Annotated in this window: 59 protein-coding genes; 30 read left to right on the plus strand and 29 right to left on the minus strand. The window is 57.4% G+C overall.

Annotated elements, in window-relative coordinates:
- Positions 1-387: contractile injection system protein, VgrG/Pvc8 family (locus Q675_RS0119105; RefSeq protein WP_031211150.1), on the minus strand; the 387-nt coding region annotated here is incomplete at its 3' end.
- Between the two features lie 198 nt (positions 388-585).
- Here Q675_RS0119105 and Q675_RS24560 point away from each other — a divergent pair.
- From Q675_RS24560 to Q675_RS24585, 6 genes are all read left to right on the plus strand, one after another.
- A complete protein-coding gene (locus Q675_RS24560; RefSeq protein WP_022992924.1) occupies positions 586-1014 on the plus strand; it encodes an SRPBCC family protein in 429 nt (142 codons plus the stop codon).
- Positions 1015-1186: 172 nt separating this feature from the next.
- Positions 1187-1987 (plus strand): MBL fold metallo-hydrolase, encoded by an 801-nt coding sequence (locus Q675_RS24565; RefSeq protein ID WP_011785623.1) that lies wholly within the window; start codon positions 1187-1189, stop codon positions 1985-1987.
- A 121-nt stretch (positions 1988-2108) separates the two neighbouring features.
- On the plus strand, positions 2109-2834 hold the full coding sequence (locus Q675_RS24570) for a YebC/PmpR family DNA-binding transcriptional regulator (protein ID WP_022992925.1): 726 nt from the start codon (positions 2109-2111) through the stop codon (positions 2832-2834).
- Between the two features lie 53 nt (positions 2835-2887).
- Entirely contained in the window at positions 2888-3619 is a 732-nt protein-coding gene (locus Q675_RS24575; protein ID WP_022992926.1) for a glutamine amidotransferase, read from the plus strand.
- 96 nt (positions 3620-3715) lie between these two features.
- Entirely contained in the window at positions 3716-4117 is a 402-nt protein-coding gene (locus Q675_RS24580; protein WP_023010839.1) for a PA2779 family protein, read from the plus strand.
- Between the two features lie 6 nt (positions 4118-4123).
- A complete protein-coding gene (locus Q675_RS24585) occupies positions 4124-5122 on the plus strand; it encodes a PA2778 family cysteine peptidase (RefSeq protein WP_023010840.1) in 999 nt (332 codons plus the stop codon).
- Positions 5123-5129: 7 nt separating this feature from the next.
- Here Q675_RS24585 and Q675_RS24590 read toward each other — a convergent pair whose 3' ends face one another.
- Positions 5130-5669: a class I SAM-dependent methyltransferase gene (locus Q675_RS24590; protein WP_022992929.1), complete on the minus strand. Its 540-nt coding sequence runs from the start codon at positions 5667-5669 to the stop codon at positions 5130-5132.
- Positions 5670-5997: 328 nt separating this feature from the next.
- On the opposite strand from Q675_RS24590, the gene Q675_RS24595 reads away from it, so the two are divergent.
- From Q675_RS24595 to Q675_RS24605, 3 genes are all read left to right on the plus strand, one after another.
- Positions 5998-7020: a helix-turn-helix transcriptional regulator gene (locus tag Q675_RS24595; RefSeq protein WP_023010841.1), complete on the plus strand. Its 1023-nt coding sequence runs from the start codon at positions 5998-6000 to the stop codon at positions 7018-7020.
- A gap of 243 nt (positions 7021-7263) precedes the next feature.
- Positions 7264-9078 (plus strand): choice-of-anchor D domain-containing protein, encoded by a 1815-nt coding sequence (locus Q675_RS24600; protein ID WP_023010842.1) that lies wholly within the window; start codon positions 7264-7266, stop codon positions 9076-9078.
- Positions 9079-9176: 98 nt separating this feature from the next.
- A complete protein-coding gene (locus Q675_RS24605) occupies positions 9177-10037 on the plus strand; it encodes a DUF6160 family protein (protein ID WP_011785631.1) in 861 nt (286 codons plus the stop codon).
- A gap of 25 nt (positions 10038-10062) precedes the next feature.
- Here Q675_RS24605 and Q675_RS24610 read toward each other — a convergent pair whose 3' ends face one another.
- Complete coding sequence (locus Q675_RS24610) at positions 10063-11058, minus strand: CobW family GTP-binding protein (RefSeq protein ID WP_023010843.1); 996 nt, start codon at positions 11056-11058, stop codon at positions 10063-10065.
- A gap of 73 nt (positions 11059-11131) precedes the next feature.
- Between Q675_RS24610 and thpR the strand changes: the two genes are divergently transcribed.
- Positions 11132-11668, plus strand: a complete 537-nt coding sequence (thpR, locus tag Q675_RS24615; RefSeq protein ID WP_022992934.1) for an RNA 2',3'-cyclic phosphodiesterase — start codon at positions 11132-11134, stop codon at positions 11666-11668.
- Positions 11669-11672: 4 nt separating this feature from the next.
- On the opposite strand, the gene Q675_RS24620 is transcribed toward thpR, so the two are convergent.
- Complete coding sequence (locus Q675_RS24620) at positions 11673-11897, minus strand: DUF2007 domain-containing protein (protein ID WP_011785634.1); 225 nt, start codon at positions 11895-11897, stop codon at positions 11673-11675.
- A gap of 81 nt (positions 11898-11978) precedes the next feature.
- On the opposite strand from Q675_RS24620, the gene Q675_RS24625 reads away from it, so the two are divergent.
- Positions 11979-13028, plus strand: a complete 1050-nt coding sequence (locus Q675_RS24625; protein WP_022992935.1) for an alpha/beta hydrolase — start codon at positions 11979-11981, stop codon at positions 13026-13028.
- A gap of 16 nt (positions 13029-13044) precedes the next feature.
- Here Q675_RS24625 and Q675_RS24630 read toward each other — a convergent pair whose 3' ends face one another.
- The 3 genes from Q675_RS24630 to Q675_RS24640 form a co-directional block, all read right to left on the minus strand.
- Positions 13045-13521, minus strand: coding sequence for a DUF4442 domain-containing protein (locus tag Q675_RS24630; protein WP_022992936.1), 477 nt, complete (start codon positions 13519-13521; stop codon positions 13045-13047).
- 120 nt (positions 13522-13641) lie between these two features.
- A complete protein-coding gene (locus Q675_RS24635; protein ID WP_022992937.1) occupies positions 13642-14223 on the minus strand; it encodes a CPBP family intramembrane glutamic endopeptidase in 582 nt (193 codons plus the stop codon).
- Positions 14224-14226: 3 nt separating this feature from the next.
- Positions 14227-15081, minus strand: coding sequence for a crotonase/enoyl-CoA hydratase family protein (locus Q675_RS24640; RefSeq protein WP_023010844.1), 855 nt, complete (start codon positions 15079-15081; stop codon positions 14227-14229).
- A 71-nt stretch (positions 15082-15152) separates the two neighbouring features.
- On the opposite strand from Q675_RS24640, the gene Q675_RS24645 reads away from it, so the two are divergent.
- Entirely contained in the window at positions 15153-16124 is a 972-nt protein-coding gene (locus tag Q675_RS24645) for a ribonuclease Z (protein WP_022992938.1), read from the plus strand.
- On the opposite strand, the gene Q675_RS24650 is transcribed toward Q675_RS24645, so the two are convergent.
- On the minus strand, positions 16125-16448 hold the full coding sequence (locus Q675_RS24650; RefSeq protein ID WP_022992939.1) for an antibiotic biosynthesis monooxygenase family protein: 324 nt from the start codon (positions 16446-16448) through the stop codon (positions 16125-16127). It abuts the gene before it with no gap.
- Positions 16449-16533: 85 nt separating this feature from the next.
- Here Q675_RS24650 and Q675_RS24655 point away from each other — a divergent pair, with 85 nt between their 5' ends.
- The gene (locus Q675_RS24655; protein WP_023010845.1) at positions 16534-16953 is read left to right on the plus strand and encodes a universal stress protein; all 420 of its coding nucleotides are present in this window, start codon (positions 16534-16536) and stop codon (positions 16951-16953) included.
- 42 nt (positions 16954-16995) lie between these two features.
- A complete protein-coding gene (locus Q675_RS24660) occupies positions 16996-17829 on the plus strand; it encodes a zinc-dependent peptidase (protein WP_023010846.1) in 834 nt (277 codons plus the stop codon).
- A gap of 3 nt (positions 17830-17832) precedes the next feature.
- On the opposite strand, the gene Q675_RS24665 is transcribed toward Q675_RS24660, so the two are convergent.
- Positions 17833-18066: a hypothetical protein gene (locus Q675_RS24665; RefSeq protein ID WP_023007969.1), complete on the minus strand. Its 234-nt coding sequence runs from the start codon at positions 18064-18066 to the stop codon at positions 17833-17835.
- A 24-nt stretch (positions 18067-18090) separates the two neighbouring features.
- Here Q675_RS24665 and Q675_RS24670 point away from each other — a divergent pair, with 24 nt between their 5' ends.
- On the plus strand, positions 18091-20283 hold the full coding sequence (locus Q675_RS24670; protein WP_023010847.1) for an OsmC domain/YcaO domain-containing protein: 2193 nt from the start codon (positions 18091-18093) through the stop codon (positions 20281-20283).
- On the opposite strand, the gene Q675_RS24675 is transcribed toward Q675_RS24670, so the two are convergent.
- A complete protein-coding gene (locus tag Q675_RS24675) occupies positions 20280-21173 on the minus strand; it encodes a diacylglycerol/lipid kinase family protein (RefSeq protein ID WP_014420826.1) in 894 nt (297 codons plus the stop codon). The genes Q675_RS24670 and Q675_RS24675 overlap by 4 nt on opposite strands.
- Before the next feature lie 82 nt (positions 21174-21255).
- Between Q675_RS24675 and Q675_RS24680 the strand changes: the two genes are divergently transcribed.
- A complete protein-coding gene (locus Q675_RS24680) occupies positions 21256-21534 on the plus strand; it encodes a SelT/SelW/SelH family protein (protein WP_014420825.1) in 279 nt (92 codons plus the stop codon).
- 141 nt (positions 21535-21675) lie between these two features.
- Complete coding sequence (locus Q675_RS24685) at positions 21676-22419, plus strand: class I SAM-dependent DNA methyltransferase (RefSeq protein ID WP_011785650.1); 744 nt, start codon at positions 21676-21678, stop codon at positions 22417-22419.
- 32 nt (positions 22420-22451) lie between these two features.
- On the opposite strand, the gene Q675_RS24690 is transcribed toward Q675_RS24685, so the two are convergent.
- Together Q675_RS24690 and Q675_RS24695 are read right to left on the minus strand one after the other, a co-directional pair.
- Positions 22452-22955, minus strand: coding sequence for a copper chaperone PCu(A)C (locus Q675_RS24690; RefSeq protein ID WP_022992942.1), 504 nt, complete (start codon positions 22953-22955; stop codon positions 22452-22454).
- Positions 22956-23021: 66 nt separating this feature from the next.
- On the minus strand, positions 23022-25328 hold the full coding sequence (locus Q675_RS24695; protein ID WP_022992943.1) for a putative bifunctional diguanylate cyclase/phosphodiesterase: 2307 nt from the start codon (positions 25326-25328) through the stop codon (positions 23022-23024).
- Positions 25329-25564: 236 nt separating this feature from the next.
- Between Q675_RS24695 and Q675_RS24700 the strand changes: the two genes are divergently transcribed.
- Positions 25565-26284 carry a tellurite resistance TerB family protein gene (locus tag Q675_RS24700; RefSeq protein WP_023010848.1) on the plus strand — a complete coding sequence of 240 codons (720 nt, stop codon included), beginning with the start codon at positions 25565-25567 and terminating at the stop codon, positions 26282-26284.
- Positions 26285-26329: 45 nt separating this feature from the next.
- Here Q675_RS24700 and Q675_RS24705 read toward each other — a convergent pair whose 3' ends face one another.
- Entirely contained in the window at positions 26330-26668 is a 339-nt protein-coding gene (locus Q675_RS24705; RefSeq protein ID WP_023010849.1) for a zinc ribbon domain-containing protein YjdM, read from the minus strand.
- A gap of 40 nt (positions 26669-26708) precedes the next feature.
- Complete coding sequence (locus tag Q675_RS24710) at positions 26709-27275, minus strand: histidine phosphatase family protein (RefSeq protein ID WP_031211153.1); 567 nt, start codon at positions 27273-27275, stop codon at positions 26709-26711.
- Between the two features lie 298 nt (positions 27276-27573).
- Between Q675_RS24710 and Q675_RS24715 the strand changes: the two genes are divergently transcribed.
- The 6 genes from Q675_RS24715 (at position 27574) to Q675_RS24740 (ending at position 34437) form a co-directional block, all read left to right on the plus strand.
- Positions 27574-28026, plus strand: a complete 453-nt coding sequence (locus tag Q675_RS24715) for a YaiI/YqxD family protein (protein ID WP_023010852.1) — start codon at positions 27574-27576, stop codon at positions 28024-28026.
- Positions 28027-28105: 79 nt separating this feature from the next.
- A complete protein-coding gene (locus tag Q675_RS24720; protein ID WP_023010853.1) occupies positions 28106-29893 on the plus strand; it encodes an ABC transporter ATP-binding protein in 1788 nt (595 codons plus the stop codon).
- Between the two features lie 83 nt (positions 29894-29976).
- A complete protein-coding gene (locus Q675_RS24725) occupies positions 29977-30750 on the plus strand; it encodes an ABC transporter ATP-binding protein (protein WP_023010854.1) in 774 nt (257 codons plus the stop codon).
- Positions 30740-31669 (plus strand): iron-siderophore ABC transporter substrate-binding protein, encoded by a 930-nt coding sequence (locus tag Q675_RS24730; RefSeq protein WP_023010855.1) that lies wholly within the window; start codon positions 30740-30742, stop codon positions 31667-31669. The genes Q675_RS24725 and Q675_RS24730 overlap by 11 nt, the downstream gene beginning before the upstream one ends.
- Positions 31656-33689 carry a Fe(3+)-hydroxamate ABC transporter permease FhuB gene (fhuB, locus tag Q675_RS24735; RefSeq protein WP_023010856.1) on the plus strand — a complete coding sequence of 678 codons (2034 nt, stop codon included), beginning with the start codon at positions 31656-31658 and terminating at the stop codon, positions 33687-33689. Before Q675_RS24730 ends, fhuB begins: the two co-directional genes overlap by 14 nt.
- Positions 33676-34437, plus strand: coding sequence for a (2Fe-2S)-binding protein (locus Q675_RS24740; RefSeq protein ID WP_023010857.1), 762 nt, complete (start codon positions 33676-33678; stop codon positions 34435-34437). Before fhuB ends, Q675_RS24740 begins: the two co-directional genes overlap by 14 nt.
- Positions 34438-34615: 178 nt before the next feature.
- Here Q675_RS24740 and Q675_RS24745 read toward each other — a convergent pair whose 3' ends face one another.
- Complete coding sequence (locus Q675_RS24745) at positions 34616-36793, minus strand: TonB-dependent siderophore receptor (RefSeq protein ID WP_023010859.1); 2178 nt, start codon at positions 36791-36793, stop codon at positions 34616-34618.
- A gap of 213 nt (positions 36794-37006) precedes the next feature.
- Here Q675_RS24745 and Q675_RS24750 point away from each other — a divergent pair, with 213 nt between their 5' ends.
- A complete protein-coding gene (locus Q675_RS24750) occupies positions 37007-38134 on the plus strand; it encodes a PQQ-dependent sugar dehydrogenase (protein ID WP_023010860.1) in 1128 nt (375 codons plus the stop codon).
- A gap of 3 nt (positions 38135-38137) precedes the next feature.
- On the opposite strand, the gene Q675_RS24755 is transcribed toward Q675_RS24750, so the two are convergent.
- Entirely contained in the window at positions 38138-38551 is a 414-nt protein-coding gene (locus tag Q675_RS24755; protein ID WP_023010861.1) for a GFA family protein, read from the minus strand.
- A gap of 86 nt (positions 38552-38637) precedes the next feature.
- Positions 38638-39405, minus strand: coding sequence for a glutathione S-transferase N-terminal domain-containing protein (locus Q675_RS24760; RefSeq protein ID WP_031211155.1), 768 nt, complete (start codon positions 39403-39405; stop codon positions 38638-38640).
- Between the two features lie 249 nt (positions 39406-39654).
- Between Q675_RS24760 and dacB the strand changes: the two genes are divergently transcribed.
- Positions 39655-41220 carry a D-alanyl-D-alanine carboxypeptidase/D-alanyl-D-alanine-endopeptidase gene (gene dacB / locus Q675_RS24765; RefSeq protein ID WP_031211157.1) on the plus strand — a complete coding sequence of 522 codons (1566 nt, stop codon included), beginning with the start codon at positions 39655-39657 and terminating at the stop codon, positions 41218-41220.
- A 49-nt stretch (positions 41221-41269) separates the two neighbouring features.
- Here the strand turns inward: dacB and Q675_RS24770 are convergent, their stop codons facing one another.
- Together Q675_RS24770 and Q675_RS24775 are read right to left on the minus strand one after the other, a co-directional pair.
- Positions 41270-42664: a DUF4397 domain-containing protein gene (locus Q675_RS24770; protein WP_023010864.1), complete on the minus strand. Its 1395-nt coding sequence runs from the start codon at positions 42662-42664 to the stop codon at positions 41270-41272.
- A 179-nt stretch (positions 42665-42843) separates the two neighbouring features.
- On the minus strand, positions 42844-43104 hold the full coding sequence (locus Q675_RS24775) for a DUF2798 domain-containing protein (protein WP_023010865.1): 261 nt from the start codon (positions 43102-43104) through the stop codon (positions 42844-42846).
- A 154-nt stretch (positions 43105-43258) separates the two neighbouring features.
- On the opposite strand from Q675_RS24775, the gene Q675_RS24780 reads away from it, so the two are divergent.
- Positions 43259-44125: a DUF6279 family lipoprotein gene (locus Q675_RS24780; protein WP_023010866.1), complete on the plus strand. Its 867-nt coding sequence runs from the start codon at positions 43259-43261 to the stop codon at positions 44123-44125.
- A 72-nt stretch (positions 44126-44197) separates the two neighbouring features.
- On the opposite strand, the gene Q675_RS24785 is transcribed toward Q675_RS24780, so the two are convergent.
- The 5 genes from Q675_RS24785 to Q675_RS24805 form a co-directional block, all read right to left on the minus strand.
- Positions 44198-44968 carry an SDR family oxidoreductase gene (locus Q675_RS24785; protein WP_014420801.1) on the minus strand — a complete coding sequence of 257 codons (771 nt, stop codon included), beginning with the start codon at positions 44966-44968 and terminating at the stop codon, positions 44198-44200.
- Between the two features lie 14 nt (positions 44969-44982).
- Entirely contained in the window at positions 44983-45672 is a 690-nt protein-coding gene (locus Q675_RS24790; RefSeq protein WP_023010867.1) for a histidine phosphatase family protein, read from the minus strand.
- Positions 45672-46736, minus strand: coding sequence for a phosphotransferase family protein (locus tag Q675_RS24795; RefSeq protein ID WP_023010868.1), 1065 nt, complete (start codon positions 46734-46736; stop codon positions 45672-45674). Before Q675_RS24795 ends, Q675_RS24790 begins: the two co-directional genes overlap by 1 nt.
- A gap of 21 nt (positions 46737-46757) precedes the next feature.
- Positions 46758-47579 carry an SDR family oxidoreductase gene (locus Q675_RS24800; RefSeq protein ID WP_011785673.1) on the minus strand — a complete coding sequence of 274 codons (822 nt, stop codon included), beginning with the start codon at positions 47577-47579 and terminating at the stop codon, positions 46758-46760.
- A 374-nt stretch (positions 47580-47953) separates the two neighbouring features.
- Positions 47954-49165: an acyl-CoA dehydrogenase family protein gene (locus Q675_RS24805; protein WP_014420798.1), complete on the minus strand. Its 1212-nt coding sequence runs from the start codon at positions 49163-49165 to the stop codon at positions 47954-47956.
- Between the two features lie 144 nt (positions 49166-49309).
- Here Q675_RS24805 and Q675_RS24810 point away from each other — a divergent pair, with 144 nt between their 5' ends.
- Positions 49310-50212 carry a LysR family transcriptional regulator gene (locus Q675_RS24810; RefSeq protein ID WP_022990922.1) on the plus strand — a complete coding sequence of 301 codons (903 nt, stop codon included), beginning with the start codon at positions 49310-49312 and terminating at the stop codon, positions 50210-50212.
- On the opposite strand, the gene Q675_RS24815 is transcribed toward Q675_RS24810, so the two are convergent.
- On the minus strand, positions 50206-50562 hold the full coding sequence (locus Q675_RS24815) for a hypothetical protein (protein WP_022990921.1): 357 nt from the start codon (positions 50560-50562) through the stop codon (positions 50206-50208). The genes Q675_RS24810 and Q675_RS24815 overlap by 7 nt on opposite strands.
- 23 nt (positions 50563-50585) lie before the next feature.
- Positions 50586-51350, minus strand: coding sequence for an EAL domain-containing protein (locus Q675_RS24820; RefSeq protein WP_022990920.1), 765 nt, complete (start codon positions 51348-51350; stop codon positions 50586-50588).
- Positions 51351-51554: 204 nt separating this feature from the next.
- Between Q675_RS24820 and Q675_RS24825 the strand changes: the two genes are divergently transcribed.
- Both Q675_RS24825 and Q675_RS24830 read left to right on the plus strand, forming a co-directional pair.
- Entirely contained in the window at positions 51555-52709 is a 1155-nt protein-coding gene (locus Q675_RS24825; protein ID WP_014420795.1) for an isocitrate/isopropylmalate dehydrogenase family protein, read from the plus strand.
- Between the two features lie 43 nt (positions 52710-52752).
- The gene (locus tag Q675_RS24830; protein ID WP_023010869.1) at positions 52753-54012 is read left to right on the plus strand and encodes an aspartate aminotransferase family protein; all 1260 of its coding nucleotides are present in this window, start codon (positions 52753-52755) and stop codon (positions 54010-54012) included.
- 93 nt (positions 54013-54105) lie between these two features.
- On the opposite strand, the gene Q675_RS24835 is transcribed toward Q675_RS24830, so the two are convergent.
- The 3 genes from Q675_RS24835 to Q675_RS24845 all read right to left on the minus strand — a co-directional run bounded on the left by Q675_RS24835 (position 54106) and on the right by Q675_RS24845 (position 56188).
- Positions 54106-54672, minus strand: a complete 567-nt coding sequence (locus tag Q675_RS24835; RefSeq protein ID WP_011785680.1) for a DUF1439 domain-containing protein — start codon at positions 54670-54672, stop codon at positions 54106-54108.
- 89 nt (positions 54673-54761) lie between these two features.
- The gene (locus Q675_RS24840) at positions 54762-54953 is read right to left on the minus strand and encodes a CPXCG motif-containing cysteine-rich protein (protein ID WP_022990918.1); all 192 of its coding nucleotides are present in this window, start codon (positions 54951-54953) and stop codon (positions 54762-54764) included.
- A gap of 8 nt (positions 54954-54961) precedes the next feature.
- Positions 54962-56188 carry a pyridoxal phosphate-dependent aminotransferase gene (locus tag Q675_RS24845; protein ID WP_011785682.1) on the minus strand — a complete coding sequence of 409 codons (1227 nt, stop codon included), beginning with the start codon at positions 56186-56188 and terminating at the stop codon, positions 54962-54964.
- Between the last annotated feature and the right edge of the window lie 196 nt (positions 56189-56384).

Raw genomic sequence — 56384 nt, forward strand, 5'->3', positions numbered from 1 at the left:
GCCCCGCTCTTCGAGCAGGGTACGCACGATGGCGTCGGTGGCCTGGGTCTGGAAGATGCGGCTGTTGTGCATCAGGCCCAGGCGCCATAACGGCGGCTGTATGACCACTTCGTAGCGGGTACGGCGGTGGCCGGTGTCGCCCCGCATAAATTCGTTCACCACGCCGGTAAACCGGCGCAGGGGCTGGCCGTCCTGCCACACCACCAAGTCTACCGGTTGTTCCAGTACATCGGCGGCGGCCACATCCGGGTCGGTGCTGGCCAGTTGCAACCGGCCATGGAACAGATCAGACAGCCGTTCGGTCAGCGCGAAGCCGACAACGACAAAGTGATCCGAGGGGAATTCGCCTACACGGGCGGTGAACTGCAATCCGCTTGCCTGGGGCATGACTTCGATCCCTGAAGATTATGTTGAACTGACTCATCCTGAGCAGCCCCGATTATAACCACCAGCCTCCGGAATACCAACCAACAAACCGATGGCCTGTTTTAACCAGTTCTCAGTGATGAAAACCCGCGCCTGCGACTTTTGTTGAACCCGGTGAACGGTTAACCTTGAACACCGTCTAACAACAAGAGCAGCACCATGGCACAGTACACCATTGAAATTGATGAAACTTTCGATGTCCCCAGGCGCAAGGCTTTTGCCGTTTTTGCCGACCACCACCGCTTCGGCAAACTGGTCGGGGCACCGGTCAAGCGCATCAAGGACAGCGACCAGGCAGACCCCAACGGCATTGGCTCGGTTCGCAAGATCGGCATTGGCCCGCTGTCTCTTGAGGAAACCGTACTCGGTTTTGAACCCGACTCTCTGATTGAATACACCATCAGCAGCATCAGCCCTTTGCGTAATCACCTGGGACGTATTCTGTTCTCCGATGCAGGCGAAGGAAGAACCCGTATTCAGTACTCCATCCGTTTTGAGGATATTGTTCCGTTTACCGGCAAAGCGGTTCAGGTCGCGCTGGAAAAGGGATTACGCCGTGGTATCAAACGCCTGCCGTCAATGGCGTAAGCCTGTGGGAGCGCAGGCAACAATCGGTAACTTGATGAATATCAGATAATTGACCTGAGGCAACAATTTATATTTGTCAATTCTGTACTCTCCCGCGCAGTTTGCAATATCCGGCCATCGGGCTATAAGTGTGCCTGAAGCCGAAGACCCTACTGCTTTGCGGGAGACAGAAATGGCGGCAGCACCGATTGTTCTCTTCGACAACGGACACCACAAGTGCCTGATGTTCGATTCCCTGGTCACTGGCGAAGGCGTTCAGTCCAACCAGTTCCTGATTGTTGATGGCAAACACGAAGCCCTGATCGACCCCGGCGGAGATCTGACCTACACCCCACTCTCCGTCGCCGCGTCCAAGTACATGAACATCCGCGATATGGACTATGTCTTCGCGTCCCACCAGGACCCGGACATCATCGGCGCCATCGACCGCTGGATTGTTCACACCCGGGCAAAAATCGTTACCTCAAAGCTGTGGGCGCGCTTCTTGCCGCACCTGGTGTCCAGCTACGTCACCAACCAGCTCAGCGGCAGCGTCTACGACCGCATCGTCAGTATTCCTGACGGCGGCGCCAATGTGAGGTTCGGGGAGACTTATCTGCAGTGCCTGCCGGCGCATTTCATGCACTCGGTCGGTAACCTTCAATTCTACGATCCGGTCTCAAAAATCCTGTTCTCAGGTGACCTCGGCGCGTCCATGGGCGGAGAAGACGACCACCAGCCGGTGAAAGATTTCGACAAACACATCCCGAACATGATCGGCTTCCACCGCCGTTACATTGCTTCCAAGAAAGTCTGTCGTCTTTGGGCCAACATGGTTCGAGACATGGACGTGTCGATGATCGTGCCCCAGCATGGCAAGCGCTTTGAAGGCCCGGTGATGATTGATCGCTTCCTTAACTGGGTCAGCGATATGGATTGTGGCATTGATCTGGTATCCCAGGACAACTATCGCCAGCCGGTGGAATACGTGTAACAACCCGGTTCCGCAGGGACGCGGAACCACCTCCTGCCAAAAAGCTGCGAAATCAGGCCTGTTGCAATCCGCTCAGGTTCAGTAAAATCCGCCTTTTCACTGAACCCTAGAGGCAGCGAATATGGGCAGAGCCTACCAAAACCGCAAAGAATCCATGGCCAAAACGGCCGCCGCGAAAACCAAGGTTTACAGCAAGTACGGCCGCGAGATCTACATGGCCGCCAAGGCTGGTGGCATCGACCCGCAAGCCAACCTTTCCCTGCGCGGGCTGATCGAGCGGGCCAAGAAAGACCAGGTGCCCACCCACGTTATTGAAAAAGCCATCGACAAAGCCAAGGGTGGTGCAGGCGAAGACTATGCGCCGGCCCGCTACGAAGGCTACGGCCCGGGCAACTGCATGGTCATCGTGGACTGCCTGACCGACAACCCGAACCGCACCTTTGGCGATGTTCGCCTGGCCTTCACCAAAACCAAGTGCAAGATCGGCACCCCGGGCGCCGTGGCCCACATGTTTGATCACTGCGCCATCTTTGCATTTGCCGGCCAGGATGAAGAAGCCGTACTGGAAGCCCTGATGGAAGCCGACGTGGACGTTACCGACATCGAAAGCGAAGACGGCAAAATCACGGTATTCACCCCGAACACCGAATACGCCAAAGCCAAACAGGCTCTGGAAGCCGCGTTTGAAGGCATTGAGTTCGATGTGGACGAGATCCAGTTCCTGCCAAAAACCACCACCGTGGTAGAAGGCGACGACATCCCGATGCTCGAGAAATTCCTCGACATGCTGAACGATCTGGACGACGTACAGAACGTATTCCACAACGCAGAACTGCCGCAGGAATAACCTCTGCCGGCAAAGAGTAGTCACAGCGGCGCGACAGGGCGGAGGCAGCAGGCGTGGAAAAGCCAAAGGTTATTATCCTGAAAACAGGCTCAACCTACCCGCAGATACGGGATCAGTTTGGTGATTTCGACGCCTGGTTCCTCCGCAACCTCAACGGTGATCTTGACGTTACCGTGCTGGATGCCGTGCAAACGCCACCTGCGTCTGCTCCCAGCGACTGGGCGGGCATCGTCATTACCGGCTCGCCGGCAATGGTCAGCGACAAAGCGCCCTGGAGCGAAGAAACCGCCCGCTGGATAAAACAGGCGGTCGAGGCCAAGGTTCCACTTCTCGGAGTCTGCTATGGCCACCAGTTGCTGGCCCACGCTATGGGTGGCAAGGCAGACTACCATCCGAAAGGCCGCGAGACCGGCACGCACACCGTGCGATTGCTCGACAGCGCCAGTTCAGACCCCCTGTTCAGTCAGTTGCCGGCAGAATTCCCCGCCCACCTGACCCACAAGCAATCAGCACTTGAGCTCCCTCCGGGCGCTGTACTGCTGGCCAATTCGGCCTTCGAGCCGCACCAGGCGTTCCGGGTTGGCGAACATGCCTGGGGCGTGCAGTTTCATCCGGAATTCACCGAAGCCATCATGAAAGCCTACCTCGAAGTCCAATTTCCGGACATCGTCGCCGAAGGCCTGGACGCCCAGAGCCTGCTGCAGGGTGTGCGTCCTGCCCCTGATGCCAATCACTTGCTGAAGCTTTTCGCTGAGTACCTGAACGCCCGCGCCATGACCAAATAGTCATGGAACCTGGGCGGCTGTGTGAACGTTTTGTATGTTGAATGAGTACAGATCGCTATCTACTGTACTGGAATACAACAGAGAAAGGAGCCTCACATGAACGGTATCAGAAAGCACTTAAGAAAGTTCTCACTGACGATGGCCATACTCCTCGCGTTTGCGACCACCTTCTCCATGTCCGCCAACGCAGGCATGGTGGGTACCGGTGAGTTGATCCAGCAGCAACAGGTGGATCTGGACCGGCAACAGTTGCTGGAAATGCTTGAAGATCAGGACGTGAAGGCAAAACTTCAGCAACTGGGCGTGACAGAAGCCCAGGTTGCGGAGCGCATCCAGAATCTGACGCCGGCCGAACTGGCCGAGTTCGAGCAACAACTGGCCGAAGCACCAACCGGCGAGGGGGTTGTCGGCATCATTGTTCTGTTCCTGGTGGTATTCATCATAACCGATATGCTCTGCGCGACGGATCTGTTCCCCTTCGTGAAATGCATTCGCTGATTTGTAATGCTGAAAGCGAGCAGGTTTCCTGAACACACCACGGCCGTCATTCTGGCGGCCGTCATTCTGCTTGCGGGGTGCGCATCCACCCCGGACTGGCCAGATACCACGCCCCGTAGCGCTGAATCATCAAGCTCTGCCACACTGCTTGAGAGTGTTCCCTTCTATCCGCAAGAAAAATACCAGTGCGGTCCGGCATCGCTGGCCATGATGCTGAACGCACAGGGGCTGGAGACCAATCCGGATATACTGAAAGAACTGGTCTACCTGCCGGGCAAGGAAGGCTCCCTGCAAGTGGAAATGGTTGCGGGTGCGCGGTCCCACGATATGCTGGTATACCGTTTACCACCAGAGCCCGAGGCAGTTCTCGCCGAGGTTGAAGCTGGCAATCCCGTTCTGATCATGCAGAACCTGCGCCTGGGCTGGTGGCCTCAGTGGCATTTCGCCGTGGTAGTCGGTTACGACACCGAGAAGCAAGTCTTGATTCTGAACACGGACACCCGGCGCCATTATGAAATGCCGTATAAAGTGTTTTACAACACGTGGGCCAAGGCAGACCACTGGGCTACCGTCATTCTGCCACCGGATCGGATACCCTCCACCGGTGAAATGCTTCCATACCTCCGGGCGGCCCACGATCTTGAAACAACAGGCCATACTCTCGCAGCTCAGCGGGCCTACGAAACGGCAATAACAAAGTGGCAAGAGCAGCCAACACCACTCATGGCAAAAGCCAATCTCCAGTACCAGCTAGGGCGTCATCAGAAGGCCGCTGACGGTTTCCTGAAAGTCATCAACAAATTCCCGGAGTTCGCTGAAGGCTGGAACAACCTCGCTATCGCACTGAACGATGCAGGGTGCCCGGCTCAGGCTCGAAAGGCCTCGGCTTGTGCGGCCACGCTTGCACCGGACCGGTTTGAGTCAGCCGGCGATGACATCCTGTCCAAAGGGGGAAATCCGGAGGGATGCCCGGCGATCCCCGCCTGTCCATCAGAAACGGATTAACAACCGGTCAAACCGGTTTCCTCAGTAATACAACATCTTTCGCCGGTATCTCAAGATCCCAGCCGTAGTTCTGCGCCAGCCAGTCAAAGGTGTACTCCCGGTAGAACACCACATGCGTCGGGTCACGCCGGTAGTGCCAGTTGTCAAACCGATCGTCGTCGGTCTGAAAACAGGTCATGATGCCAAGCAAGCCGCCAGGCCGTAACAGGCGATCCAGCATTTGGAACACCTCGGCCGGCTGGTAAAGGTGTTCGACGACTTCCGTGCAGGTGACAAAGTCATACCGCTGCGTCAACAGCCGGTCGTCGGGATAGAAGAACGGATCGTAAAGAGCCACCGCCAACCCGGCCTCTTCCAGCATCTTCGCTAATGCCGGACCGGGCCCGCAGCCAAAATCCAGGCCGCAGGCGCCAGGTTCCATACGTGCCAGCAAGGGCTCCGCGAGTTTGGTGAGAAACCGCCGGTAACCCGGGTCAGACTCGCTATTCTCGTGCAACTCGTAAACGGCCCGCTCCCGGTCCTCCGCCAAACGACACTCCGGGGCCATGACCGTTGCCTGACACAAACCGCAACGAAGATAGCGCTGATCTCCAATCGTCCGAAAAGGCGCCAACTGCCCGGTTTGGCAAACCGGGCAGTGCGATTGAAGACATTCCTTAGGCTCCGGCTTTTCAATCATGCACTTTCAACCTGACAAAAGTTTCATTGTCATATCCGGCCATGTGGCAGGTTTGTGACCGGCTACGTAAAAGCCCCCCTTTCCCGCTGCCTATACTGCCGCAGAGTAGAGAGGAGCCGGATAGTACCTCTTGAATGATACCAACAGAACAATTCAAGGCTAAGTGCCAGGAAGCCCCCGGCTCAGAGACCGGAACATGGAAACGTCATCTGAACTTGCACTGGAAGTGCCGATCGTCTCGGCTCGCTATGCCCGCCGTTTTGTCCGTTTTATGGAACATCGCGGTGTAAAGCGGCATACCATTCTTGCCAATACCGGCATCACCGACGAAATGCTGAATAACCCGGACGCCAGCTTGTCCATGCATCAGGTCATGGATTTGCTGCGACAGGCGGATTGGCTGATGACCGACGAACGCGCGGCGTTCGAATTTGGCCAACAACTAGACCTGCCCAGTCACGGCCTTCTCGGGTTCGCCATGTTGGGTCAGGAAAATCCGCGACGCCTGGTGAGCATGATCGTCCAATACCTGCGCGTAGGCCTGCCATTGATGGACATGGAACTGGAATCGACCGGCTCCACATTCCGCATCCGGCTGATCGATACCTGGGGCGTGGAGGACTTGAGACCCTGCCTGACCAAAATCTATATGGGCAGCATTCACCGTATCTCCTGCCAGGTTTGCAGCAACTTCAACTTCCAGTTTGATTTTCCGTCGTCTGCCTCGCTGGATGACTGGCAACTCCTGGCCCCCGGGTGCGAGTTCGAGTTCGAGGCACCGGTTGCTCAGGTAACCATGCCGTTGAAAGGCTCACCAGCCCCCAAAAGTGAGGCTAACCTGGAGTTTCTGGTAGCCCGTACCCGATGCCATCGAAAACCCGGCAATCTGGAAGCCGACGAGACCGCGATGCAGGTTCGCGAACTGATCATGAGCCAGCCCGGCCGCCCCTGCACCACCGAAAACATTGCGCGGCGCCTGGATATCAGCCCGCGCACCCTGCGCCAGCATCTTGCCAGCGCCGGCACATCATTCAGGGAATTACGGAACGAAATTCGCGAAAGCTTCGCCACCCTTTATCTGAAAGACACCAACGTACCGTTGGAGTCCATCTCCGAAAAACTGGGGTTCAGTGACCAGGCCGGTTTTACCAAAGCCTATCGATCCTGGACGGGCACAACCCCCGGCGACGTTCGGCGGCAAGCCCGCTCAAAAAAGTGAACACAGCTCACTTTTCGTTTTGACACCGTTCACGGTTTAGACAATCCCTTCGCCTCTCTCCGCTTTGAACAAAAACGGTGCCGCGACAAGCAATGACCCGCGGCACCCTCTCCCCGTCTAATAACGCTGCACTCATACGTGAACACGTATGGCAAAGGGATCTTTGCAAGTCCGATTGAGCAGTCCTTATCGGTGTTGTCTGCAACCCACTACAACAAATAACGACGTACAGAGGACGAACTCATGAAACTCAGGAACCTCAATACGAGTGTCCGCAAGCTCGGCCCCGCGATTGCCGCGGCGGCTTTGATGGCGGGGGGCGCAGGTAATGCGTCTGCCGAGCAGGTTTCCCTGGAACTGGCCTTTGAATGCCCGTTCCCACTGATCGGCACCCAACCCATTCGCGCCCAGATCAGCGCCGACATACCGCCGGTCGCTACCGTTGGACAACCCACACCGCAGTTTCAGGTTGACGCCATTACCGTCGTTAATGACGACGCGCGCACTGGCCTGAAGCTGGTCAATTCCGAGACCCTCGAGGGGGTTGCCACCAGCATCAACGAAATCGTGACGGTCAACCGCACGTTTGACCAGATCGTAAAGCTGGACATTCCGCCAACCAACATTCCGTCCGAGACCGGAGAGTTTAACGTTCCCGCTGCAGGCACGGCTCCCGAGGTACTGTTCACCGATGAGGATATCGGTGAGGCTGAGATTCGCGTCGGCGCCCTGTCCCTGGATCTGATTGCTCGCACCGCCAATGGTGACATAGCCCCGGCGCCCATCGGCGAGATCACCACAGACTGCGTGCAGCTGCCAGACCAGGACAACCTGCTCCAGACCGTTCTCGTCGAAGGCGATACGGTTGAGGCGCCCCGCATTAATGTCGGCGTTGAGGAGCTGGCCTTTGGCAACGTTCAGGCCGGCCTGACCGCTACGCAAACCGTTACCATCTCCAACACCGGCAATTCGGATCTGGGCATCAATGGCATCTCCATTGGTGGCACAGATTCCACAGTGTTCACACAAACCAATAGCTGTACCACCATTGCACCCAGTGCCTCCTGTGATGTCGACGTAACGTTCGCACCGTCCACGGAAGGAACCCGCAACGCTACTCTGATCATCCAGTCTACCGACGCCGAAACACCGTCTGTGGACGTTGGGCTGACCGGCCGTGGAGTCCTGGCACCGGTTCCCGAAATCGGCGTCAATCCGGAGTCCATCGACCTTGGCCGGATACTCCTCGGTGAATCCGCCAGTGCGGAAGTGACCGTATCCAACAGTGGCAACGCTGCTCTGCAGATCGACAGCATTGCACTGGAAGGCGCGAACGCGGCCGACTTCACCCAGTCGACAGACTGCACCACCGTCGCGGCCGGCGAGAGCTGCGCTGTTCAGATAGCCTTTACCGCAGCCTCGGTAGGCGTGAGCAACGCCAACCTGGTGATCCGTTCCAGCGATTCCGAGAATCCGGAGATCCAGGTTCCGGTCACTGCCGAAGCGTATGAGCAGACCGGAAATCCGACCCTGGAACTGCTGCTGGGCCTGGAAGGCTCAACCCTGATCAAGGCTACCGGCGGCACACTGCCCCTGACCGGCAGCATTGCCACACTCCTTGATCTCGCATCCGGCACGTTCGAAGCCGACCTGGATGTTGAGCCAACCTCTGGCAACTTCTCCATCAAACTGCTGTTCAGCAAGATTCATGCATCTGCAAACGTCGAGTTTGAACAGGCTGAAGTAACCACCGGTTCTCTGGTCGACGGCAAGCTGACGGCGAACTCTCACCTGTACGTGAAGGTGCCCAAGGTTGCCATCAAACTGTTCGGCCTGCCGGTGAAGATTGGTGGTGGCGAAGAGTGCCAGACCAGCCAGCCAGTTGATATCCAGCTCACTTCCGTTGAAGGCTCCAACTTCTCGCCTGCCACCGGCGGCACGGTAAGCGGTGTCTATGAGCTGCCGGCACTGGAGAACTGCGGCTTGCTCACAAGCTTGCTGAATCAGTTCATGACAGGCCCGGGCAACACCATCGATCTGGAGCTGACTCCAGAGTAGTAAGAACTTCCGGCAATGCCGGAGGCGGGTCCATGGCCAGCGCGGCTGGCCGTGGACCTCATACGCAGTAAAAACAAAATCAAAAAAGGAACAATGCAATGAAAAGCCTGAAAAGAAATCTGCTAGCACTGGCTATCATCGGCGCGCCGTTTGCCGCGCAGGCAGAACTTAAACCAATCGACGATGCTCAGATGGGCAGCATCACCGGTCAGGCCGGTGTCACCATCGAGCTCGAAACCAAAGTAAACATTGGTGAATTCAGATATACCGATGAAGGCTCTCTCGCCATCAAGGACATCAGCATCGGCGGTGCTGGCGCCGGCTATGAAGATGAGATGTTCAAAGACATCGAGATTGGCAGAAGCCTGGCCTTCAAGGATTACACCGACCTGATCGACAATATCAAGATCGAGATCGACGTTGCCGCGGATGGCGACGCCATCATCAACGTACTGCCAATCACCGCAGCTCCTATCGATTTTGGCGTGACAACCGGTGAATGGAGCCTGCAGGGCAACACAGACTCCACGCTGCTGGCAAGCAACTTTTCAATGAGGGGTATCTTCAACAAGGTCGGCATCACGGTGGATACCGCGACCGACAAGCTGACCCTGGACACAAAGGTCGGTATTTCCGATCTGGATATCGATGTCGACTTCCTCGCGATCGGTATTCGTGACCTGCAGCTCACCAAGAATACCTATCTCGAAAAGGTTGCTGACAAAGCAACTGGCGGCAATGGCCCGACCATTCTGGATGCCGCCGCGGATATCGTTGTGGAGGTCTATAAAGACCAACGCTTCGGCAGCTCGGACGATTCCCTGGCGATTGATCTGCAGCAGTTTGACGCAGACATGAAGATTGGCCAGGTTCTGGTGGGCGGAACCAGCATCGGTTCCCTGACACTGGACAACCTCTCTGTGCAGAACACCCGCATGAGAATCTACGGTCACCAGTAATGCACCGAGGGCCCGTTCCGGGCCCTCACTCTGCCAACCCGGCGGCGCGTTTCATTTCCAGATCCAGATCGTTCTCTGCCAAAGGCTCTGAACTGATCAATTCAATCCGCGATTGTTCTCCCGGCTCACAGGGCTGAACGGTCAACGCACCTTCCACCTGATTGATCACTCGCCAGCCATCCAGGGTATGCACAACGGCCTTGAACCGCACCAGACGTTCATCCATCGCCGTTGCCAGTAGAGACGCCTCCGAGAATTGAATTTCCGGGTGGATGCGCCAACCCAGACTGTAATGCCCCTGACCACGGTTGGTCATCCGCTGCCAGGGCTGATCGTCCAGAGACGGTGCCGGGGGGCGAAGATCAAGCGCAGCCCGCTGTTGATGAGCATCCGGGCTGGATACCGGCTGACGCTCCATCTCACCGTCCAGCCACTCGGGCGCCAAATGTCCCTGGCTTGTCGTGTAAACGGCACGCTTCGTCAGGGGCAGTGTGGCAACCCAGTCTTCAAACGCCGAGAGTTGCTGTGCCGTGCAAAGATCCGATTTGTTGGCGACCAGAATATCGGCAGCTTCGATCTGATCCCGGAACTGCACATTCTCAAGCACTTTCGAGTTCTCGAGTTTGCGTGGATCCACCAGAGTAATCACCGGCCCCAACGCCAGGACATCCTGATAATGCTCTCCAGTCAGGGTATCGAGAATCTGGGACGGATGGCCCAGGCCCGTGGGCTCAATCAGCAAACGATCCGGCTTGGCTCTGGCAATCAGCTGATTCAGGCCGATCTGCATGGGCAGCCCCGCGACGCAGCACATGCAGCCACCTGGCACCTCGCGCACCACCGCTCCCTCGGTTTCCAGGATGGCGCCATCAATACCCACCTCGCCAAACTCGTTCACCAACACCGCCCAGGTTTCACCCTCCGGCTTCTGGCGCAGCAGGTCCAGAATGGCAGTGGTTTTGCCAACGCCAAGAAACCCCAGAATCAGGTTGGTGGGAATCGGTCGGGAAATGCTGGACATAATTCGGGCCTCAAAAACGTTATACTATAACAACATTGACCAGACCGGGCTACGCCCGACTAAGGAGGAGTTAATGCCAAGACTGTTCTTCGGGCTGGAAATTCCTGAGTCGATCAAGACCAGCGTCTTAACGGTAAAAACTGACATTAAAGGTGCCCGCTGGCAAAGCGAAGCCCAGCTTCACCTAACCCTGGCGTTTCTGGGAGAGGTGGAGAGCGAACAGGTTACCCAGGCTCGGGATAACGCCAGAAAGGTGGCCCATACGCCTTTTGAGCTGGAAGCCGCCGGGCTGGGTTGCTTCGGCAAGGAGGAGAGCCCGAAAATCCTATGGGCGGGGGTCTCCCCCGAGGCAGAACTGAGGGGACTGCAACGCACCCTTGCCCAAAGGCTCATCAACGACGGCTTCACTCTGCAGAATCCTTCATTCAAACCTCACATCACACTGAGCCGCTTTCGGGCTGGCGCGGGCTCGGTGGCCGAGCTGATCGAGCGTTATCGGAGCACCCGGTTTGGCAGTTGGTCGGTTCAGGAGTTTGCGCTGTTTGAAAGTACTCCAGGCCAGAGCGGCTCTGTCTATACCGTGCTGGAACGCTATCCGTTAAACGCCTGAAGCTTCAGGATTGCTCAAGTCGGTTTGCCTCGTAGTCCTCAATCAAGGCTCTGGCGAGAACCCAGTCCTCGTCAGCCACATGCACGTTGGTAAAGCCGGCAGCGCCGATTTCGCCCAGTGCACCCTGCAGGTAATGCCCGCCAACGTGCGCCTCTATGTGATTGGCCCTCAGCAGGCCAGCTATGATGTGAGCTTCGGTAATATCCCGGGCCCGATAGGCTATTTGCAAAACGGCGCACTCCTATATGCTTAACGCTGTTTCGACTATAGTCGTCCACATGCCCTGTGTCTCGCGCCCCAAGGATTGTCCATGCTCTGGTTTCTGCTCGCTGTCGTTACTCTTGTTGTCCTGATCACACTGCTGATCTTCCGGGTAAAGGATCTTTCCGAGTACGACGGCCAGGACTGGGTTATCAAGGAAGTTGCTCCAAACCCGGCTCATGATGAGGTCATCGAACGCATCAAGGACATGGGGCGCGCCTCCCGCGGACTGAAGGGCAAAGCCCGGCTGATCGCCCTCCGCAACCATCTGGACAGCCTGGGTGAAGGCGTGGATATCGAATCGGACATCCGGCATCAGGATCATCCACGTGGCGAATGGATATTGGCGCCCGGGGCCGATTCCCGCCGACGTGTGCTCTATATTCACGGCGGTGCCTGGGCTGCTGGCAGCCCTCGCAGTCACCGGGCGATTACCGACCGTTTTTCCCGGATTGCCAATGCTGCCGTTTTTGCGGTTGATTACCGGCTCATGCCCGAACACCGGTTCATGGATGGCATTCGGGACTGCCGCCAGGCCTATGCATGGCTGCTGAATCATGGCCCGGACGGCGAAGCGCCCGTCGACTTTATGGTGGTTGCCGGAGACTCGGCGGGCGGCAGCCATACCCTGTCACTGCTGGCGTGGATTCGCGACAATGGCCTGCGGCAGGCCGATGCCGCCGTTGCCCTGTCACCCTCCACGGATCTCACGCTGACGGCGCCTAGCAATCGCGAGAATATTCGCACGGACCCACTCCTGGGCCCGGTGTTTGGTGGTTTGTCCAAAATCCCGCTGCCCGTGTTGTGGTGGGGAACACTTGCCGCGTTCAGACTCTCTCCCACCAACCCGGTTGCATCACCTCTGCGGGGTGAGCTTAACAAGCTGCCACCCGTGCTTATCCACGCAAGCACCACGGAAATGCTGCTGGACAACGCCACGCGTTACGCCGCCAAGGCAAAAGCCCAGGGTTCACCGGTGGAGCTTCACACCTGGCAGAACATGGTGCATGTATGGCACATCTTCACGCCACTGCTGCCTGAGGCAGACGAGGCATTCGACGACATCGCGGCTTTTCTGAAGAAAGTGGAACAACCTTAGTGGGCTGGTGCCGGCATTACTCTGCCGGCTTTCGCCTGACGTACAGCACCTTATGGACTCGGGCAACGACCGTTCCTGCCTCGTCCACAACGTCGACATACCACTCCGGCAGGTACTTGTCGCCATCAGCGGTGGCTTCGCGTATTTCCTCGAGACGCGCATCGGTCAGCTCGAAGCGGGCCTTTACCACGCCCTTGCCGGGGCGGATAAAATCAATACTCGCGGACTTGTCCCACACGATGTAATCGTTGCCCAGTCGGCGCATCAGTAACAGCATATACATTGGGTCAACCATGCTGTAGAGAGATCCGCCGAAGTGCGTGCCCACGTAGTTGGTGTTGTACCAGTGCTGACGCATTTCCACCGTTGCAGAGCTGAAGTCATCAGCAATGTGAGTGACTTTAATACCTGCCCCCAGGTAAGGGGCGAAAGTAGAGAGCACTCTGCGCAGGGCGCCGGCACTGGCAAACCAGCGGCGAATGGTTGAATTCATAGGAACATCCAAACGGTTGAGAATCAGCCTGAAAACTGTGTAGCTGGCTATCCTCTTACAGCCACACTGCATTTTCAACGAAAATTCATACGACCGTTTGAATTATTTAGACTGGAAACATCAAGGTTTCACATTGAACCACTGGGGATAGTTCAGCAGGCAGTACAGTGCGAGCATGTCATAAACCGCATGCCAGACCATCACCATGGGCAAGCTGCCCCATACCAGGTAAGCGCCACCAAGAATCAGGCCCAGACACGTCGCTACCAGAAAATAGGTAAACGACACATAGTGCACCAACCCGAACAACACAGAGGCCGCCAGTAAGGCTGTCCAGGGCCCGGTGTGCTGCATTAGCCAGCCCTGCACTGCACCACGAAACAACAGTTCTTCCCCCACCCCGGCGAGCAGGCACAAGGTCAGCAATACCGGCCAGCGATAACTCGCCGCGAAACGGTAAAGGGCCTGCATTTGCGAACCAAGATCATCAGGGAACAGCCAGGAGAGCTGAGTCAGCAGCAATAGCACAAGGTAGGTGGTGCCAGCGCCCAGGATCCCATACAGCAGGATTTCCAGCAGATTCAGGCCGTTCAGCATTAACGGAATATCGAACAGCCAGATCGCGATCCAGCCTACCAAACCAATACCGCCCTGAAACAACAGGGCGGCGGTGATGGATAGTTTGGCGCGACCTTGGGCCATAACTCAGTTTTCGAACAGGCCCTTGACCGGGAACAGATCGTCGTAGGCGGGCGCCTGCTTCTGGGCCTTGGCCTGGAAGGATTTCATCATGTCCGTAGGGCGGAACATGCCGGACTGCCATGTGGCCATGTAGCGGAGGCTGTCTTCTACGCTGTGATCGCGGCTGAAGTTGATCATTTCTTTACAGCCGGTCACCGCCAGCGGCGAATTGGCAGCGATCTGGGCGGCAATGGACATCACGCCCTCAAGCATCGCTTCCTGAGTCTCGTATACCGAGTTCACGAAACCCAGGCGATGGGCTTCTTCAGCACCGAATTTGCGGCCCGTATAAGCCAGCTCACACACCACGCCCTCAGGCATCAGTTTAGGCAGCCGCTGCAGCGTGCCCACATCAGCTGTCATGCCCAGCTCGGTTTCCTTGATTGTGAAATAGGCATCGGAGGTGCAATACCGGCTGTCAGCAGCGCACACCAGGTCCAGAGCCCCACCAATACAGCCCCCGTGCACGGCAGCCAGCACCGGCAGACGTACTTTCTCCAGAGAGCTCAGAGTATCCTGCAGCTGCAGTACGACTCTTCGCAGGTTCTCCGCCATACGGCCAGGGTCACCACTCATGGGCACGGATTTCGGATCCGAGAACACGCCCAGATCCATGCCTGCGGAAAAGTGCTTTCCGGTCGAGGAGATCACAATCACCCGGGCATCGGTATTAGCTTCAATGTCCTGAACGCAGCGCGGCAGCTCCAGCCAGAATGCCTTGTTCATGGTATTCAGCGCCTCGGGGCGACTGAACTGAACGTGGGCGATGTGGTCTTTTACTTCAATATTGAAACTTTCGTAGTTGGCGAGTTCAGACATGATGGATCCCGTATCATCTGAGAGCATGGTTTCGTATTATTAGGGTGCACATTACCGCGAAACGAGGCACGATGGAATTCACTTTCCTTGGCACATCGGCCGGAACACCAACCCGGTCACGCAACGTCACCGGCCTGGCGCTTTGCCTGTCGGGGCCCAAACCCTGGTATCTGGTGGACTGCGGTGAAGGCACCCAGCACCAGCTGATGCGCACACGGTATTCGGTGATGCAGTTGCGCGCCATTTTCATCACCCACATCCATGGTGACCACATCTTCGGGCTACCGGGCTTGCTTACCAGCGCTTCCATGCTGGGTCGCACCGAGCCTCTGGACATCATTGCGCCGCCACAGGTACGCCGGTTTATCGATGCGGTCATCGAAAACAGTGACTCCAGCCTGAGTTATCCGTTGAACTTCATCAACTCGGAAGCTCCGGGTTTTTACTGGCAGGATGACCATTTGGGTGTTACCAACGTGGCGCTTTCACACCGGGTACCTTGCCGGGCCTACGTATTCACAGAGCGCAACCTGGAACGTCAGCTGCAAAAGGAGAAACTGGTTGCTGATGGCATAGAGCCTGGCCCTCAATGGGGTGACCTGCAGAAAGGCAAAGATGTTCTACTGGATGATGGGCGCCTGCTGCGTAGCGACGATTACACTCACATTCCCAGAACCGCGCGAAAAATCATTGTCGGCGGTGACAACGACACCCCGGAACTGCTGAAAAATGCCTGCCAAGGCACCCACGTCTTGATTCACGAGGCCACCTACACCCAGGATGTCGCAGACCGGGTTGGCCCCTGGCCCCAACACAGCTCGGCGCAGCAGGTGGCCCGGTTCGCACAGGCAACGAAGCTGCCCAATCTGGTACTCACCCACTTCAGCTCCCGCTACCAATCGGCCCCGGGTGGCACACCGCACATCAATCAGCTCGCCGCCGAGGCGTTGCAGCATTACACGGGCCACCTTTTCCTGGCCCGGGATTTTGACACCTACCGTCTGGAGAAAGACTTCCAGCTACACAAAGTTGATCACAGCTAATCAGTCGCTATTCTGGCCTGGCGGCAGTACCACCCATTCAGGGTCTTCAAATTCACCCAAAGGCCGAATCTCAACAAACGGAGCGGCGCTTTTAATGATCTCCGCGATCCTCGGGTCCTTCCGGGCATCCATGGCATCGCGGTCGGCCTTGCTGTCCCAGCTGGCGATAGCGATCAACTTGTTCGGCTCACCAATCTTTCGGTGTAGTTCGGTACCACGGGCACCGGGCGCCTGCTGAATCAGCTCACTGGCCCGGACCCAGGCATCGGCATACTCCTCGGCAGAGTGCCCGTCTTTCACCGTGACCTCGAAAATATACTTCATCGCATCCTCCCGATTTGCAGCATCCTGAGGTCATGGTCCAGACTTGAAGAGTACAGATCAAATTCTGACCACAGGAGACGGACGCATGTATCAGAAAATACTGGTTCCCGTCGATCTTGCCCATCTCGACAAGATACCCAAAACCCTGAACACCGCCATCGACATGGCCAAACACTACCAGGCCAGCCTGTGCTACGTGACAGTCACCAACAGTACCCCGGGAGCCGCGGCCCACAACCCGAAGGAACTGGCCGACAAACTCACGGAGTTTGCCGAGGAACAGGGCAAGAGCCACGGCATTCAGACCGAATCCAGGGTGCTGGAATCGGTCGATACCGCCGTTGAGCTGGATAAAATACTACTGGGCGCGATCAAGGATACCAAGGCCGATCTGGTAATCATGGCCTCCCATGCACCGGGCCTCGGCGACACCTGGCACCTTCTGCGCTCTAACGGGGCAGAAATCGTCAAACACAGCGACATTTCGGTTTTCGTGGTTCGCTGAAGCTTGCGGTAGACTGGCCGGACATTCACAGGGAAGTTACCAATGTCCGCACCGCTTGTTTTTGCTGTTATCGCCAGTGCCCTGATTGGCGGCTCGCTGTTCTATTTGTTTTTCTACCGCAACTGGCGACGCCGGCGCGAACTGCAACAACCGTTCCCTGCACTCTGGAGGCACCACCTTCAGGAAAATGTGCCGCTCTATAATTGGCTCTCCGACAGCCACAAAACCCGGCTGGAGAATCTGGTTCAGCTCTTTATCTCGGAGAAGGAATTCTACGAATGTGCCGGTTTTGAAATCGATGATCGGGTGCGAGTGACCATTGCCGGCCATGCTTGCCTTTTGCTGCTTGAACGCGGGTTTTACGAATACGATGACGTTAAAAGCATCCTGGTCTATCCCGATATTTACCGGGTACAGGACACCGAAAGCGATGGCCTCGTGGTCAGCACCAGTGACGAAACCCGGGCCGGAGAGGCCTGGTCCCACGGCCGGGTGATTCTGGCCTGGAGCCAGTGTGAACAAGCCATCGCCAATCCTCATGGTCCGCACAACGTGATTCTCCATGAATTCGCCCATCAGCTGGACTACCTGGATGGCACTGCAGACGGCGCACCACCACTGAGTGGCGATGAGGCGGCGCGCTGGCAGGAAACCATGACCGAAGCCTGGGACCACCTGCAGCACAGGCTGGAACACCACCACAAACCCTGGCTTGATCCCTACGGCGCCACCGAACCAGCCGAGTTTTTCGCGGTGCTGACCGAGGCCTTCTATCAACAACCGCAGCACTTGAAGCGTGAACAACCTGACGTCTACGCTGCCCTGTGCCGATTTTACCGGATCGAACCGGAGCACATGCGTGCCTGCCAGTTTTGATGATCAGCCGCCTGGGCCGTTTCCCTTGACGCCAAGACGATCCAGGTAAAGATGCAGCTCTTCCTCGCTGATATTCACGTATTCCAGTACCCGGCCATAGAGCATCACGGTAGGTACATTGCGCCCGCCTAACTCCTTCTGGGTTTCGCTCAGGACGTAAAGTATCGTCCGTTCCGTTTTTGTGAGACCATCCCGCGCATCGGGGATTACCTCGTCTACTCCGCGTAAACTGCTCATATTTCTGAATCCGGTAAGCTGCCCATGGAAATCAAAGTCAATTATCTCGACAACCTGAGGCTTGAGGCCAAGTTTGACGATTTTACCGTCGTCTCAGACCAGCCCGTCCGCTACAAAGGCGATGGCTCGGCGCCCGGCCCGTTTGACTACTTCCTGGCCTCATCTGCCATGTGCGCGGCTTACTTCGTAAAGGTTTACTGCAACGCCCGGGATATTCCCACAGATAACATCCGCCTGTCGCAGAACAACATTGTAGACCCGGAAAACCGCTACAAGCAGATTTTCAAGATTCAGGTGGAACTGCCGGAAGACATTTCCGACAAGGATCGCCAGGGCATCCTCCGCTCCATCGACCGCTGCACCGTCAAAAAGGTGGTGCAAACCGGCCCGGAGTTCCAGATTGAAGTGGTGGAAAACCTGGACGAAGACGCCCAGGCCCTGCTCACCGCAGCCCCGGGCGGCGACGGCAACACCTATATCGAGGGCAAGGATCTGCCCCTGGAGCAGACCATTGCCAACATGACCGGCATCCTCTCGGATCTCGGCATGAAGATCGAGATTGCCTCCTGGCGCAACATCGTGCCCCACGTGTGGTCTCTGCACGTGCGCGACACCGCGGCCCACATGTGCTTCACCAACGGCAAGGGTGCCACCAAGGAAGCCGCCCTGTGTTCGGCCCTGGGTGAGTTTATCGAGCGGCTGAACTGCAACTTCTTCTACAACGACCAGTACTTCGGCCAGGACATCGCGAACAGCGAGTTCGTGCACTACCCGAACGAGAAATGGTTCCAGCCCGGCCCGGAAGGCGAGCTGCCGGACGGCATTCTGGATGACTACTGCCAGGAGATTTTCAATCCGGACGGCGAACTACTGGGCACGCACCTGTTCGACACCAACTCGGGCACGCCCGAGCGTGGTATCTGCAGCATTCCGTATGTGCGTCAGTCAGACGGAGAGACAGTTTACTTCCCCTCCAACCTGATCGAGAACCTGTACCTGAGCAACGGCATGAGCGCCGGTAATACCCTGCAGGAAGCGCAGGTACAGTGCCTGTCAGAAATCTTCGAACGGGCAGTCAAGAAAGAGATCATTGAGAACGAAATCGCCCTGCCGGATGTTCCCGAGAGCGTGTTGGCCAAGTACCCGGAGATTGTCGAAGGTATCAAGGCCCTGGAAGAACAGGGCTTTCCGGTACTGGTGAAAGATGCCTCCCTGGGCGGTCAGTTTCCGGTGATGTGCGTCACCCTGATGAACCCCAAAACAGGCGGTGTGTTTGCTTCCTTCGGTGCACACCCCAGCTTCCACGTTGCCCTGGAACGCAGTCTGACCGAGCTGCTGCAGGGTCGCAGCTTTGAAGGTCTGAACGACCTGCCGGCGCCCACCTTCAACTCCATGGCGGTGACCGAGCCCAATAACTACGTTGAACACTTTATCGATTCCAGCGGCGTGGTGTCCTGGCGCTTCTTCAGCGCCAAATCCGACTACGATTTTGTGGAATGGGATTTCTCCGGCAGCAACGAAGAAGAAGCCGACACCCTGTTCGGCATCCTCGCGGACATGGGCAAGGAATGCTACATGGCAGTGTTCGAAGACCTCGGCGCGCCGGTCTGCCGAATCCTGGTGCCGGGCTATTCCGAGGTGTATCCGGTGGAAGACCTGGTGTGGGACAACACCAACATGGCCCTGGAATTCCGCGAAGACATCCTCAACCTGCACCGTTTGAGTGAAGACGAACTGGCCAATCTGGTACAGCGCCTGGAAGAGGCCGAGCTGGATGTGTACATGACCATCGTCACCCTCACCGGCATCGAATTCGATGAAAACACCGTGTGGGGCCAGCTCACCATTCTGGAACTGAAACTGCTGATCTACCTGGCATTGGGCGAGCTTGAAGAGGCCCAGGAGCTGGTGGAGATGTTCCTGCAATTCAATGACAACACCGTTGAGCGCGGCCTATTCTATCAGGCCATGAACGCGGCTCTGGAAGCCACGTTGAACGAAGAACTGGAACTGGACGACTACCTGTACAACTTCCGCCGGATGTTTGGTGACGAGGTAATGGATGCCGTAGTGGGCTCGATTAACGGTACGGTCCGCTTCTTTGGCCTGGAAGAAACCGGCATGGACCTGCGCGGTCTGGACCGGCACCTGAAGATGATCGAGAGCTACAAGAAGCTGCACGCGGCCAGGGCCCGCAAAGCCGGGCTGTCAGCCTAACCGGCGGGCGCCGGCTCGCCGGTGTGGATCACCCGCTTGCCGATCACCCGGATAGCCTCAGGCCGGCAGGTTGCGCGAAACGGGGTCTTGCCGGCCACGTCGCCATCCACCGTTACCGTCTTGGCGCGGGTGGTTTCTACGTGGCACCACTTGCCCTTGATCTGGATCACGGTGCTGGTCCGGCGCGGCGTCTTGCGGTTCAGGCGCACCATCAAAAATGCAAGTAACAGCTGCGGCAACGGGCGCGGTTTAACGGCAATGACATCCAGCAAACCATCGTTCGCAGAGGCCTCCGGTATTTCATGGCCGCCACCGAAATAGGCCCCCGTGGCAACGGCAATCGATAGCCAACGACCACCCAGATTAGAACGATCAGTACGTATATGGGCGTGGAATCCCCGCTGGGCGCCCAGTTGTCGGAACAGTGTGGCCATGTAACTGAACTTTCCAAGAAACCTTTTGGTGGGTGAACTGGCCTGGCGTGAAGGCAAAGTGCCCAGGCCAATGTGGGCCACGTTGAGATAGATGCGGTCATCAAACTCCGCCACATCAATCATCTCGGTGCTACCGTCCGCCACCAGACGGGCCACCTCTGCCGGTTCAGACGGAATACCCAGGTTGCGAGCAAAATCATTAGCGGTTCCCGAGGGAAGAACCGCGAGAGTCGCGCCGGTGCGCAGGCAAAGACCGGCCACACCGTTCACAGTGCCATCCCCACCCGCGGCCAACAGTACGTCGTTGCCAGTCACCAGGCGCAGCCACTGTTCAGCCTCATCCAGCCTGCACTCGGTTACGTTCTCGATGCCCTGCTCGCGCAGATAGGGCAACCAGAAATCCGCATCCCGGCAGCCATCACCGGAACCGGGGCTATCCACCAGCCAATACGCCATACCATTCCCTCTGGAGAAAGAAACTGTCCCCTTCATTTGATAGCATGGCTGATCGATTTCTTCATGCAGGAAGCATTACCGTATGGCAACGCGCATTACTCTCCATTACTGCACCGGCTGTAACTGGATGCTGAGATCCGCCTGGATGGCGCAGGAACTGCTGACCACCTTCGACGGCATGGTCGACGAGCTCACCTTGAAACCCGGCTCCGGCGGCATCTTTGAAGTCTGGGTAAACGATACCCGAATCTGGTCCCGTAAGGAGCAAGGGGGCTTCCCGGATATCAAGCAACTGAAACAGCTGGTGCGGGATCAGATTGCCCCGGAGCACTCACTGGGGCACTCAGACAAGCCGGTGTAGTACATCTACGAGGGTGGCTACCCGCTCCCGCACCTTTTCGCTACCATACGCCACCCTCAAAACGCCCGCCCGCTGCGCCATGCCCGTCTGCAGCTGCTGTTCGCCAGAGGTGATCCAGTTGATTTCTGCAGAGGCTTTCCCTTGTCCATCAACGCCTTATATACCGACTTGTCGGGCTACTACGATCTGATGTGTGCCGATATCGATTACCCGGCCCAGAGTCTCGGGATACAGCGGTTACATCAGCTATTTGGCAATGGCGGCAGGCGTCATCTGGATCTGGCCTGTGGCACCGGGCCGCACATCCGGCATTTCCTGAACCTCGGTTACCAGTGCGAAGGGCTGGATATTAATCAGCCCATGCTGGATGTAGCCGAGGAGCGTTGCCCGGAAGCCGTCTTCAGTGTTCGGGATATGTGCGAATTCCGGTTTGATAGTCCATTTGATCTGATTACCTGCTTCCTGTACTCCATTCATTACAGCGATGGTATCGAGAAGCTTCAGGGCTGTATCGAAAGCGCCCACCAGGCGTTATCAGCCAACGGATTGTTCTGTTTCAATGCCGTAGACAAGACCCGAATCAACAACAACCTGTATGTCAGCCACTCCGCCCGGCACGATGGCAGTGAGTTTACCTTTCGGTCTGGCTGGCATTACGTCGGCAGTGGTGAACGGCAGTCGCTCCGGCTTAGCATTGATCGCACCACCAATGGCATCAGTGAATCCTGGCAGGATGAGCACCCCATGGTGGCACTGAGCTTCCGGGAGCTGGCCACCCTGTTACAGCCCTGGTTCGACGTGACCATCTTCGAGCACGACTACGAACGCATCGTGCCCTGGGATGGCGAATCCGGAAACGCACTGTTTGTCTGCGTAAAGCGTTGAGCGTTACCGGATTTCGCTGAGAAGAATAGTGGTTAGTGCTTCATGCCGGCGTGGTCGTTCATCGCCGGGGCACCGTCAAGGGGGCGCACCATCAGTTCGATATTCAGGTCTTCCGCGCCATCAAAATCCAGTCTTACCGGAATTCTCTCGCCCTCAACCAGCGGCTCAGGCAGCCTTTCAAGCATCAGGTGATAACTGTGCGGCTTTAACTCCACGGTTTTGCCGGCGGGTATGAGAAGACCACCATCTACCGGCTGCATACGCATGACCCCCTCATGCATGGAAGTTTCGTGAATCGAAACGTTGCCGGCTCTAGGGGTTTCTGCGCCCACCAGGGTGATGGCCTGTTCACTGTGGTTGGTGATCGCCATATAGCCCACGCCCATGGGGGTACCCGGCGGTGTTGGCCGGCTCCAGGGGTGATTGATCTGTATCGGATGGCTCTGGTGGTCGTTACCGTGTGCGTGATCGGCGGCAAATGTGGCCGGGGCGACCAGGGCTGCGCCCAATGCCAGAGCAATCATGGATTGTTTCATTCGGCGTTCCTTGTTTTCTGACAAATGTCACTACTGTAGCGGCCGGCCGCGACCACTTCAAAGCCATCAGGAGCGACGAATGGTCGCAGGGGTATTGTCCGTGTTTGCCGTGTCAGTGAGCACCTGACGAACGTCCGCCATGGGCACCGGCCGGCTGAAATAGTAACCCTGGAAGCGCAGGCAGCCCATTTTGATCAAGGCCTGGGCCTGAGCCTGCTCTTCTACACCCTCAGCGATCAGACTCATGTTGTGGCTGCGGGCGATGGCGACGATGCTGCGCACCATATTGGCGGCTTTTTCATCTTCAACAATACCGTCCACAAAGCTTTTGTCGATTTTAAGCTCATCCAGAGGTAACTGGCGCAACAAGCTGAGGGAAGAATAGCCGGTTCCGAAATCATCCATGGCCAGGCGTATACCGTGGCTTCTCAGGTTGCAGATGGTTTGCAGCACCTGATCGAAATTGCCCATGAACAGCGTTTCGGTAATCTCCAGAACCAGAGAGGACGGCGAGACATCGTGGGTTTTCAGGGCGTTGAGTACTGTATCCACGAAGCCTGGCTGGCAGAACTGAATCACTGAGATGTTGATGGCCAGATCCAGCGGCTGTTGCACCTTGTCTATCAGTTGCCGGAATTCCCTCAGGCTGGTGTCCAGCACGAAGTTACCCAGAGGAATCATCAGACCGCTTTTCTCGGCCACATCCACGAATTCTGCCGGCGAAACGAATCCCAACTCTTCATCCTGCCAGCGCACCAAAGCCTCCAGACCAATGGTATCGCCTGCATCGTTCACCTGCGGTTGGTACACCATATAGAGAGCATGAGAGGCCAGGCCATAGCGCAGCCTCTGTTCCACGTTCAGCCGCCGTAGATAAGCGGTTTCCATTTCTGCCTTGTAGACGCAGACGGCATTCCGGCTTTGTTTGGCCTCATACAACGCCAGGTGGGCACTACGAATCAGCTTGCTGAGGGAGTCTCCGTCTTCGGGGTACCGGGCCACCCCGACACTCGCGCCCACCTGGAGACGAAGCCGGCCCACTTCGAAGATTTGGGCCAGATCTTCTACCAGCGCCCGGCAAGCATCGGTCAACGAGGGGATGTTGGTATTGGGGGTAACGATGGCGAATTCATCGCTCCCGAGCCTCGCCAGATCGTCGTGTCGTTCCGCCAACCGCTCAAGTCTTCGCCCGAATTCCACCAGGGTGTGATCCCCGTACTCCAGCCCAAAGCGGTCATTGATACCACTGAAGTTATCAATGTTGATCACCACCAGACTGAACGGCCTCGCCTGAGAAAGTCTGCCTTCCAATCGGTCCAGGAGCCCTGCGCGGTTTAACAGGCCGGTGAGATCGTCGTGTCGAGCCCGGTACAGTAACTCTTCCCGACGCTCTCCCTCGGCACGATCAATAACCCGGAACAACAGGTAGAGCAACCAGGCACCCAGTACAAAGCCAATCACGTAGGGTACGAGGGTTCCCATAAAATCGCGGTAAAGAGGGGCAAAACGCGTCTCGGACACTGTCCAGATCTGATACCGAGAGTCGAAGGTGGCGGCTGTCAGATAATCTCGCTGGTCGCGGGTCATATGAAAAGAAACCGCCTCCGGACTGGCCATGATATCCGCCATGGTCTTTCCGGTTCCCTCCTCGAATTCACGACGCTGTGCGCTCAAACGCTCCTCGTTGATCTGCGAGGCAGAATATCGCTCAGGCGTTGCGCCCTCTCGCGACATAAACTGGACGTATTTGTCTGCCTCCCGAAACAGGATGACACTGTCCTCGGGACCATCGTGCAGATCCTGCCCAAGAACTGAACCTTCGGCACCAATCTCCAGTCCGGCGGTCATTACTGCAACCACAGAACCATCGTCCGCTCGCAAGGCCTTTCGTATCGGGATTAACCAGGCACCAAGCGCATCCATATAATAAGTACGCCCTACCACCATCACATCCGACTCAAGGGCTTGCCTGAAACCTTCTGCGGTACTGGGGTTCTCCAGGAGATTGGGCAGGCGGCTGGTGTCCATATTGGTGCTGATACGAACCAGCGTGCCGTCCGGGCGGGCGAGGCCAAAACCAACGAGGGCCGGGTTAACCGAAAGGATACTGTCCAATAAAGGCATTTCCCTCCGCTCTTCCAGCGGTTCGCCACTGTCGAGGAGTTCGCGCCCAACGACATCAAGCACCAGCTCCTGAGTCCGGAACAGACTGTGAACGGATTGGGATATGAGCTCAGCTCTGGACAATTGATGCGCAGTTTCATCAGACAGGGTCTCCTGCCAGCGCTGCTGGAGAGACACCCCTAAAAGCGCAACGCCGACGATTACGATCAGAAAATACAGCGTCCAGATATTGCGTTTCAGAGCCGCCAAGTAGTCAGTCCATTTGTCCCGGTGAATGGGTTAATTTCGCTAACCATGATTATAGGATGACGTTGCAAATACGCACCCTGTTTTGACACAACCTTACCAAAAAAGATGATGCCAAAAGGAACTTTGCCGTCGTTATCCAGACAATCTGTTCATCTGGCGTTCATGCCGGATAGGGTTTACTGAGGCTAGAATCAAAATCAAAGCCAACGGCAACCAGGCGGAAAAGGAGCCAGACAATGAATGTAATGTCCGTGCTGAACCAGATCATGAACCAGGCCCAGGGCGGTCAGTCCCGCCAGGGCAGCCAGGGTGGAATGGACGTAAACCAGATGATGGGCAACCTTGGCAGCCAACTGTCCGGAGGTAAAGGCGGCAGTGGCATTGATGTAAAAAGCCTGTTGGGTGGCGGAGCACTGGGATTGATGCTGGGCTCCAAGCGTGGCCGCAAAATGGGCGGCAAGGCACTGAAGTATGGCGCCCTGGCCGGCGTCGGCGTACTGGCATGGAAGGCCTATCAAAACTACCAGAACAACAACCAGGGCCAGGCACAGCCCGCCCCAGTGCAACAGGGCCAACCCCTTGAACAGTTGCAGGGAGCCGACCAGGAGCGTCGTGGACTGGAAATTCTCCAGGCCATGATTATGGCCGCCCGCGCCGATGGCCATATCGATGCCAACGAAAGACAGCTACTGACTCAGGAGATTGAGCGGCTGGGCCCTGACGACGAACTCCAGACATGGATCCAGCAACAGTTCGATGCGCCACTGGATGCCAGTGCTTTGGCACGCAACGCCGATTCGCCCCAGGCCGCCCGGGAAATCTACGTGGTCAGCGCCGTGATGATCGACGAACAGAACCCGATGGAGCGTGCCTGGCTGGAACAGCTGGCCGGTGCCCTGAAGATAGAACCCAATCTGGCCAGGGAACTGGAACAACAAGTGCTGGCTGCCAGCTAATCAATCACAGCAGACGGCACCGGACTCCCCGGTGCCGAATCAGCCTCAAGCCTTCTTCACAAATTCTGACTTGAGTTTCATCGCCCCCACGCCGTCGATCTTGCAATCAATGTCGTGATCGCCATCTACCAAGCGAATGCTCTTGACCTTGGTTCCCACCTTCACCACCAGACTGGAACCCTTCACCTTCAAATCCTTGATTACGGTGACGGTATCGCCATCCTGCAGCTCATTGCCATTGGCATCACGAACCACCTTGCCTGCTTCAGCCGCTGCCTGCTCGGCCTCCGTCCATTCATGGCCGCACTCCGGGCACACCAGCTGAACGCCATCTTCGTAGGTGTATTCAGAACTGCACTTGGGGCAAGGGGGCAACTGAGACATTATCATTTCCTGTTAACTGAATGAGCACAGGATTATACCACTATTGCCCCGGCGCCACCCTCGCCAGAATGTCCGGGTTCTCCGACAACGGCAACGCCAGAATCACCCCTTCATTCGAAGCCGGAAAAATGCCCGTCAACGCCGTCAAATTCACCTGGTGTGAGACCATCACCACCGGCATGCCGGGCCCAAGGGCATTCACCAAGTTGATGGTTTCACGGGTCTGTTGCGGGCCATCGCCCCGGTTGCGAAAAAATGAATTCAGAGCCGGCCACTCAGTCACTGGCCCCATATTCATTTCCTGGGCGGTCTCAAGACATCGACACCACTGGCTGGAAAACAACCTCGCCTCAGCAATTCCATGTTCTGCCAGAAACGCTTTCCACGCCCGGGCCTGCTCACGCCCCGTGTCGTTCAGGTTCCTCTGGGTACCACAATCTCCAAGAACAAACCCGGCTGGATCGCCGGTGCCTGGAGCCAGGGCATGACGCAGCATCAAGACGGCTCGCCCCTCTTTGAGGGCAGTCCATGCGGAACTGTCAGACGCAGACAATGGTGACGCAGCCAAGGTTGTCGTTATCACCAGCAAAAAAACCAGGATTTGCATGATTCATCTCCAGGTATCTCTTGCGCCTCAACAAGCGATTATTACCGCGACCAGACGGCGTGTTCAGGGATGGCTTCCAAAAAATTTCGGAGGCCATGGATGGCCGGAGAGAAGCGCTCAGGGATGAGCTCGTAGCGGTTTTTTGGAAGCCATCCCTGAACATGCCATGCACCATCGCCTCGACATCTCCCCAGCCAACCTCCAACGGCCTAATAGCCAATATGCGGAACCAAACTAACAGGCCCACCCCATGAAAGGTTAAACTGACCATCAGCCAAACCAACGAAGGAAAACCGAAATGCCAATCTGGGTCGACGCCGATGCCTGCCCCGTTCCCATCCGGGAAATTCTCTGCCGTGCCGCCACCCGCTGGCAAATCCAGACCACCTTCATCGCTAACCACGCCATCAGTCTGCCACCAAGCCCACACATCAGCCGCCGGCAAGTCCCACACGGTTTCGACGTTGCAGACAACGAAATTATGGACCAGATGAGCAAAGACGATCTGGTGATTACCCAGGACATTCCTCTGGCCGCCGAAGCCATCGAAAAAGGCGCAGACGTCTTCAACCCACGGGGGCAGGCCTTCACCAAGGAAAATATCCGCCAGCGCCTTACCATGCGTAACTTCATGGAAGAAATGCGTAACGCCGGCCAGGTAACCGGCGGGCCGGCCCCATTCAGCCAGGGAGATCGAAAAGAGTTTGCCGACCAACTGGACCGATGGCTGCAAAGAAACGCACGCAAGTGAAAATGATTCTGTTTTAATAAACAGAAGAATCCGCTACCCTTCCCGCCTCTGACAACCAGACAGCAGAAGGAAGCGGAACATGACCACACGCGCCCAGCACACCAGCAGCTTTGCCGCTCTCGGCCGCCTGCTTCGATACGCGCGTGGTTACCGGCGCCAGATCATCGCCGCCACCACCTGTTCCATCATCAACAAGCTCTTCGACATTGCTCCGGAAATACTGATCGGCGTCGCCATTGACGTGGTGGTGAACCAGGAGGAAAGCTTTGTCGCCGGCCTGGGCTTTGAAACGGCGCAGGAGCAAATCACCATCCTGGCGGTGCTCACTTTTTTTATATGGGCGGGCGAGTCACTGTTTGAGTACCTGTTTCAGATTCTCTGGCGCAACCTGGCCCAGCGACTGCAGTCCGATCTCCGACAAGATGCCTACGAACACGCCCAGCGTCTGGACATGAGCTTCTTTGAGGCCAACAGCTCCGGACAATTGGTAGCCACCATGAACGACGATGTAAACCAGCTGGAGCGTTTCCTGGATGGCGGCGCCAATGCCATGATTCAGGTGGCGGTTACTGTAGTGGCTGTGGGTGCCGTATTCTTTGTGCTGTCGCCACTGATTGCCCTGTTGGCGTTCACACCGATTCCCCTGATCATCTGGGGTGCCTTCTATTTCCAGAGCAAAGCCGGCCCGCTGTACGCAGACGTAAGGGAGAAAGTAGGCGACCTGTCCAGCCGCCTGGCCAACAATCTGGGAGGCATCGCCACAATCAAGAGCTTCACCGCCGAACAGCGGGAAGCCAAACGCCTGAAGGACGCGAGCGAAGCTTATGTTGATGCTAACCGCCGCGCCATTCGTATCAGCTCCGCATTCATTCCGGTCATTCGAATGGCCATTCTGGCCGGCTTCCTGGCCACCTTTACCGTTGGCGGTATGATGGCGCTGGAAGGCAGCCTGAACGTGGGCGCTTACGGGGTGCTGGTGTTCCTCACCCAGCGACTGCTCTGGCCCCTGACCGGGCTGGCGGAAGTGATTGATCTGTTTGAACGGGCCATGGCCAGTACCCGACGGATTCTCGATCTGCTCGCCGAACCGGTAAACGTCCGGGATGAAGCCGGCAAGTCCCTGGAACAACCCGTTCGCGGAAAGGTTTCATTCAACCAGGTGAGCTTCCGTTACGCTGGCAGTGGCGCGGGTATACAGGACATTACCCTGAACGTTCCGGCAGGCAATACCCTGGCATTGGTGGGCGCAACCGGCTCCGGCAAGTCCACATTGATCAAGCTGTTATTGCGGTTCTACGACCCCGCCCATGGAGACATCCGGATTGACGGCCAGCCCATTCGTGGGGTGAGCCTGAAGTCCCTGCGCGACGCCATTGGCCTGGTCAGCCAGGATGTCTATCTGTTTGAAGGCAGCATCCGTGACAACCTCGCCTACGGCAAACCGGAAGCAAGCGAAGAAGAGATCATGGAGGCCGCTCGGACTGCCGAGGCCTGGTCCTTCATTGAGGGACTACCGCAAGGTCTGGACACCCCCGTCGGTGAGCGGGGCATTCGCCTCTCGGGCGGCCAGCGTCAAAGGCTGTCTCTGGCCCGGGCGCTGCTGAAGAATCCGCCCATCCTGGTGCTGGACGAAGCAACCAGTGCCGTGGATAACGAAACCGAAGCCGCCATCCAGCGCTCACTCAAGCGCATTGGCCATAACCGAACCGTCATCATGATTGCCCACCGGCTTTCCACCATTGTGGATGCGGACACCATTGCCGTGGTCGAGAATGGCCGGATTGTTGAGGAAGGCGATCACGACAGCCTGATACGCAATAACGGCGCCTACGCCGCGCAGTGGCGCGTGCAAACAGGTCAGGCGTAAGAAGGTAATGCTGTTTACCACTTATTATTGATAGGTATTCGCATTTAGATTATCCTGCCAGCCACAGAAACAGGGGAATCTGAATGTCCGCGTTTTTTGATGTCCGCGATCTCGCCGTCCACATTGGTAGCACGGCTATTCTTCATAACATTAACCTGGCCTTTAACGAAGGCCAGGTGACCGCCCTGCTTGGCCACAATGGCTCGGGCAAATCCACTTTACTGAAAACACTGGCCAGGCAGGTTCCAGCCAGTGCCGGTGAGGTCCGGCTTGAAGGTGAAGCTGCCAAAAGCCTGGGCGCCCGTGCTTTTGCCCGGATTGTCGGCTACTTGCCCCAGCACCCGCCGGGCACCGATGGCCTGACCGTCCGGGAATTGATCGCACTGGGCCGTTACCCCTGGCGAGGCCCGCTTGGCCGCTACAGCGACGAGGATTACGCGCTGATTGATCAGGCTATCGCAGACACCGACCTCAAACCTTTTGAACACCGCTCTGTCGACACCCTCTCTGGTGGCGAGCGCCAACGCGCCTGGATTGCCATGTTGCTGGCACAGCAAACACGCTGCCTGCTGCTGGACGAACCCATCTCCGCCCTGGATGTGAAGCACCAGGTGGAAACGCTGCGTCTGGTGCAGCGCCTTGCCAGCCAGCGCGAACTGACCGTGATTGTGGTACTGCACGATGTCGATCTGGCCTCCCGCTTCTGCGACCGATTAGTGGCTTTGAAAGCGGGCCAGGTGGTGGCCGATGGCACTCCGGCGGAGATCATGGACAGCCAGATTCTGGAATCCATCTACAGCGTCCCCATGGGCGTGATGGAGCGGGCGCCGGGGCAATGGGTTTCCTATGTCCATTAATCCAAAAGCCATCATGCTTGGCGCTCTGCTCCTGTTATTGCCAATTGCAGGAATGGCCCAGACCTGGCAACACGAAGGCGGCACGCTAACCCTCGACGCCCCCCCTGAACGCATTGTCGCGCTGAACTGGGCGGCCACCGAGACGCTGTTATTGCTGGGTATCACCCCCGTTGGCGTGGCTGACAAAGCCGGCTACCACACCTGGGTTCAGGAGCCAGAACTGCCTGACGGTGTTGCCAATGTCGGCACCCGGGTCGCTCCCAGCCTGGAGGCGATTGCAGAACTGAAACCCGATCTGATCGTCACCAGCACCGAAATGGCTCCCGCGGCCGAACTACTGGAAAGGATCGCACCCACCTACGTGATCAGCGTGTACAAACAAGGTGGTCGACCGTTCGACAAGGCCAGGGAAATGCTGACAACCCTGGGCGAAATCACCGGCCGAAAAGATCGCGCCGAGGCGGTAATGGCGGATATCGAACAAACCCTGAACCAACAGCGGAAACGGCTGGAGCAAGCCGGCATCACCGACAAGCCGGTAGCCCTGGTGAACTTTCTGGATGACCGCCATGTACGCATCTATGCCCCCAACGGTCTGTTCCAGACTGCCCTGGAAAACCTTGGGCTTACCAATGCCTGGTCAGATCCAGGCAACTACTGGGGGTTTTCAGCCATAGGCCTTGAATCTGTGGCAGATGCACGAAACAGCCGCATCGTGGTGATAGAGCCACTGGTTCCGGGCCTGGCTGACAGTTTGGCTAACAGTCCCTTCTGGACCTACCTGCCACCGGTACAGAACGACGAGATCTACCGGATTCCCGCTGCCTGGCCTTTTGGTGGGGTTTATCCGGTGAAGCGCCTGGCCATTGCCCTGACCAACGCTCTGATGGAAGGGGGCAGTGACAATGTCCGCCGTTGAATCCGCTCTGCACACCGTCAGTCGCCCGAAGATTCCCGCCAGGCTTCCGATTGCGGTCGCGCTACTCTGGCTTACCGCTTTCAGCGCCAGCGCCTTACCCTGGTTCGACCAACTGCACTTTTCACAGCTTCTCGCCGCTTTCTGGACCTTTGATGGCAATCAGTACGCCTCCGTTCTGGCGCACTTCAGCTGGGCACCGAGGGTCTCCATCGCGATACTGATTGGCTGCGCACTGGGATTGGCAGGAGCTGTTACCCAGCAGGTACTTGGCAACCCATTGGCCTCACCCACTACCCTCGGGGTCGAAGCCGGAGGACAATTCGGTGTTACCTTTGCCACCCTGTTTGCACCTGGTTTGCTGGCTTTCAGCCCTGATCTTGCCGCAGTAGCCGGTGGCTTGCTCGCCATCGGCCTGGTAATAGTGCTCACCTGGCGGCTTGGCTTCTCGCCTGTAACCGTGATTCTGGCCGGGCTGGTTGTCACCTTCTTTCTGGGCGCCATTAACATGGCATTCCTGCTGCTGAAAGGTGAATGGCTCGGCAACCTGTTTATCTGGGGCGCGGGATCTCTGGTGCAGAACAACTGGGCCCCCTTCTTTGACCTGCTCCCCCGGGTACTGGTTATTGCTGCTGTGATGGTGGCCCTGATGCGCCCGCTACAGCTGCTTCAGCTTGGTCAGGCATCGGCAAACTCACTGGGGGCGAAAGTCTCGCTGCTTCGTGCTGTTGCGCTGTTTCTGGTGGTGATCATGAGCTCGGTGGTGGTCAGCCGGGTGGGTGTGGTGGCCTTTGTGGGGCTAGCGGCACCGGTACTGGCGCGGCTGCTGGGTGCCAGGAGCCTGACTGAACGGTTGCTTTGGAGCACTCTGGCCGGCGGAGGCCTGCTATTGCTGGCTGATACTCTCGCGCAATGGGCCACCACCTGGGATGGCGGCTCGCTGGTGCCTACCGGCACCACCACGGCATTGATTGGCGGGCCTATCATTCTGCTTGCACTTCAAGGCTTCCGTAACACGCACCATATGCCCGGTCAGGACAGCAGCCCCGCGGGGTTTCTGCCCCGCCGACGACATCCCGCAATGGTCGCCGCAGCCCTGTGCTCGTTGCTGGCGCTGACCATCATTCTTTCTATGGGCTGGTCTCCGGGCCTTGAAGGCTGGAACTGGACCCCGGTGGCACAGTGGACAGACGCGTGGGTATGGCGAGGCCCGAGATTAATGGCCGCCATCCTCGCCGGCATGGCACTGGGCATGGCCGGCACCCTGATTCAGAGGATGACTGGAAACCCCATGGGCAGCCCGGAACTGTTGGGCATCAGCGGCGGCGCGGCGTTAGTGATGGTGATTCTGGTTCTGACCGGACTCGAGATTGGCCGCCTTGGCCAACTGGCGGCAGCCACGGCGGGTGCCGCCGGCGCCCTGGGGCTGTTACTGCTGCTGGCCCGCAAGCACCACTTCGCAGGCAATCAACTGTTGCTTGGCGGCCTGGCGCTGTACGTATTCATGGATGCCGGTCTGAGGCTGGTAATGGCCTCTGGCGGCACCGTTGCCTCTCGCCTGCTGAACTGGATGTACGGTTCAACCTGGCTGATCTCGGAATCTGAAGCCTTCGGTTTACTGGCACTGGTGGTCAGCCTCGGTGCTTTGCTGTTGCTTGCCCTGCGACCGCTTACGCTGTTGCCGCTGGGTGAAACATCGGCTTCGTCCCTCGGCCTGAGCGTACCGCGGGCACGGCTTCTGCTATTGGTGCTGGCTGCCGTGCTTACAGCAGCGTCGACTGTGGTCATCGGTCCATTAAGCTTCGTCGGGTTGATCGCCCCGCACCTGGCCCGGGTACTGGGACAGCAGACCGTGGGCCGGCAAATGCTGGTCGCGGCCGTGGCCGGCGGGCTACTGCTCTCCTTGGCAGACTATCTGGCCCGAGTTCTGGTGTATCCCAATCAGCTACCCGCCGGGCTGCTGGCAGCCCTGGTCGGCGGTTTGTACTTCCTTTGGGGGTTGAGCCGTCATGGTCGCGCTTGAGGAAGCGACGCAGTGGCCGGCGGATTATCACCAACTGCTGGCCCGCCACGGCCTTGATGGTACCGCACTGCTGGACAACGCGCTGACACCCGCCAACCGCGAACAACCCCCGTTATTTTCCCTTGCCCAGCTACTGGCAAATCCAGACCTTCTGCAACGACAGGTACGCGAGGATTATCCGGATGCTGATCATCCGAGGCTCCGCAAGGCGCGGCTTTCTGTCCTGCATCAGAGCCTGGCACTTCAGATTATCGGACCATTGGTGATCCGGCTGTTCAGGGATGGCAGCAGTGCTGCGCTCGATCCCCGGCGGGTTTTCCTGTGCCCGACAACATCAACACCAGCGGACCCGTCTCGCTGGCAATATGCGGCCAGTAAACAGGAGATCCTGGAGCCTGAGGCGTTCATAAGAATTCTCAGTGAACAGATGCAAGACTGGTACGGTGTGTTCCGGCAGCATTTCGGGGTTAGTCCGGGTGCCTACTGGAGCAGTGTCGGGCTGGCGTTGGGTGCGCCCTATTCGGTGGTGTGGAACCGGGTTAATCCGGCAGAGTTGTGTAAACAGGCCGATAGCTGGCTGGCGCAGTTCAAATGCGAGGCCAACCGATACATTGACTGGATTCCGGCAGAATTCGGCCAACAGTGGTGTGCCATCCCTCAGCGCAAAGGGTGCTGCCTCAAATATTTATTGCCCGGAGGCGGCTATTGCGGAACGTGTGGGATCTATCGGAAAGAGCGGATCAGCTAGCTCCGACCATCGAAACCAGTATCACTCCCAACGCAATCAATCCTATGACGGCACCTGAACCTGCCGCCAGCTTCAATCCATCGAGTATTTCCTGTTCCGGATTCATGCTCACTCTCCTTGAGGCTTGATCAACAAAAACCGGGGCAGCCAGCGCAGCGCCGACTGCCCCACCCTGTGATTAATACACCCAGGAAACGGTCAGGCTGGCATTGGCCGGCTCACCGTAGAAACCCTGGGCCGAGGCACCAAATTTCTTCAGGCTCTCGATGTACTTCTCGTCGGTAACGTTGTTTACGTTCAGGGTTGCATTCCAGTGTCGGGCGAAATCATAGCTTGCCATCAGATCCAGCACCGCATAGCTGTCCTGCTCTGTGACGATGGTCTCACCGGCATTCGGGCCGGTAGTAGCAACACCCTGTTCCTGGGTAATCTCAGACTGCCAGCGTACCTTGCCACCAAGCTTCAACCCTTCGACCCCAGGCACCTTCCAGGTAGCGCGCAACTGGGCTAGATGCTCTGGCACGAAGGACTTGGCCCCTTTACCATCCTTGTCCTCAATATCCACATAGGTATAACCGGCGAAGAGCTGGATTCGGTCGGTGAGATCACCCACTATTTCGGCCTCCACACCCTGGCTGGTCAACCCATCCACAGCGGTGTAATAAGAATCATTGGTTCCGGAGAACACTCCTTCTGCCTCGGCTACGTTCTTCTGCTCAGTCTGGAACAAAGCAATAGTGGTGTTCACACGGTCGTTCTGAAACTCACTTTTCAGGCCCAGCTCATAGTTGACCCCGTCAATAGGATCCAGTCGATCACGATTGATGTCCACCTCAGTCTGGGGAGTGAAAATCTCGGTATAGCTGGCGTAGACCGAATGATCGTCATTGATGTCGTAGATCAGACCTGCATAGGGTGTTTTCACGGCATCGTAGCTGCTTTCCTTGGTCGCTCCGTAGCTTTCGCCCTTGTTATCCAGCCAGGTCAGACGGAGCCCTGTAATGGCGGTGAGTTGATCGGTCAGCGACCAACGAGCGGCAGCATAGGTGGACGTTTCGCGGTCGGTCCAGTCAGAGCCGCCGACACCATTATCAAAAGCAGGCTTGGGGTAGTTCCCATCCCACTCATTGAGCGGTGGTAAGGGATTCCCGATGCCGCGGCCATAGCGAGACTCGTCCACCGTCTCTGAGCGAGACCAGGATGCCCCCAAAACCAGTTCATGGGTTCGATCAGCCAGTTGGAACGGGCCGGTAGCGTATGCATCCACGACCCACTGCTCTACATCCAGGTCGTACTGACTGGGGTAGGCTTTAAGTCCCTCACCCGTTTGGCGATCCGGAGTACCATACTGATAAAAGAGTTCGGACTCACTTTCATTCTCCAGCCGGAATACCGTGCCCGTGGCTCTCCAGCCACCAGCAAGCTCCTGACGCAATTCAACAAAGCTGTTGTGCTGGGTGTTGTCCCAGTAGGACCAGTCTGAAGCCGTGCTGGTTGAACGCGCAAAATCCGTCGCTGAGCCATCGGAGTAGAACAAAGGCAGCGCACCCCACAACGGACTGTCCGTATCAGACGTCTGAACGGCGTGGCCAAGCGTCAGCAACGTGGTATCGGTCAGGTCTGCTTCCAGCACCCCGTAGAACATCTGCTTTTCGTTGTTATACCGGTCCAGGTAGGAGCCTTTGTCCTCATAACCTGCAACCACACGGCCGCGCACCGCCCCGGATTCAGACACGGCACCGGAAACATCACCGACAATCCGTTTTTTGTCCCAGGAACCACCAGTCACCGCAACAGAGGCATTGGTGTCAGCGGTTGGGCGCTTGCGGATAAAGTTGACTGTCGCGGCCGGGCTGCCGGAACCGGTCATCAAACCGTTGGCGCCCCGAACCACCTCCACGCGATCAAAGAAGGCGGTGTCCAGCTCACCCTGAACGTTGTCATATACCGCCGGCATGCCAACACCGTCGTACTGGAAGTTGTTGATATCGAAACCACGTGAGGTGTAATACGAGCGGTCTGTTTCCACCGACTCTACGGTGACACCGGTGGTGCCTTCCAGAACATCGTTGATGTCGTTCTGGGCGAAATCGTCCATCTGTTCGCGGGTAATGACTGTGACGGCCTGGGGGACCTCCCGGTGTGACAGCTCCATCTTCATGGAGGTTGTGCTGGCTCCGCTGATGTAACTCTCCGTCGTTTCCGAGGCCACCTGGCCACGGGTTGCGGTAACATCCAGGGCTTCCAATGCCTTCGGTTCGCTGCCCTGCGCTGCTGCCAGTCCTGGCAGAGTCGCACACATCATGGCAGTGATCAGGGTTTTTCTTCTAAATCGGGGCTCCGGATTCAGAGACATCTAACGGCTCCTTGGTTGATTAAGACCACGTCATTTTTAAACCCCACTATGTTAATGCGAATGGTTTAGATTTGAAACACCAAATGTAAATGATCCGAAATTATCGCGAAACTCTATATCTCCAAAGGCTCGCATCGGCCGCAATACCACGACCTGCTATGGTTATTGCAGGTGCTGAAGATCTCTAAGAACAACAGAGAGGCGGAGACGGATATGTTCAAGCGCAAATTCTGGAAGTGGCCTCTGGCCAGCCTACTGGTCTCGGCAGCCCTGGTCACACAGGCAAACCAGACCTTTCAATCCGAAAAGGCAGACTTTCATCTGGAAACCGTAGCCGCGGGGCTGGAACACCCCTGGGCCATCGCTTTCCTGCCCGACGGATCTGCACTGATTACCGAAAGGGAGGGCCGTTTACGAATTCTGGAAGATGGGCAACTTCGACGTGAACCAGTCAAAGGCCTGCCGGAGCTAGTCGTTTCGGGCCAGGGTGGCCTGCTGGATGTACTGCTGCATCCGGATTTCGAGAGTAACCGCGTTTTGTTTCTCAGCTACGCTCACCGCAATCGAGACGGCATGACCACTCGGGTTGCCCGGGCGACTCTGGCTGACGACTCACTGCAAGAGGTAGAGGTAATCTTCGAGGCGCTCCCCCGCTCCAACAATGGCCGGCACTTCGCGGGCCGGATGGAGTTTGATCGCGACGGCAATCTCTACATCTCAGTCGGTGACCGGGGTGAAATGGATCGTGCCCAGGATACCGCGGACGATGCCGGCGGCGTTCACAGAATCACCATCAACGGCGAGCCGGCAGAGGGCAACCCCTTTGCCGATCGGAGCGGCTTCAAGCCGTCCTTCTTCACCTATGGCAACCGCAACATTCAGGGCATGACCCGGCACCCACAAACCGGTGAGATATGGAGCCATGAGCATGGCCCCCGGGGTGGCGATGAGATCAACATCCTTCGCGCGGGAAATAACTATGGGTGGCCCAAGGTCACCTACGGTATTGACTACTCGGGCCTTCCGATCTCCAGCCGCACCACAATGGAAGGCATCACGGAACCGCTGCATTACTGGGACCCGTCCATTGCGCCCTCTGGTATGGCGTTCTATACCGGAGAGCTGTTCCCGCAGTGGCAGGGCGATCTGTTTGTCGGCGCCCTGAAGCTTCAGAAACTGGTGCGCTTGTCCCTGGACGGAGAAAAAGTCATCGAGGAGGAAGATCTGCTCACCGACCTGGGTGAACGTATCCGCGATGTGCGTATGGGGCCAGACGGCGCACTCTGGCTGCTGACCGACTCCGATAACGGCAAGGTATACCGGATAGTGCCGGCGGATTGAGGCTCAGTGCGGGTCGTTGGTTCTTTCGGTTTTTTCGAACTGCGGAAGGTTGTCGGTGATCTCGAACCAGTCGGATTTCGACCCCACATAAACGTGCTGGGCCGCCTGTTTTCCCAGCGGCTCATTGATCACGCCAATTCGCAGCCGGAGGATGCCCGGAATAGCGTCGACCCGGCTGTAAAGAGGGCCTCCACAACGGCTACAGAAGGCCCGGTATTTGCCGGGCCGGGATTCAAATTCGGTGATCCGATCCTCACCGGCCGTAAACCGGAACCGGACAGCCTGAACCGGCGCACTGGCTGAAAAGGCACTGCCATGATTGCGACGGCACTGGCTGCAATGGCACAGCGCTATAGGCCCAATCGGGCCATCGTATTCAAACTGGATATCACCACAAAGGCACTGGCCGGTATACATAACACTCCTGGCTCCGCGAAGGCTCACTGTTCGCGCAGATGATACCGGCTGGCAGCCGGATTAGCAGCCCCGGTTCCGCAAACTCGTTACCCGTAGTTTTTTTCCAGATAAGCAAGAATGCGAGCCGATTCAAACAACCCCTCCCCGCTATTGGGATCTTCCAGATAGGGCACCTGCACCCGGCCATGTTGCTGGAAAAACGCGTCCCGCTTGCCGCCAGGAATGGGCCGATACGGACCGGGTTTGATGCGCTGTCGGGCAGGTCCGACTTCGGTCCAGTGTTCCTTGCCCAGATTATGCAAGGTGTACGGAATCTCGTTTTCGCAGAGTCGTTCCCGAATCAGGCGCGAGAAAGGGCTGCCTTCGAAACTCCACAAGTGAAGCCCCTGCTCAGGGCGCCGGGCTGGCCGCGCACGCATCCCGCGAAGCTCACTGGCCCCGGAGCCTGCAGCGCCGAGTGCCGGTTGCCAGGGACGGCCCTGGTAGTAGCGAGGCACGGAACGATGCGCATACTGGCGGAACAGATACTCGATAATCGCCTCGGATTCATACAGCACTTCGCCGGTGTTCTGGTCATGCAGCAGGGGAAACTGCTGCTTGCCCCCCAGGGTCTCGGCTTCCGGGCGGAATACCCGACCACCCTTCGGGCAGGGTCGAATCTCAACGTCCAGATGCAATGCCGTCAGCACCTCACGAACACGTCGGCAGTATGGACAGGCTTCAATGTCATAGAGAACCAGCGGCTTCTCAGGTTGCGGAACAGCCTTGATAACCAGGCATCCGCGCCAGGCTGCAAAAGAGGAAGTGGCCACCGATTCCAGCACATTCACCTGATGTCTCAGAGTTTTTAACATGGTAGTTCCCTTGTTTTCGTCATTTTCTGCATTGTCCCACAGGAGAATCTGTGCCCATTGGCCCGCAGGCCCCTGTGCCGGCGTCATACTAACTCACTGATTCTTCAGGCCACTTACTCGATGTCACAAAAACTCAATATAAACAAAGACTCTACTGCCATTTTTTAACGTCATGTATAGCTTTTCTGCATAGTACATACGCACAGAATGGGCTATTGTACAAAGAGAACACAACAACGGGTTCCGGTCATGAATACTCAGGGGTTGCAGGCAGGCAAAGGTCTTGCCACAGGCAGATTTGCGTCAGGAGCAGTGGCGCTGGCCATCGTGTTGGCCAGCGCCCCGCTCGGCCAGGCTCTCGCTCAAGAGCAGACCTCTGCGGAGGAGGCTTTTGCCAGCTCCCGTCACTGGGCCAGCCAGATCCGAAGTTACGCCAGCAAATCCCTGAACAGTGATGAAGCCCTGAGTGTTGCCGCCATTCCCCTGAACGGCCCTGGCATTGAGCAGTATGTAAACGCTGACACACTGATGAGCCCGGGCTCCATCATGAAGCTGGTAACCACCTATGCCGCCCTGGAACTCCTGGGCCCTACCCACCACTGGAAGACCGATTTCCTTACAGACGGCATGATGGTGGGCGACAGCCTGAAAGGAAATCTCTACGTACGCTTCGGCGGCGACCCCAAACTGACCCTGGAACGGCTCTGGAGCACCCTGCGTGAACTCAAGAGCATGGGCATCAACCGTATTGAAGGCGACCTGGTCCTGGATGGCAGCTATTTCCGGGTCGACGGCGGCTTCCCTGCGTTCGAGGATAACGGCGACAACCCCCACGCGCCCTTTCTGGTGGAACCCTCCGGCTACCTGACCAACCTGAATCTGCTGCATTTTCAGGTGCGCGCCGATGAGCGTGGTACACAGGCCTGGACAACCCCGGATCTGGGCGAAGTCTCCATTGATAACCGGGTAACCGCATTACCGGAAGGTCCCTGCCCTGCCCGCAGCCGGTTTGATTGGGAACCGGTATTTCATGAAAACCATCAAGTAACGGTTCGGGTAACCGGACAGTTACCGCAAGGCTGCCGCAGCACCACCTATCTGTCTCTGCTGCCGCAGGAACGGTACTCTGCTTCCGTGATTCGTTCTGTGCTATCGGAAATGGGCATTATTGTCAGTGGTGGCGACCGCTTTGAGGGCACACCGGAAGACGCACGGCTGATCATGCGCACCACCTCACCTGATCTGGTTTCCATGGTGCGAGACATCAACAAATGGAGCAGCAACGTCATGGCCCGCCAGATGCTGCTGACCATTGGCGCCGAGTTCCGCAAGGAAGATGACAAAGACGACCGGGTAGCCGGTATCCGCACAGTGTACGAATGGCTGGAGAATATGGGCATCAACACCGCAGGCATGGTTATTGACAATGGCGCCGGGCTCACCCGCCATGGTCGCATCACGGCCCGGCAAGGCGCCCAGATACTGCAACAGGCCTGGGACAGCCCCTACGCCTCTGACCTGATGGCCTCAATGCCCATTATCGCCATGGACGGAACCATGGCGCGCCGACTTCGCAACACCGGTATGGATGGCGAAGGCCGAATCAAAACCGGTTATCTGGAGAATGTTCGCTCAATCGCGGGGTTCACCCGGGACGATAACAACACCACCTGGGCCATTGTCGGTATGGTGAACAACGATCCGGCCTGGAACGGTCAGGCGGTTCTGGATCGGGTTCTCTACTCTCTGCATTTCCGGCCGCCGGTGGGAACCACGCTTTCCCAGTCTGATATGACAACGTCCACCATTCAGTAACAAAAAAGCCCCGGCAAACCGGGGCTCTTCATGTTTCAGTGTCTCAATCTCAGGTTTGCGGTACCACGAAGTCATCTAGCAGGGTCAGACTGGCAGTGTTTTCAGTATCCTCCGGCGCCAGGCGTGCAACAGCCGTGTATACCTTTGCGCTTTCCAAGGAGATAGTGCCTGTTCGGAGCAGCGTTGTAGAGCCATCGCTGGTGGTTATAAACACAACGTAGTCGCCTTCCGGCACGCTCAGGTAGCCAGAAGACTCACCGTACTCGAAATCGTTCAGAACCGGGGTAGCATTACCGGGATTCGCTCCGGCATTTGCAGCAGGTACCAGGAAAACATCCACAAGCTGAGCCTCTACAGCACCGTGAATGACCCGCAAACGGGCTTCGGTTGCAATTCGACGGTTATCATCTGAGAACACCAGAGCATCAAGGCCATCCGCCAACACGCCCGCTGCAATCACGGTTTTGATGTCACCATTTGCAAGCGGCAAAGTTGCATCGATTGCTATAGGTGTAGTGGCCCCGGTGGGCGTAATGGCAATTCGGGTATCCCCCACATTGCGGGCGACGTAATTGCCGAGGGTCGCAGATAGCGGGGCTGTCTCAGTAAAAGCGACGTTGCCCGCCGCCGGGGTACCATCAGGATCTTCGTTAAGATAAATATCAACCGCGGGAGTGGGAGGAGCGGAGTTGTGAACCGCGCGAATACCCGCACCAGCATTTACATCCAGTATTTCCGAGGTCTCACTGCCATTGACTACCAACAAGCTCACCGGCGAGTTACCGAACACCGTATTGTCAACAGCGGCAATCAACAGGTCCGAAGAGGCAGACAGGGCAACAGGACCACTGTCATAGACAACAGTTCGATCACCAGCAGGCGTAACGCGGATCTGGTAAGTTCCTGCATCCAGCTCCAATGGACCCACTGATTCACCGAAGGAAAAACTGAAGGTCGGATCTGCGGGTAGGTCAACACCATTGGCTGAGACGTAAACAGACACCTCTGAGGCAGCGTCCTGGGCGGCTGGTGATAAATGCGCAACCCGCAAACGGGCGGAATTCTCACTCTCGCGCTCGCCATCATCAGTGAGAACCAGAGGCTGGATGGCGCCAACCTTCCCGGTCGCGATAATGTCGTAGCTTGTATCATCATCAAAACGCGTACTACCCACTTCGATCACCGTCAACGTGTCCCCAGTGGGGAGCAGGGCATCAACATCAACAGAGTAGTTGCCTCGGTTCGGAGTCAAAACCGCGGCCTGCTTGAAGTCAGCTCCACGCACTCTGGTGGTACCGTTGAAGCTGACGTTGACCGACGGCGCATCGGATACTGCATGAATAACGCGAATGCTGGTGTCTGGTGTACTGCTCGAACCATCAAAACAACCCGCCAGCATAAGGCTGCTGGCGACCAGAACGGGTAAAGCCACTGTGCTTTTCATTGTTTCTGTTCCTCACATGCTTAAAGGTTATATACCGGTTAAAGTGGTTCGAACCTGCACTGATTCAGTCCCTGACCAGTGTCGAAAGCAAATTACGGTGAGGCGAGAAAAATGGATTTACAGTTTTTTACATTTAAGCGAACAATTGTGAGGTGAACAGCATCGGTATGGTGATTTCATCAATCCGGCCGGCGTTCTTTGGAAAACAACCGGGCCATGGTCCAGTCCGCCATTTTGCCCGCCATTGGCGCGATAAAGCTGACCAAAGGGAAAGCCACCGCCCAGGCAACAGCAAAAGCTGCGCCCCAGCGATGGAAAAACCCCTCGGTCAGGCCGGTGTTGATCAGAGTAATAATCCCGGACATCAACAGCGACATGATGCCGGACATATAAAAGGCAAAAACGAACTGGCGCACACGCGTTTGCTTGTAACTGGACATGCTTTCCTTCCCGGTTTTGATGTTTGGAGCAGTACCGAATCCAATCAGGCGCCCGCAGCGTAGGAAAAAAGACACTGCTGCCGATCATAAGTTGCAACATCTTAGTGAGCATGCAACGTTTTTCCATACGGCTTTTTACCAAGGAGCACAGGTAATGGATGACTCAACGCCCGGAATAATCCGCGCCCGCTGGATCGTAGGGCTGGTTTTGCTGATGTTTCTGGCGGGCTGCAGTCAGACGCGCCTCGCCTACCGCTACGCCGACTGGGGCGTTGTCTGGTGGGTGGAGGATTACATTAGCCTGACCAGTGAGCAGGAAGCGCAACTGAATCAGGATCTGGAAGCGCTCAGACAATGGCATTGCTCGGCCGAGTTGCCCCGCTACCAGCAATGGCTGTCAGTTCTCAAATCAGATCTGGCGGAAGGGCCGCCCAGCGAGGCCACGGTTCTGTTCCACCAGGAACAACTCATGGACTTCTTACCCGAATTGTTGGAACGGGCCACTCCGGTAGCCGTCAATCTGCTGTCTTCTCTATCGGATGAGCAGGTAGCGCAACTAGCCGACAACATGGCGGAGAAGCAGCAGGAGCTGGAGCTGGAAATGCTGGAGGGATCACCCGCTCAAACCGCACAGGCACGTTCTGAACGGACTATTGAGCGTATTGAACGATGGCTTGGCGAACTGAATCAGCAACAGCGGGCCATCGTCGAAAGCTGGTCAGCGGATCGTGGCCGGCAAACGGAAATCTGGTTAACAGGGCGGAGAAACTGGCAATTGGCATTGCTCGACACACTGGAGAGACGACGCCAGTCCGGCTTCGCTGAACAGGTGAACGAGTTGCTGGTTCACTCAGAGCGCGCCAGAGGAGCGGAATACCAGGCCATGCTGGCCGAAAGCCGGGTGGCGATGGCCGGCTTGATGCACGATCTTCTGCAGGCTGGAGATACCCGGCATCAGGATCACCTGCTGGCCAGGGCCAGTGAGCTGAAAGGAGATTTTGCAGCGCTGACCTGCAGCTAAACACGGATCGCGATACCAAAAAAGGGCCGGATGAACCCGTATCATCCGGCCCTTTTTGCGTCTCGATCTGTGTCAGACCGTCAGGTAACCACCATCCGCATTAATGCAGGCTCCTGTGGTATAGCTGGAAGCGTCAGACACCAGGTACAGCACAGTACCCGCCATTTCATCGGGATCCGCCACACGCTTCATCGGGATGTGGGCCATGGCCTGCTTCTTGATGGCCTCATTGGTGGTCAGGGCGCTGGCAAATTTGGTATCGGTCAGGCCCGGCAACAAGGCATTTACCCGCACATTCTGCTGGCCCAGCTCCATGGCGAAAGATTTGGTCATGGAAATCACTGCTGCCTTGGTCACCGAATAGATGCCCTGGAAGTGGCCGGGATTTACGCCGTTAACCGAGGCCACGTTCACAATGGAACCACCACCGTTCTTTTTCATCAGCTGAGCGCCACGGGCGCACATGAAGAAGTAACCACGGATGTTCACATCTACGGTTTTGTGGAAAGCACCCAGGTCGGTGTCTTCCACCGGACCGAAGTATGGGTTGGCGGCTGCGTTGTTCACCAGGATATCCAGTTTGCCGTGCGCTTTGGCGATGTGCTCCCACACCGCTTCAATCTGGTCCATCTCGCCAATGTGGCAGGCGAAGGCTTCGGCGCTGCCGCCGTCTTCACGGATGCTACTGGCCACGGCCTCACAACCGTCAATCTTGCGGCTACTGACAATCACGTGAGCACCGTAATGAGCCAGCGTACGGGCGATGCTCTCGCCGATACCGCGGCTGGCGCCGGTTACCAGGGCGACTTTGCCAGTCAGGTCGAACAGGTTTTTGTTGCTCATGGAATTCCCTCAGCTTATCGGAATGTCACCAGGGCGGGGTCTTCCGCTTCCAGGTGGCTATAGTTGTTGAATACGGCCAGGCTGCGCCGGGGGCCGGAATACAGAATGCGGGACACGCTGGTGTTGGCAATCACATTGTTCATCTCCAGCGCCTTGCGGTCTGACAGTTCAAGCAGGCGCTGGGCAATGACCGCAATGGGGCCGCCAGAGGTGGACACAATCACATCGGCACCATCGGCCAGTTCAATCAGCTGATCCAGTGCATGGCCAACCCGCTGCCGGAATCCGTTCCAGGTTTCGCTGTATTCCTGGTCGAACTCGCCACTCACCCAGCGGGTCACCGCCTTCTCGAAAGCCTGCTGGAAGGCTCTTGCAGGTTTGGGAAAGCTGGCGAGGTCTCGCGCCATTACCTGTTTATCCGCCCATTCCGGGCGCAGGCGCTCCACCACTTCCAGATGATCAAACTCGTTCAGGCCTTCCAGCACCTGCATATCCGGCAGGCTGACACCGTAACCGGTAGTGATCGCCTCCACAGTTTCCCGATGGCGCTGCAGGTTACCGCCAAAAATAGCACCCGGCTCCACCTTGCCCGCCAGCCAGCGGCCCAGAATCCTGCCCTGCTCCCAGCCTCGCGGCGAGAGCTGGTCGTAGTTTTCCTTGCCGAAACTGGCCTGACCGTGGCGCACCAGATAAATCGTGGCCATTACAGGGTGCTCTCGCTAATCAGGCGCTGGCACCGTTTCTCCAGATAGTTGGCGGCGTGGCCAAAGGCGGCGAAGCGCTTGTCTTTGGTCTGGCCGTGATAAAAGCGGTAGTAGATTTGCTGGATGATCACCGCCAGGCGGAACAGTCCGTAAATTTCATAAAAGTCGAACTTTTCCGCCCGGAAGCCGGATTTCTCCATGTAGTAGTCCACCACTTCTTTACGAGTCAGCATGCCCGGCCGGTGCGTGGGCTGGCGCCGCAGCATCTGAAACGGGCCTTCGTCGTCGGCTTCGATCCAATAGGCCAGACTGTTGCCCAGGTCCATCAGCGGATCACCAATGGTGGCCATTTCCCAGTCCAGCACGCCAATCACTTCAAACGGGTTGTCCGGGTTCAGCACCACATTGTCGAAACGGTAGTCGTTGTGAATAACCACCTGAGCGATGTCATCCGGCATCTTATCGTTCAGCCAGGCCATGACTTCTTCGAAGTCACCGACATCGTCGGTACGGGCCTTGCGGAAGCGGTCGCTCCAGCCACCAATCTGCCGCTGAACGTAACCCGAGCCCTTGCCCAGCTTATCCAGACCAGCGGCCTTGGCGTCCACTGTATGCAGATCCACCAGCTTGTCGATCACGTTCAGGCACAGTTTGCGAGTGTCTTCGGCGCTCAATTCCAAATCCTTCGGGAAATCCTGGCGCAGAATGATGCCCTTGAGCCTCTCCATCACGTAGAAGTCGCAACCCAGTACGCTGTGATCGTCGCAAATCGCAACAATGTTGGGCACATAGGGATAGGCTGGCTTCAATGCCTCCATCACCCGCGCTTCCCGCAGCATGTCGTGGGCGGACTTGGCGATCTTGCCGAACGGCGGCCGGCGCAGCACGTAGGACTGGTCGCCATAATCCACCTGATAGGTCAGGTTGGACGCACCACCGGGGTACTGCTTGATGCTCGGCTGGCCTTCCAGGCCCGAAATGGCCTGCTTCATGAACTGGTCGACGGCGCTGATATCCAGCTCTTCGCCTTCCCGGATGTCTACGGCCTGGTCGATCTGTGTCATTCAATCTCTCCTGTGATGTGTTCAGGCGTTCGCCTTGCTACCCATCTTGCTCATCCAGCGCTTGGTTTCCTGGTGCATCAGCCAGTCAAACGCCCAGGGGGCGTGGCGCTTGAGCATCCACATGCGGCGCTCTTTGGCGTGGGGCAATACCCAGAAGTCCTTGTCTTTCACACTGCGGAAGATATCCTCGGCCACGTCTTCGGCGGTGATGCTGGAGCGCTTCATAAGTTTGTTGACGTTCTGTTGAATACCGGGAATATCCGAGCGCATGGTGCTGGCCAGGTTGGTCTGGAAAAACGCCGGGCACACGCAGCTGACGTGAATGCCGGAATCACGCAATTCCTGGCTGAGGGTTTCCGACAGGGCTATCACCCCGGCTTTGGAAACATTGTAGCTGTCCATCAATGGCGCCAGCATAAGCCCGGCCATGGAGGCGACATTCACAAACGCGCCGGAGCCTTGTTCCTTGAACAGCGGGGTAAAGGCTTTGCAGCCACGCACGACGCCAAGTACGTTGATGTCGAGAATCCATTCCCAGTCACCGATGGTGGTGTCTTCAATGGAGCCTGCGGAGGCAACGCCGGCGTTGTTCACGACTACGTCCACTCCCCCCCATTTCTGGACCAGGTCATCACGGACTTTCTCGAAGTCGCTCAGGCGGCGTACATCGCATTCCACGAAATAACCTTCGCCACCGGCCTGGTTCAGTTCCGCCTCAACGGCGACGCCCTGCTCCGGGTTAATGTCCCCGATGCAGACTTTGGCCCCTTCTTTGGCATACCGCAATGCAATCGCCCGGCCCAGGCCACTGGCCCCGCCGGTTATAAATACCCGTTGTGTCATCGTTGTTTCTCTCCGTTATGTTTTGGAGTTCCTGTTCTTTTTTACCCCGGAGTAAGAGTTGGTACCGGAGGGGCTGTCCAAAAACCGCTACAAGCACATCCATGTGCGCTTCTCTCCGGCCATCCATGGCCTCCGACATTTTTGGACAGCCCCTCCGGTACCAACTCCCATACCACTGAGCATGCTGTTCTGACAGCCCTCTCCTGAGCACGCAGGAGCCGGTGGGCCGGGGGTTCTGAAAATTTGTGGAGCCATGGATGGCGGAACACAAGCGCCACATGGATGTGCCGCCAGGAGCGCTTTTCAGAACCCCCGGGCCACCGGCGCCCGCCTCCGCACTCAGAGGCTAGAGGAGTAAAACTCCCACGCCCGACTCAGGACTTGTACTTCCGAAGCTCCAACCGCGCCACCATAGCCCGATGAACTTCATCCGGGCCATCGGCCAACCTCAGAACCCGAGCGTAGCCGAATAACGCTGTCAGCGGGAAATCATCGTCGCTGACACCGGCCCCGCCGTGAATCTGAATCGCGTCATCCACAATCTGCTGAAGCATCTTCGGCACCACCGCCTTGATCATGGACACTTCCTGCAAAGCGCCCATAATGCCCTTGGTATCCAGGGCCCAGGCACATTTCAGGGTCAGCAACCTCGCCTGTTCGATGTTCATACGGGCGTTGGCGATGATGTCCGGATTGCCGCCCAGCTTGGCGATTGGCCGACCGAAAGCTTCGCGGGTCATGGCGCGCTTGATCATGATCTCAAGAGCGCGCTCGGCAGCCCCGATGGCACGCATGCAGTGGTGCACGCGGCCTGGCCCCAAACGGCCCTGAGCGATTTCGAAGCCGCGGCCCGGGCCGGCGATGATGGCGCTTTTGGGCAAACGTACGTTGTCGAACAACACCTGGCCGTGGCCGTAGGGCTCGTCGTAGGCGCCAAAGACCGGCAGCATGCGCTCGATGGTGATGCCCGGGGCATCCAGCGGCACCAGCACCATGGAGTGTCGGCGGTGCTTTTGGGCATCCGGGTCGGTTACACCCATGAAGATGCCCACTTTGCAGTCTGGGTGGCCAATGCCGGTGCTCCACCATTTGCGGCCGTTGAGCACCACTTCGTCACCTTCTACGGTGGCGGTGGCTTCCATGTTGGTGGCATCGGAAGAGGCAACGGCCGGTTCGGTCATGCAGAAGGCGGAGCGGATTTCGCCGCTCAGCAGTTTCGGCAGCCATTCGGCTTTCTGTTCTTCGGAGCCGTAGTGGATCAGTACTTCCATGTTGCCGGTATCCGGCGCGTTGCAGTTGAAGATTTCCGGGGCGATGAAGCTGCGACCGGTTTCTTCGGCAATCAGGGCGTAGTCGGAGTTGAGCAGGCCACAGCCGTACTTGTCGTCAGGAAAGAACATGTTCCACAGGCCCTGGGCCTTGGCTTTTTCTTTCAGTTCTTTGATGATCGGCAGCACCACCCAGCGGTTTTCCTGAGAAGCAAGCTCCTTGTGATACTGCTCCTCAATGGGAAAAATCTCGTCGCGCATGAACTGTTTCACGCGCTTCAGGTAATCCTGGCCTTTCTCGGAAATATTGAAATCCATGGTGCAGCTCCTCGCGCTGGCCGCCCTGTCGGGGGCAATGTCGATCAGATGGGAATCAGTCTAGGAGCCAACGCGTTATTACGCGACTGAATTGTTCTTATCGTTTATCATTAACCATGCTTATTCAGAAAACGGAACCTCATCATGGCGCTGAATCGACCGGACCTGAACCTGCTGCATGTTTTCGACACTATCTATCGGGAAGGAAGCCTGACGCGGGCCGCAAAGGCTCTGCATCTGACCCAGCCTGCCATCAGTCATTCCCTGGCCCGGCTTCGGGATCATTTCAATGATCCGCTGTTTACCCGCCAGGGTAACCAGATGGTGCCCACCCCCCTGGCCCGACGGTTTCTGGAATCCATGCGCCCGGGGCTGAACCAGATCCAGAGTGCGGTGAATCAGTTTCACGCCTTCGACCCCGCCAGCCAGCGCAAAACCTACGCCCTCGGCCTTCGGGATGTTCTGGAATCCACCTTCTTGCCCCAGCTGATTTCAAAACTGGCGCCCTATCCGGACATGGAGGTGCAGAGTCAGCGTGTCGCCCGGCGTGATATGGAAACACAACTGGCGGCGGGCAAACTGGACTTTGCCATTGATGTGTTACTGCCGGTGAGCAACCAGACCAGCCATGAACTGCTCAGGCAGGACCGGCTGGTGGTGCTGGCGCGAAAGGGCCACCCCGTCATCGCGCAGGAACTGGATATGGCCAGCTATCTGGAGGCCAGGCACATTCTGGTGTCGTCGCGGGCGGAGGGCCCGGGCATTGAGGATTTTGAACTTTCCCGCCACGGTGCCCAGCGCAACATCCGCTTGCGCTGCCAGCACTACTACGCCGCCTGCCGGGTGGTGGAGAGCTCAGACCTGTTACTGACCATGCCGGAAACCTACGCCCGCATCATTGCCCAGAACGCCGATATTGAAGTGTTGGCACCGCCGGTGGAGATGCCGTCTATTGATGTACACCTGTATTGGCACAGGGCCTATGAACAGGAACCTGCGCTGGTATGGTTTCGGGACTTGCTGCGTAATCTGCAGCAAGCTCAATAGGCGCCGACCAGCATCAGAAAGCCGAAGAAGCCAGCTGCGGTAATCGCCAGAGACACCGCCACGATACCGAAGCCCCACCAGATGGCCGCGCCATCCGAGATCTTGACACCGTGACCACGAAGGGTGCGATAGAACGCCCAGGGGCCAAGCACGAAGGCGCCGACCACGGCAAACACCAGGCCAATGGCGATTCCGGCGAAGGTCCAGGTAGCCAGCACAGTCGCGCGGTCCGAGGTCTGGTCGGTCACGCCGTGATGTTGCAGAAACTTCTTGCAGAAGAACCAGACCAGGGCAAACAGGGCAGCCACAAACACCAGGCCGCCGATCAGTGTAATCAGGCGATAGAGCACAGAAACATCCTGTTAAGGGTCAGTCAGTCGGGAAACACCGGCTCCGGCAGACATTCGAATCCCGGTTTGGCGAACAGGTAGCCCTGGTAAAGGGCGATCCCTTGAGAACGGAGCCAGAAGTATTCTTCCGGCGTTTCCACGCCCTCCGCCACGATTCGGCCGCCAAGCTGGCGCATCATGGTGATGATACCTGAGACCACTGCCTGCTTGTTGGGTTCCGCATGAATGTTGCGAACCAGCCCCATATCCAGCTTCAGCAAATCGGGCGGGCTGGAAATCATCAGGTTGTAGCGGGAGTACCCGGCACCGAAATCATCAATGGCGGTGCTGAACCCCATGCTCTGGTAGGCCTCGATAATGGAGGTGAGGTGATCAACCGAGGTCATCTCCTCACCCTCTACTACCTCGAAGATGATCTTGCGGGTGTCGAAGTTATAGGTCTTGGCGGCCGCCAGCGTGGTACGAATGCAATACTCCGCCTGATAGACCGCGTTGGGCATGAAGTTGATGCTCAACATGGCCTTCATATCAAGCCGCGACGCCAGCTTCACCGCCTTGACCCGGCATATCTGGTCGAACGCGTACTGGTTCTGGTTATTCACCTTATCCAGCACAGTCATGGCCCCTTGCCCTTCGGTTCCGCGCACCAGCGCCTCGTATGCAAACACCGTTTTATTGGTGGCATCAACAATAGGCTGGAAAGCAAAGCTGAACGAAAAATCCAGGCCATTACCACAGGCGCACTCGTCGCAATGGGACTCATCAAAAAGAACAGAGGGTCTATCCACAGAAGCTCCAGAGCGGCTCGCTCGAAATGAATTCGGGTGGAACTGTAAAAGAATCAATCACATTCAACTATAGACACCATCCGCAGTCGGGTAAAACGAAAACTCGCAATACCACCCATAGTCGGGTGGCATCTGCCGGCTGCGGGTCTACACTGGTTTTGGTGTATTTAATCAGTCAAGCCGCTCTTAAAAGGAGGTTCATGGATGGCCCAGACCACCCGCATTGCAGTAACACCCGGAGATGGTATCGGCCCGGAAGTGGTCGCAGAAGCCGTGCGATGCCTGGAGACACTGCGATCCAGGCACAGCCTGCCACTGGAATGGACCCGTTTTCCATGGCCCTCTCACGCCTGGCATGAAGAACACGGCGAATCCTGGCCCGCAGATGCCCTTGAGCAGCTCAAGGCCTACGACGCCATACTGCTGGGCGCGCTGGGAGATCCGGGCCCCATGCATGACCCGGAGCGCTATCTGTTACCGGACAGCATTTCGCTCGCGCCCCTGCTGGACATGCGAAAAGGCTTTGACCAGTGGGTGTGTGAACGCCCGGCACGACTGCTCCCCGGCGCTCGCCAGTACCTGAAAGATGACCGCGCCAAGGACATCGATATGCTGGTGATTCGCGAGAACAGCGAGGGTGAGTACGTCAGTCAGGGTGGCCGTCTGCGCCCGGGATCGCCCGACGAAGTGGCCACCCAGATGGAGGTGTTCACCCGCCGGGCCACTGAGCGCATTATACGGTACGGCTTTGAACAGGCTCGTAAACGGGCCGGAGAACGTATTCAGCAAGGCCGCACCCGCAGCTTCCGGACACTGGATGGCAAGACCTGCGAAAGCCAGGTATGCCTGATCACCAAGCGCAATGCCCTGCGCTACTGGGGTGACATGTATACCGAAGTGTTTGAGGAAATCAGCCGGGAATTCCCGGATGTAGCCACCCATCACGAACTGGTGGATGCCGCCTGCATGAAATTTGTCTCCAGCCCCTGGGCCTTTGACGTAGTCGTAGCCAGCAACCTCCAGGGCGATATTCTGACCGATCTGGCCGCCGTGATCTCGGGGGGCATGGGGGTAGCTCCGTCCTGCAACCTGAACCCGACCGACCCGGACATGCCCTCCATGTTTGAACCCACCCACGGTAGCGCGCCGGATATCGCCGGCCAGGGCATCGCTGATCCGACCGCCATGCTGTTTACCACCGCCCGCATGCTGGACTGGCTAGGCCGAAAAGACCCGTTGCTGGCCCAGGCCGGGCAGGAACTGTTTGATGCGGTGGCCGCGGATCTCGCAGAGAAAGGCTCTGAACAACGCAGCACCCGGGAAATCGGGGATGCTATTTGTAAACGCCTTGGGGCCTGACTAGGCTGCAAAAGAGGTATTCCATTCACTTCGGGAGGTGTCCATGACCGACCACAAAGGCAAACTGTCCCCCCTGCTCAAGCAGGCTACCGGCATCACCGCGGCCAAAGGCGAAGGTGCCTATATCATTGACCCTGAAGGTCGCCGTTACCTGGACTTTACATCCGGCATTGGTGTCACCAGTACCGGACACTGTCACCCGAAAGTGGTGGAAGCCGCCCAGAAACAGGTAGCCACCATGATCCATGCCCAGGCCACCACAGTCATGAACCCGAGACTACCTGAACTGGCAGAAAAACTCGGCGCAGTGACCCCGGATCCGCTGAATGCCTTTTTCTTTTCCAATGCCGGCACCGAAGTTGCCGAAGGTGCCATCCGCCTGGTGCGCCAGGCCACCGGTCGCCCCAATGTGATCGTATTCCATGGCGGCTTTCATGGTCGCACCATGGGCTCACTGTCCATGACCACCTCCAGCGTGGGCCTGCGAGCCGGTGTCAGCCCGATGATGGGGGGCGTGGTCGTCGCGCCATTCCCCCACGCCTTCCATTACGGCTGGAGCCTGGATGAGGCCACGGACTTCTGCCTGAGAGAGTTGGATCGCATCTTCGTGACCTATTCCGCCCCCAAGGAAACCGCGGCCATGCTAATTGAGCCGGTTCAGGGCGAGGGTGGCTATGTGCCGGCCAACGCTCGTTTTATGCAGGGGTTGCGGGAGCGCTGCGACAAGCACGGCATCATGCTGGTGTTTGACGAAGTACAGGCCGGGTTCGGCCGCAGCGGCAAGTTCTGGGCCCACGAACACTTCGGGGTAACACCCGACGCCATCATGATCGCCAAAGGCCTCGCCAGCGGCTTCCCCATTTCTGCTCTGGCGGCTTCAGAAGAAACCATGGCCAAGGGCTGGCCGGGTTCTCAGGGCGGCACCTATGGCGGCAACGCTGTAGCGGCGGCTGCCGCCATAGCAACCATCGACGTGATTCAGGAAGAGGGCCTGGTGCAGAACGCCGATACTATGGGCAAACGCCTGTGGGACAACCTGCACAGTTTGAAAAAGGACTACCCGGAAATGGCAGATGTCCGGGGCAAAGGACTGATGGTTGGCGTGGAGATGCGCCGCGGAGACTGCCCGGACGGAGAACGCGCCGGCAAGATCCTGAAAGAATGTGAAAAGCGGGGGCTGCTGATGCTGCGGTGTGGCCCATACCAGGAGATAGTACGCTGGCTGCCGCCGCTGATCGTCAACCAGCACCAGATTGACGAAGCCACCGGCATCTTCGAAGAGGCACTGAAAGCCACGGCCTGAGCCATAGGCCGGTACCAGCAAGCAGAAAGGCCGGGAGGAACGTCATCCACCCGGCCTTTTTTGCTTCCACTCACCGCAAGGCAGGATACTGCCTTACTGATCCGCCATCACAAACTCCAGTCGTCCCGGGGCTACCCGCACATCCATCGGTACCATCCCGAACATGCGCTGGGCGAAATCGGTTTCATCCAGACGATACACCGGCATGGTTTCCAGCATCTGAGCCACCGCTCGCATGACATTGTCGGTGATGGGTGCCAGATCCCCTTTGAAGAAGGGCGAATCAATGGAGCTCTCCAGCAACTGCAAGCGGCGGATATACACCGCTTTCTCCTGGCTGTCGTATACCGGCGCGCCCTCCACTTTCAAAGCGAGGTCCACGGGTAACTTGGCCATCAACGCATTCAGGGCTACCTGTCCACGCAGGTCGATCACCGCTACGTCCCGACCATCAGGTCCAAGGGTAATATCCGCGTCATCCAGGCTGAGACTGAGAGGCGACCCACTCTGCAGCTGTTTTCGATCAAACTCCGCCACCACATCCTTCAGGTGACCCTCAATCTCACCCTCGGAGATGGCGTAGGGCGAAAGGCTTGCGCAGCCGCTAGCCGTCAGCACAACGAACAGAGACAGCAGCCAGGCTTTGGCGTGATTCAACATGATTGGATTCCCTGCAAATTGGTCGGCTTTTATCCTGCGCCAGAGCGCCCTGCACCGCAACTGACTGGCATTAACGATTGGTCATGCGCTTACTCATTTTCTGGGCGGGCATCCACGCTGACGACTCGCCCCTCTTCCAACTGGACAGTCAGAACAATGGGCTGACAGCACACCTGGCAGTCCTCGACATATTCCTGCTCAGGCACGGTCGGGTCGACGCTGATATCCAGCGTCTCCCAACAGTAAGGACATTGAATCAGGACGGATTCCAGAGCCGACATGTCAGGCCTCAGAACTGCTGCTTGGCCATCCAGGGGATGATCCGGTCAAAGGCCTCTTCCATGCGCTCGCAGGTAGTGGAGAAGCTGAACCGCAAGGCGTTGGTGCAGTGTTCACCAAAGGCGTCCCCCGGCACCACGCAGACACCGGTTTCCTTCAGCATGCGCAAGGCCAGATCCGAACCATCCACGTGGGGCGGCAAGTCCGGGAAAGCGAAAAAGGCACCGCCGGGCTTGTAGCCGGTCAGGTAAGGGGTTTGATCAATCAACTCGACAACCTTGTCCCGACGCTCCCGGTAGATATCCACCATGTCCTGAACGCATTGCTGGTCGGCCGTCAGCGCCGCCACTCCGGCAAACTGGGATGGGGTATTGGCCACTGAGGTGGTGAACATATGGTACCGGCGCAGGGACTTGATCGCCGCCTGGCTGGAAATGACCCAGCCTACGCGCAGGCCGGCCATACTGTAGGTTTTGGAGAAACTGCTGATGCACATGATGTTGTCCAGGTCCATGGAGCAATTGAGGACACTGGCAAAATCATCGTCATCAAAAATCAGGTGGTCATACACTTCATCGGCGTATACCTGGATACCACGATAGGCGCACTCTTCCAGAATGGTCTCCACGGTACTGCGGGGATACACCGCCCCGGTGGGGTTGTTCGGGTTGTTCAGGATCAGCGCAAAGGTGCGGGAGCCCATGGCCCGAATCACATCGTCCGGATCCAGCTGGTGGTTGTTCTCGGCCCGCGTGGGAACAAACTTCACCTCACCCCCGGTCATCCGGATCAAAGGTGCATACAACAGAAACGATGGGTCGGTCACGATGAACTGCCGCCCGGGCGCCGAGGTGGCCGAAATGGCCAGATACATGGCTTCAGTCGCGCCGCTCGTTACCAGGATGTTGTCACGGGTGAGCTTGCGGTTGTAGCGCTTGCCATAGTAATCCCGCAGTGCAACCAGCAACTCCGGCAGGCCGGCATCCATGGTGTAACCGGTCTGGCCGGCATTGAGCGCATCAATGTAGGCGTCGATAACATGTTTGGGCGTGGGCAGATCTGGCTGGCCGATCGACAGATGAATCACATCCTTCATGGTAGATGCCATATTCACCAGGCGACGAATCCCCGAAACAGGAATGGCCTGCATGGCAGGGTTCCAACTGGCCTTGGTCTTCCGGTACTTCACTTTACGCGGCTTGGTCTGGCCGGTGTCCTTGTTCGCGGATTCCGCCATAAGCACCTCCTGGGGGACAGGGTAAACAAAAGAGTACCTTTGCAGGTTAGTCAGGAAAGAGGGGGGGTACAAGCAAGCGGGACTAAAGGATAACCGAACCCCTCAAAAACCGGTTCCGGCTGCCTCAGGTTGACCAGCCCACAACCGCCAACCAGACTAGTAAGACAGTCGTTATTTGAGTGCACCATCACCGGAG

Origin of the sequence: Marinobacter sp. EN3 (assembly GCF_000475315.1) — a bacterium.
Lineage (GTDB): Bacteria > Pseudomonadota > Gammaproteobacteria > Pseudomonadales > Oleiphilaceae > Marinobacter > Marinobacter nauticus.

Coding starts and splice junctions, on each gene's coding strand:
- Q675_RS24570 (WP_022992925.1), top strand. CDS start 2,109: ATGGGCAGAGCCTACCAAAACCGCAAAGAATCCATGGCCAAAACGGCC.
- Q675_RS24760 (WP_031211155.1), bottom strand. CDS start 39,405: ATGTTAAAAACTCTGAGACATCAGGTGAATGTGCTGGAATCGGTGGCC.
- Q675_RS24700 (WP_023010848.1), top strand. CDS start 25,565: ATGAATGTAATGTCCGTGCTGAACCAGATCATGAACCAGGCCCAGGGC.
- Q675_RS24625 (WP_022992935.1), top strand. CDS start 11,979: ATGCTCTGGTTTCTGCTCGCTGTCGTTACTCTTGTTGTCCTGATCACA.
- Q675_RS24595 (WP_023010841.1), top strand. CDS start 5,998: ATGGAAACGTCATCTGAACTTGCACTGGAAGTGCCGATCGTCTCGGCT.
- Q675_RS24640 (WP_023010844.1), bottom strand. CDS start 15,081: ATGTCTGAACTCGCCAACTACGAAAGTTTCAATATTGAAGTAAAAGAC.
- thpR (WP_022992934.1), top strand. CDS start 11,132: ATGCCAAGACTGTTCTTCGGGCTGGAAATTCCTGAGTCGATCAAGACC.
- Q675_RS24825 (WP_014420795.1), top strand. CDS start 51,555: ATGGCCCAGACCACCCGCATTGCAGTAACACCCGGAGATGGTATCGGC.
- Q675_RS24660 (WP_023010846.1), top strand. CDS start 16,996: ATGTCCGCACCGCTTGTTTTTGCTGTTATCGCCAGTGCCCTGATTGGC.
- Q675_RS24745 (WP_023010859.1), bottom strand. CDS start 36,793: ATGTCTCTGAATCCGGAGCCCCGATTTAGAAGAAAAACCCTGATCACT.
- Q675_RS24670 (WP_023010847.1), top strand. CDS start 18,091: ATGGAAATCAAAGTCAATTATCTCGACAACCTGAGGCTTGAGGCCAAG.
- Q675_RS24655 (WP_023010845.1), top strand. CDS start 16,534: ATGTATCAGAAAATACTGGTTCCCGTCGATCTTGCCCATCTCGACAAG.
- Q675_RS24705 (WP_023010849.1), bottom strand. CDS start 26,668: ATGTCTCAGTTGCCCCCTTGCCCCAAGTGCAGTTCTGAATACACCTAC.
- Q675_RS24785 (WP_014420801.1), bottom strand. CDS start 44,968: ATGAGCAACAAAAACCTGTTCGACCTGACTGGCAAAGTCGCCCTGGTA.
- Q675_RS24690 (WP_022992942.1), bottom strand. CDS start 22,955: ATGAAACAATCCATGATTGCTCTGGCATTGGGCGCAGCCCTGGTCGCC.
- Q675_RS24710 (WP_031211153.1), bottom strand. CDS start 27,275: ATGCAAATCCTGGTTTTTTTGCTGGTGATAACGACAACCTTGGCTGCG.
- Q675_RS24610 (WP_023010843.1), bottom strand. CDS start 11,058: ATGTCCAGCATTTCCCGACCGATTCCCACCAACCTGATTCTGGGGTTT.
- Q675_RS24600 (WP_023010842.1), top strand. CDS start 7,264: ATGAAACTCAGGAACCTCAATACGAGTGTCCGCAAGCTCGGCCCCGCG.
- Q675_RS24780 (WP_023010866.1), top strand. CDS start 43,259: ATGGATGACTCAACGCCCGGAATAATCCGCGCCCGCTGGATCGTAGGG.
- Q675_RS24560 (WP_022992924.1), top strand. CDS start 586: ATGGCACAGTACACCATTGAAATTGATGAAACTTTCGATGTCCCCAGG.
- Q675_RS24770 (WP_023010864.1), bottom strand. CDS start 42,664: ATGAAAAGCACAGTGGCTTTACCCGTTCTGGTCGCCAGCAGCCTTATG.
- Q675_RS24580 (WP_023010839.1), top strand. CDS start 3,716: ATGAACGGTATCAGAAAGCACTTAAGAAAGTTCTCACTGACGATGGCC.
- Q675_RS24715 (WP_023010852.1), top strand. CDS start 27,574: ATGCCAATCTGGGTCGACGCCGATGCCTGCCCCGTTCCCATCCGGGAA.
- Q675_RS24645 (WP_022992938.1), top strand. CDS start 15,153: ATGGAATTCACTTTCCTTGGCACATCGGCCGGAACACCAACCCGGTCA.
- Q675_RS24725 (WP_023010854.1), top strand. CDS start 29,977: ATGTCCGCGTTTTTTGATGTCCGCGATCTCGCCGTCCACATTGGTAGC.
- fhuB (WP_023010856.1), top strand. CDS start 31,656: ATGTCCGCCGTTGAATCCGCTCTGCACACCGTCAGTCGCCCGAAGATT.
- Q675_RS24665 (WP_023007969.1), bottom strand. CDS start 18,066: ATGAGCAGTTTACGCGGAGTAGACGAGGTAATCCCCGATGCGCGGGAT.
- Q675_RS24730 (WP_023010855.1), top strand. CDS start 30,740: ATGTCCATTAATCCAAAAGCCATCATGCTTGGCGCTCTGCTCCTGTTA.
- Q675_RS24630 (WP_022992936.1), bottom strand. CDS start 13,521: ATGAATTCAACCATTCGCCGCTGGTTTGCCAGTGCCGGCGCCCTGCGC.
- Q675_RS24650 (WP_022992939.1), bottom strand. CDS start 16,448: ATGAAGTATATTTTCGAGGTCACGGTGAAAGACGGGCACTCTGCCGAG.
- Q675_RS24585 (WP_023010840.1), top strand. CDS start 4,124: ATGCTGAAAGCGAGCAGGTTTCCTGAACACACCACGGCCGTCATTCTG.
- Q675_RS24790 (WP_023010867.1), bottom strand. CDS start 45,672: ATGGCCACGATTTATCTGGTGCGCCACGGTCAGGCCAGTTTCGGCAAG.
- Q675_RS24740 (WP_023010857.1), top strand. CDS start 33,676: ATGGTCGCGCTTGAGGAAGCGACGCAGTGGCCGGCGGATTATCACCAA.
- Q675_RS24845 (WP_011785682.1), bottom strand. CDS start 56,188: ATGGCGGAATCCGCGAACAAGGACACCGGCCAGACCAAGCCGCGTAAA.
- Q675_RS24565 (WP_011785623.1), top strand. CDS start 1,187: ATGGCGGCAGCACCGATTGTTCTCTTCGACAACGGACACCACAAGTGC.
- Q675_RS24590 (WP_022992929.1), bottom strand. CDS start 5,669: ATGGCCCCGGAGTGTCGTTTGGCGGAGGACCGGGAGCGGGCCGTTTAC.
- Q675_RS24750 (WP_023010860.1), top strand. CDS start 37,007: ATGTTCAAGCGCAAATTCTGGAAGTGGCCTCTGGCCAGCCTACTGGTC.
- Q675_RS24795 (WP_023010868.1), bottom strand. CDS start 46,736: ATGACACAGATCGACCAGGCCGTAGACATCCGGGAAGGCGAAGAGCTG.
- dacB (WP_031211157.1), top strand. CDS start 39,655: ATGAATACTCAGGGGTTGCAGGCAGGCAAAGGTCTTGCCACAGGCAGA.
- Q675_RS24675 (WP_014420826.1), bottom strand. CDS start 21,173: ATGGCGTATTGGCTGGTGGATAGCCCCGGTTCCGGTGATGGCTGCCGG.
- Q675_RS24835 (WP_011785680.1), bottom strand. CDS start 54,672: ATGTTGAATCACGCCAAAGCCTGGCTGCTGTCTCTGTTCGTTGTGCTG.
- Q675_RS24805 (WP_014420798.1), bottom strand. CDS start 49,165: ATGGATTTCAATATTTCCGAGAAAGGCCAGGATTACCTGAAGCGCGTG.
- Q675_RS24605 (WP_011785631.1), top strand. CDS start 9,177: ATGAAAAGCCTGAAAAGAAATCTGCTAGCACTGGCTATCATCGGCGCG.
- Q675_RS24810 (WP_022990922.1), top strand. CDS start 49,310: ATGGCGCTGAATCGACCGGACCTGAACCTGCTGCATGTTTTCGACACT.
- Q675_RS24680 (WP_014420825.1), top strand. CDS start 21,256: ATGGCAACGCGCATTACTCTCCATTACTGCACCGGCTGTAACTGGATG.
- Q675_RS24635 (WP_022992937.1), bottom strand. CDS start 14,223: ATGGCCCAAGGTCGCGCCAAACTATCCATCACCGCCGCCCTGTTGTTT.
- Q675_RS24755 (WP_023010861.1), bottom strand. CDS start 38,551: ATGTATACCGGCCAGTGCCTTTGTGGTGATATCCAGTTTGAATACGAT.
- Q675_RS24800 (WP_011785673.1), bottom strand. CDS start 47,579: ATGACACAACGGGTATTTATAACCGGCGGGGCCAGTGGCCTGGGCCGG.
- Q675_RS24720 (WP_023010853.1), top strand. CDS start 28,106: ATGACCACACGCGCCCAGCACACCAGCAGCTTTGCCGCTCTCGGCCGC.
- Q675_RS24840 (WP_022990918.1), bottom strand. CDS start 54,953: ATGTCGGCTCTGGAATCCGTCCTGATTCAATGTCCTTACTGTTGGGAG.
- Q675_RS24830 (WP_023010869.1), top strand. CDS start 52,753: ATGACCGACCACAAAGGCAAACTGTCCCCCCTGCTCAAGCAGGCTACC.
- Q675_RS24775 (WP_023010865.1), bottom strand. CDS start 43,104: ATGTCCAGTTACAAGCAAACGCGTGTGCGCCAGTTCGTTTTTGCCTTT.